General features: G+C 71.0%; 57 protein-coding genes. 19 read left to right on the top strand and 38 right to left on the bottom strand.

The window, feature by feature from the left end; all coding sequences use genetic code 11:
* Positions 1-87: 87 nt before the first annotated feature.
* The 4 genes from ACIWQI_RS01585 to ACIWQI_RS01600 all read right to left on the bottom strand — a co-directional run bounded on the left by ACIWQI_RS01585 (position 88) and on the right by ACIWQI_RS01600 (position 3,398).
* Entirely contained in the window at positions 88-984 is an 897-nt protein-coding gene (locus ACIWQI_RS01585; RefSeq protein ID WP_396655317.1) for a DUF559 domain-containing protein, read from the bottom strand.
* Between the two features lie 323 nt (positions 985-1,307).
* Entirely contained in the window at positions 1,308-2,069 is a 762-nt protein-coding gene (locus ACIWQI_RS01590) for an SDR family NAD(P)-dependent oxidoreductase (RefSeq protein ID WP_396655318.1), read from the bottom strand.
* A gap of 28 nt (positions 2,070-2,097) precedes the next feature.
* Positions 2,098-2,592, bottom strand: coding sequence for a dihydrofolate reductase (locus ACIWQI_RS01595; protein ID WP_396655319.1), 495 nt, complete (start codon positions 2,590-2,592; stop codon positions 2,098-2,100).
* Entirely contained in the window at positions 2,589-3,398 is an 810-nt protein-coding gene (locus tag ACIWQI_RS01600) for a thymidylate synthase (RefSeq protein ID WP_396655320.1), read from the bottom strand. Before ACIWQI_RS01600 ends, ACIWQI_RS01595 begins: the two co-directional genes overlap by 4 nt.
* Before the next feature lie 69 nt (positions 3,399-3,467).
* On the opposite strand from ACIWQI_RS01600, the gene ACIWQI_RS01605 reads away from it, so the two are divergent.
* Genes ACIWQI_RS01605 through ACIWQI_RS01620 form a run of 4 tightly spaced genes read left to right on the top strand, consistent with a single transcriptional unit; the run spans position 3,468 to position 5,773 of the window.
* Positions 3,468-3,908: a TlpA family protein disulfide reductase gene (locus tag ACIWQI_RS01605; RefSeq protein WP_396655321.1), complete on the top strand. Its 441-nt coding sequence runs from the start codon at positions 3,468-3,470 to the stop codon at positions 3,906-3,908.
* Positions 3,901-4,395 (top strand): DUF4395 domain-containing protein, encoded by a 495-nt coding sequence (locus ACIWQI_RS01610; RefSeq protein WP_396655322.1) that lies wholly within the window; start codon positions 3,901-3,903, stop codon positions 4,393-4,395. Before ACIWQI_RS01605 ends, ACIWQI_RS01610 begins: the two co-directional genes overlap by 8 nt.
* A 48-nt stretch (positions 4,396-4,443) precedes the next feature.
* A complete protein-coding gene (locus tag ACIWQI_RS01615; protein WP_396655323.1) occupies positions 4,444-4,869 on the top strand; it encodes an OsmC family peroxiredoxin in 426 nt (141 codons plus the stop codon).
* 13 nt (positions 4,870-4,882) lie between these two features.
* Complete coding sequence (locus tag ACIWQI_RS01620) at positions 4,883-5,773, top strand: TIGR01777 family oxidoreductase (protein WP_396655325.1); 891 nt, start codon at positions 4,883-4,885, stop codon at positions 5,771-5,773.
* Here ACIWQI_RS01620 and ACIWQI_RS01625 read toward each other — a convergent pair.
* The 5 genes from ACIWQI_RS01625 to ACIWQI_RS01645 all read right to left on the bottom strand — a co-directional run bounded on the left by ACIWQI_RS01625 (position 5,770) and on the right by ACIWQI_RS01645 (position 11,261).
* Positions 5,770-6,219 (bottom strand): hypothetical protein, encoded by a 450-nt coding sequence (locus ACIWQI_RS01625; protein ID WP_396655326.1) that lies wholly within the window; start codon positions 6,217-6,219, stop codon positions 5,770-5,772. The genes ACIWQI_RS01620 and ACIWQI_RS01625 overlap by 4 nt on opposite strands.
* On the bottom strand, positions 6,216-6,965 hold the full coding sequence (dapB, locus tag ACIWQI_RS01630; RefSeq protein ID WP_396655327.1) for a 4-hydroxy-tetrahydrodipicolinate reductase: 750 nt from the start codon (positions 6,963-6,965) through the stop codon (positions 6,216-6,218). The genes ACIWQI_RS01625 and dapB overlap by 4 nt, the downstream gene beginning before the upstream one ends.
* Before the next feature lie 40 nt (positions 6,966-7,005).
* Positions 7,006-7,608: a histidine phosphatase family protein gene (locus ACIWQI_RS01635; RefSeq protein WP_396655328.1), complete on the bottom strand. Its 603-nt coding sequence runs from the start codon at positions 7,606-7,608 to the stop codon at positions 7,006-7,008.
* Between the two features lie 91 nt (positions 7,609-7,699).
* Positions 7,700-8,758 carry an aldo/keto reductase gene (locus tag ACIWQI_RS01640; RefSeq protein WP_396655329.1) on the bottom strand — a complete coding sequence of 353 codons (1,059 nt, stop codon included), beginning with the start codon at positions 8,756-8,758 and terminating at the stop codon, positions 7,700-7,702.
* A 223-nt stretch (positions 8,759-8,981) separates the two neighbouring features.
* A complete protein-coding gene (locus tag ACIWQI_RS01645; RefSeq protein ID WP_396655330.1) occupies positions 8,982-11,261 on the bottom strand; it encodes a polyribonucleotide nucleotidyltransferase in 2,280 nt (759 codons plus the stop codon).
* 329 nt (positions 11,262-11,590) lie between these two features.
* Between ACIWQI_RS01645 and ACIWQI_RS01650 the strand changes: the two genes are divergently transcribed.
* From ACIWQI_RS01650 to ACIWQI_RS01660, 3 genes are read left to right on the top strand one after another with little or no spacing between them, the layout of a single operon-like run.
* Complete coding sequence (locus tag ACIWQI_RS01650; RefSeq protein ID WP_396655331.1) at positions 11,591-11,773, top strand: DUF5302 domain-containing protein; 183 nt, start codon at positions 11,591-11,593, stop codon at positions 11,771-11,773.
* 14 nt (positions 11,774-11,787) lie between these two features.
* Entirely contained in the window at positions 11,788-11,976 is a 189-nt protein-coding gene (locus ACIWQI_RS01655) for a hypothetical protein (protein ID WP_396655332.1), read from the top strand.
* Entirely contained in the window at positions 11,973-13,382 is a 1,410-nt protein-coding gene (locus ACIWQI_RS01660) for an MFS transporter (RefSeq protein ID WP_396655333.1), read from the top strand. Before ACIWQI_RS01655 ends, ACIWQI_RS01660 begins: the two co-directional genes overlap by 4 nt.
* Positions 13,383-13,394: 12 nt before the next feature.
* Here the strand turns inward: ACIWQI_RS01660 and ACIWQI_RS01665 are convergent, their stop codons facing one another.
* The 4 genes from ACIWQI_RS01665 to ACIWQI_RS01680 all read right to left on the bottom strand — a co-directional run bounded on the left by ACIWQI_RS01665 (position 13,395) and on the right by ACIWQI_RS01680 (position 17,246).
* Positions 13,395-14,039: an FMN reductase gene (locus tag ACIWQI_RS01665; RefSeq protein ID WP_396655334.1), complete on the bottom strand. Its 645-nt coding sequence runs from the start codon at positions 14,037-14,039 to the stop codon at positions 13,395-13,397.
* 1 nt (position 14,040) lies between these two features.
* Complete coding sequence (locus ACIWQI_RS01670) at positions 14,041-15,240, bottom strand: LLM class flavin-dependent oxidoreductase (protein WP_396655592.1); 1,200 nt, start codon at positions 15,238-15,240, stop codon at positions 14,041-14,043.
* Positions 15,241-15,324: 84 nt separating this feature from the next.
* Entirely contained in the window at positions 15,325-16,212 is an 888-nt protein-coding gene (locus ACIWQI_RS01675) for an alpha/beta fold hydrolase (RefSeq protein WP_396655335.1), read from the bottom strand.
* On the bottom strand, positions 16,209-17,246 hold the full coding sequence (locus ACIWQI_RS01680; protein WP_396655336.1) for a TIGR03617 family F420-dependent LLM class oxidoreductase: 1,038 nt from the start codon (positions 17,244-17,246) through the stop codon (positions 16,209-16,211). Before ACIWQI_RS01680 ends, ACIWQI_RS01675 begins: the two co-directional genes overlap by 4 nt.
* Before the next feature lie 113 nt (positions 17,247-17,359).
* Between ACIWQI_RS01680 and ACIWQI_RS01685 the strand changes: the two genes are divergently transcribed.
* Complete coding sequence (locus tag ACIWQI_RS01685) at positions 17,360-18,364, top strand: isopenicillin N synthase family dioxygenase (RefSeq protein ID WP_396655337.1); 1,005 nt, start codon at positions 17,360-17,362, stop codon at positions 18,362-18,364.
* 29 nt (positions 18,365-18,393) lie between these two features.
* On the opposite strand, the gene ACIWQI_RS01690 is transcribed toward ACIWQI_RS01685, so the two are convergent.
* Both ACIWQI_RS01690 and rpsO read right to left on the bottom strand, forming a co-directional pair.
* The gene (locus ACIWQI_RS01690; RefSeq protein WP_396655338.1) at positions 18,394-19,527 is read right to left on the bottom strand and encodes an AMP-binding protein; all 1,134 of its coding nucleotides are present in this window, start codon (positions 19,525-19,527) and stop codon (positions 18,394-18,396) included.
* 181 nt (positions 19,528-19,708) lie between these two features.
* On the bottom strand, positions 19,709-19,978 hold the full coding sequence (rpsO, locus tag ACIWQI_RS01695) for a 30S ribosomal protein S15 (RefSeq protein ID WP_396655339.1): 270 nt from the start codon (positions 19,976-19,978) through the stop codon (positions 19,709-19,711).
* Positions 19,979-20,131: 153 nt separating this feature from the next.
* Here rpsO and ACIWQI_RS01700 point away from each other — a divergent pair, with 153 nt between their 5' ends.
* A complete protein-coding gene (locus ACIWQI_RS01700) occupies positions 20,132-20,353 on the top strand; it encodes a DUF167 domain-containing protein (RefSeq protein ID WP_396655340.1) in 222 nt (73 codons plus the stop codon).
* On the top strand, positions 20,353-21,660 hold the full coding sequence (locus ACIWQI_RS01705) for an MFS transporter (RefSeq protein ID WP_396655341.1): 1,308 nt from the start codon (positions 20,353-20,355) through the stop codon (positions 21,658-21,660). Before ACIWQI_RS01700 ends, ACIWQI_RS01705 begins: the two co-directional genes overlap by 1 nt.
* A gap of 79 nt (positions 21,661-21,739) precedes the next feature.
* Here the strand turns inward: ACIWQI_RS01705 and ACIWQI_RS01710 are convergent, their stop codons facing one another.
* Together ACIWQI_RS01710 and ACIWQI_RS01715 are read right to left on the bottom strand one after the other, a co-directional pair.
* Positions 21,740-22,303, bottom strand: coding sequence for a YceI family protein (locus ACIWQI_RS01710; RefSeq protein ID WP_396655342.1), 564 nt, complete (start codon positions 22,301-22,303; stop codon positions 21,740-21,742).
* 101 nt (positions 22,304-22,404) lie between these two features.
* Complete coding sequence (locus ACIWQI_RS01715) at positions 22,405-22,770, bottom strand: FKBP-type peptidyl-prolyl cis-trans isomerase (protein WP_396655343.1); 366 nt, start codon at positions 22,768-22,770, stop codon at positions 22,405-22,407.
* A gap of 120 nt (positions 22,771-22,890) precedes the next feature.
* Here ACIWQI_RS01715 and ACIWQI_RS01720 point away from each other — a divergent pair, with 120 nt between their 5' ends.
* A complete protein-coding gene (locus ACIWQI_RS01720; protein WP_396655344.1) occupies positions 22,891-24,195 on the top strand; it encodes a threonine/serine exporter ThrE family protein in 1,305 nt (434 codons plus the stop codon).
* 141 nt (positions 24,196-24,336) lie between these two features.
* Here the strand turns inward: ACIWQI_RS01720 and ACIWQI_RS01725 are convergent, their stop codons facing one another.
* The gene (locus ACIWQI_RS01725; protein ID WP_396655345.1) at positions 24,337-25,506 is read right to left on the bottom strand and encodes a PrsW family intramembrane metalloprotease; all 1,170 of its coding nucleotides are present in this window, start codon (positions 25,504-25,506) and stop codon (positions 24,337-24,339) included.
* A gap of 60 nt (positions 25,507-25,566) precedes the next feature.
* On the opposite strand from ACIWQI_RS01725, the gene ACIWQI_RS01730 reads away from it, so the two are divergent.
* On the top strand, positions 25,567-26,442 hold the full coding sequence (locus ACIWQI_RS01730; RefSeq protein ID WP_396655346.1) for a fumarylacetoacetate hydrolase family protein: 876 nt from the start codon (positions 25,567-25,569) through the stop codon (positions 26,440-26,442).
* Positions 26,443-26,467: 25 nt separating this feature from the next.
* Here ACIWQI_RS01730 and ACIWQI_RS01735 read toward each other — a convergent pair whose 3' ends face one another.
* The 3 genes from ACIWQI_RS01735 to ACIWQI_RS01745 form a co-directional block, all read right to left on the bottom strand.
* Positions 26,468-26,944, bottom strand: a complete 477-nt coding sequence (locus tag ACIWQI_RS01735) for a DUF4190 domain-containing protein (protein WP_396655347.1) — start codon at positions 26,942-26,944, stop codon at positions 26,468-26,470.
* 84 nt (positions 26,945-27,028) lie between these two features.
* Entirely contained in the window at positions 27,029-28,495 is a 1,467-nt protein-coding gene (locus ACIWQI_RS01740; RefSeq protein ID WP_396655593.1) for an aspartate ammonia-lyase, read from the bottom strand.
* Between the two features lie 123 nt (positions 28,496-28,618).
* On the bottom strand, positions 28,619-29,527 hold the full coding sequence (locus tag ACIWQI_RS01745) for a phosphodiesterase (RefSeq protein ID WP_396655348.1): 909 nt from the start codon (positions 29,525-29,527) through the stop codon (positions 28,619-28,621).
* Positions 29,528-29,765: 238 nt separating this feature from the next.
* Between ACIWQI_RS01745 and ACIWQI_RS01750 the strand changes: the two genes are divergently transcribed.
* The 3 genes from ACIWQI_RS01750 to fmdA all read left to right on the top strand — a co-directional run bounded on the left by ACIWQI_RS01750 (position 29,766) and on the right by fmdA (position 32,016).
* Positions 29,766-30,401 (top strand): AmiS/UreI family transporter, encoded by a 636-nt coding sequence (locus ACIWQI_RS01750; protein ID WP_396655349.1) that lies wholly within the window; start codon positions 29,766-29,768, stop codon positions 30,399-30,401.
* Between the two features lie 4 nt (positions 30,402-30,405).
* On the top strand, positions 30,406-30,693 hold the full coding sequence (locus tag ACIWQI_RS01755) for an FmdB family zinc ribbon protein (protein WP_396655350.1): 288 nt from the start codon (positions 30,406-30,408) through the stop codon (positions 30,691-30,693).
* 66 nt (positions 30,694-30,759) lie between these two features.
* Positions 30,760-32,016: a formamidase gene (fmdA, locus tag ACIWQI_RS01760; RefSeq protein ID WP_396655351.1), complete on the top strand. Its 1,257-nt coding sequence runs from the start codon at positions 30,760-30,762 to the stop codon at positions 32,014-32,016.
* Positions 32,017-32,086: 70 nt separating this feature from the next.
* Here fmdA and ACIWQI_RS01765 read toward each other — a convergent pair whose 3' ends face one another.
* Positions 32,087-32,419, bottom strand: coding sequence for a peptidase (locus ACIWQI_RS01765; RefSeq protein WP_396655352.1), 333 nt, complete (start codon positions 32,417-32,419; stop codon positions 32,087-32,089).
* Positions 32,416-33,762 carry an anion permease gene (locus ACIWQI_RS01770; protein WP_396655353.1) on the bottom strand — a complete coding sequence of 449 codons (1,347 nt, stop codon included), beginning with the start codon at positions 33,760-33,762 and terminating at the stop codon, positions 32,416-32,418. Before ACIWQI_RS01770 ends, ACIWQI_RS01765 begins: the two co-directional genes overlap by 4 nt.
* A gap of 183 nt (positions 33,763-33,945) precedes the next feature.
* Between ACIWQI_RS01770 and ACIWQI_RS01775 the strand changes: the two genes are divergently transcribed.
* Positions 33,946-36,078, top strand: coding sequence for a S9 family peptidase (locus ACIWQI_RS01775; protein ID WP_396655354.1), 2,133 nt, complete (start codon positions 33,946-33,948; stop codon positions 36,076-36,078).
* 48 nt (positions 36,079-36,126) lie between these two features.
* On the opposite strand, the gene ACIWQI_RS01780 is transcribed toward ACIWQI_RS01775, so the two are convergent.
* The 3 genes from ACIWQI_RS01780 to ACIWQI_RS01790 form a co-directional block, all read right to left on the bottom strand.
* Positions 36,127-37,128, bottom strand: coding sequence for a hypothetical protein (locus ACIWQI_RS01780; protein WP_396655355.1), 1,002 nt, complete (start codon positions 37,126-37,128; stop codon positions 36,127-36,129).
* A gap of 244 nt (positions 37,129-37,372) precedes the next feature.
* The gene (locus tag ACIWQI_RS01785) at positions 37,373-38,401 is read right to left on the bottom strand and encodes an ATP-dependent 6-phosphofructokinase (protein ID WP_396655356.1); all 1,029 of its coding nucleotides are present in this window, start codon (positions 38,399-38,401) and stop codon (positions 37,373-37,375) included.
* A gap of 96 nt (positions 38,402-38,497) precedes the next feature.
* A complete protein-coding gene (locus ACIWQI_RS01790) occupies positions 38,498-40,675 on the bottom strand; it encodes a DEAD/DEAH box helicase (RefSeq protein WP_396655357.1) in 2,178 nt (725 codons plus the stop codon).
* A 276-nt stretch (positions 40,676-40,951) separates the two neighbouring features.
* Here ACIWQI_RS01790 and ACIWQI_RS01795 point away from each other — a divergent pair, with 276 nt between their 5' ends.
* On the top strand, positions 40,952-42,328 hold the full coding sequence (locus tag ACIWQI_RS01795) for an MFS transporter (protein WP_396655358.1): 1,377 nt from the start codon (positions 40,952-40,954) through the stop codon (positions 42,326-42,328).
* Between the two features lie 4 nt (positions 42,329-42,332).
* Here the strand turns inward: ACIWQI_RS01795 and coaBC are convergent, their stop codons facing one another.
* Positions 42,333-43,547 (bottom strand): bifunctional phosphopantothenoylcysteine decarboxylase/phosphopantothenate--cysteine ligase CoaBC, encoded by a 1,215-nt coding sequence (gene coaBC / locus ACIWQI_RS01800; protein ID WP_396655359.1) that lies wholly within the window; start codon positions 43,545-43,547, stop codon positions 42,333-42,335.
* Positions 43,548-43,580: 33 nt separating this feature from the next.
* On the opposite strand from coaBC, the gene ACIWQI_RS01805 reads away from it, so the two are divergent.
* On the top strand, positions 43,581-44,303 hold the full coding sequence (locus ACIWQI_RS01805) for an NRDE family protein (RefSeq protein WP_396655360.1): 723 nt from the start codon (positions 43,581-43,583) through the stop codon (positions 44,301-44,303).
* A 22-nt stretch (positions 44,304-44,325) separates the two neighbouring features.
* Here the strand turns inward: ACIWQI_RS01805 and ACIWQI_RS01810 are convergent, their stop codons facing one another.
* Genes ACIWQI_RS01810 through ACIWQI_RS01855 form a run of 10 tightly spaced genes read right to left on the bottom strand, consistent with a single transcriptional unit; the run spans position 44,326 to position 52,229 of the window.
* Positions 44,326-45,189, bottom strand: coding sequence for an aldehyde dehydrogenase family protein (locus tag ACIWQI_RS01810; protein WP_396655361.1), 864 nt, complete (start codon positions 45,187-45,189; stop codon positions 44,326-44,328).
* A gap of 1 nt (position 45,190) precedes the next feature.
* On the bottom strand, positions 45,191-46,645 hold the full coding sequence (locus ACIWQI_RS01815; protein WP_396655362.1) for an aldehyde dehydrogenase family protein: 1,455 nt from the start codon (positions 46,643-46,645) through the stop codon (positions 45,191-45,193).
* A 7-nt stretch (positions 46,646-46,652) separates the two neighbouring features.
* Entirely contained in the window at positions 46,653-47,660 is a 1,008-nt protein-coding gene (gene deoC / locus ACIWQI_RS01820; protein ID WP_396655363.1) for a deoxyribose-phosphate aldolase, read from the bottom strand.
* Positions 47,661-47,673: 13 nt separating this feature from the next.
* The gene (locus tag ACIWQI_RS01825; RefSeq protein ID WP_396655364.1) at positions 47,674-48,045 is read right to left on the bottom strand and encodes a hypothetical protein; all 372 of its coding nucleotides are present in this window, start codon (positions 48,043-48,045) and stop codon (positions 47,674-47,676) included.
* Positions 48,046-48,077: 32 nt separating this feature from the next.
* Positions 48,078-48,809, bottom strand: a complete 732-nt coding sequence (locus ACIWQI_RS01830; RefSeq protein WP_396655365.1) for a hypothetical protein — start codon at positions 48,807-48,809, stop codon at positions 48,078-48,080.
* Between the two features lie 33 nt (positions 48,810-48,842).
* Positions 48,843-49,802, bottom strand: coding sequence for a bifunctional riboflavin kinase/FAD synthetase (locus tag ACIWQI_RS01835; protein WP_396655366.1), 960 nt, complete (start codon positions 49,800-49,802; stop codon positions 48,843-48,845).
* Positions 49,799-50,251, bottom strand: a complete 453-nt coding sequence (locus tag ACIWQI_RS01840; RefSeq protein WP_396655367.1) for a hypothetical protein — start codon at positions 50,249-50,251, stop codon at positions 49,799-49,801. Before ACIWQI_RS01840 ends, ACIWQI_RS01835 begins: the two co-directional genes overlap by 4 nt.
* A 27-nt stretch (positions 50,252-50,278) precedes the next feature.
* Positions 50,279-50,647, bottom strand: coding sequence for a hypothetical protein (locus ACIWQI_RS01845; RefSeq protein WP_396655368.1), 369 nt, complete (start codon positions 50,645-50,647; stop codon positions 50,279-50,281).
* Complete coding sequence (truB, locus tag ACIWQI_RS01850) at positions 50,644-51,546, bottom strand: tRNA pseudouridine(55) synthase TruB (protein WP_396655369.1); 903 nt, start codon at positions 51,544-51,546, stop codon at positions 50,644-50,646. The genes ACIWQI_RS01845 and truB overlap by 4 nt, the downstream gene beginning before the upstream one ends.
* The gene (locus tag ACIWQI_RS01855) at positions 51,546-52,229 is read right to left on the bottom strand and encodes a uridine kinase (RefSeq protein WP_396655370.1); all 684 of its coding nucleotides are present in this window, start codon (positions 52,227-52,229) and stop codon (positions 51,546-51,548) included. The genes truB and ACIWQI_RS01855 overlap by 1 nt, the downstream gene beginning before the upstream one ends.
* A 50-nt stretch (positions 52,230-52,279) precedes the next feature.
* Here ACIWQI_RS01855 and ACIWQI_RS01860 point away from each other — a divergent pair, with 50 nt between their 5' ends.
* Positions 52,280-53,158: an A/G-specific adenine glycosylase gene (locus ACIWQI_RS01860; protein ID WP_396655371.1), complete on the top strand. Its 879-nt coding sequence runs from the start codon at positions 52,280-52,282 to the stop codon at positions 53,156-53,158.
* Between the two features lie 27 nt (positions 53,159-53,185).
* On the opposite strand, the gene ACIWQI_RS01865 is transcribed toward ACIWQI_RS01860, so the two are convergent.
* The gene (locus ACIWQI_RS01865; protein ID WP_396655372.1) at positions 53,186-54,472 is read right to left on the bottom strand and encodes a glycosyltransferase; all 1,287 of its coding nucleotides are present in this window, start codon (positions 54,470-54,472) and stop codon (positions 53,186-53,188) included.
* Between the last annotated feature and the right edge of the window lie 6 nt (positions 54,473-54,478).

Below are 54,478 nucleotides of genomic sequence, written 5' to 3' on the forward strand. Positions count from 1 at the left end.
GGGCCGACATTCGGCACGGCGCGAGGGCCGACATTCGGCACGGCGCGAGGGCCGACATTCGGCACCGCCTGGGCGTCCGTCAGAGGATCACTGGTCGGACCACCGCCGGCCGGCAGGGCTGCGGTGCAGGTCCTCCGACAGAGCGGAGAGGATCGCAGCCTCCACAAGGGGCCAGTCGTGGAGGATCAGGGCCGAGTCGAATCGCAGCGTGATGAAGCCGAGCGCCATCGCCGTGGCATCCCGCACGCGATCTTTGTGCCGGGAATCGCCGTCATGCGTCCGCCCATCCGCCTCGAGGATCAAGCGATCGCCGATCACGAAGTCGACGACGCCGACACCGGGGATCGCGACCTGACTGGCCAGGGTGATCCCCCGGCGATGCAGTCGCAGCCGCAGCAGCGATTCGAGGCCGCTGTCCGCATCGCTCCGGGCGAAATCGACGAGCCAGCGCGAGCGTCCGGGAAGACGATCCCTGATCAGCCGGCGCTCCTGCCGGCCGATCAGGCGCCGGCGCAGCGCAGACTCCAATGCCGCGAAGAACGCGTCCTCGCCCCGGCATCCGTGGATCTGCAGAAGACACTGCACGACACCGACCCGGTGCAGCTCCGGCTCGCCGATGGGCAGGTCGCGGTGGAACACGCAGCAGGCGGCCCCAGCGGTCTCCGGGTCGAGCGTGAACCGCGTCGGGTGGCGTTGCGGATGCACCCACGTGTGCGTCCGCCCGTCGGCACCGTCGTCCAGAGTCCAGATGCCGTGCTCGCGGGCCGCCGACACGCAGGCGAGCGCGCCGCGGTGACTGAGGGCCTCACGTCTCGCGTCGGTCAGCGTCGGCAGCGCATAGACACCCTGGCGCGGCCTGACCAGAGCCCCGGTATGGACCGCGGCGGCGAGCGTCCTCCGCGAGACTCCGCCCCTTCGCAGCACACGAGTCCGTGCCGTGCCGCCATTTCGCCGGACGATCCGCACCGCGTGCTCCACAGGCATCCCGTCAGCATGCGCGGACGCGAGCACAACCTCGGGCGTCTCCACCTCACCTGTGGAGGGACCGGGTACCGGCCGAGGCTGTGGAGGACGAGGCAGCCGGCATGGACGACCGGACTCCCGGGAAGGGCCACCCCGGAGGGCCGAAAGTCGGCTCGGGAACACGACTCGCCGGAACGAACCGCCCGTCACCGGCGTGTCGACATCACCGACCCGACTTTTGGTTCAGGAGACGCCCGACGGCAGGGTTCAGGAGACGCCCGACGACAGGGATCAGGAGACGCCCGCCGTGGGGCAGGGTGACATGACCCGAACCCAGAGGGCGTTCAGCGGCCGGTGTTCCCCAGTCGCGCGGAGATGGATGCCGGCAGCACCCGCACGACGGCGGCGATGAGCTTGTACCGCAGCGACGGCACGCACACGGCCTTGCCGCGAGCGACAGCGCGCAGGGCCTGGCGCACCACGAGCCGGGCGTCGATCCACAGCGCCGGGGCGATGCCCTCCTCGCCGGGGGGCAGGCCGAGTCGCTCGTGGAAGTTGGTGTGCACGAAGCCGGGGCAGACGGCGGTCACGGTCACGCCCCGCGGTCGGTAGCGCACGTTCGCCCAGCGGCTGAAGCTCAGCAGCCATCCCTTCGCCGCACCGTATGTCGACCGCGGCATGAGCGCCGCGATCGACGCGACGTTGACGATGCGACCGTGCCCCCGGGCGAGCATCGGACCCAGCGCCGCGTGCATGAGCCGCATCGACGCCTCCACGTGCAGGCGCAGATGCGTGACTTCGTCGTCGATGTCGTTGCGCTCGAAGGCGAGCGGCAGCCCGAAGCCGGCGTTGTTCACCAGAATCTCGACCGGGCGCTCGTCGGAGGCGACGCGGCGCTCCGCGGCGGCCAGCTGCCGGCGCGAGGTGAGATCGGCCACCAGCACCTCGACCGCCACACCGAAGCGCGCACGCAGCTCGGCGGCGCTGTCCAGCAGCGTCTGCCGGTCCCGTGCCACCAGCACGAGATCGGCGCCGCGGGCGGCCAGCTGTCGGGCGAACTCGGCGCCGAGCCCCGAGCTGGCGCCGGTGATCAGAGCGGTGGGCATGCGTTTCACGCTACCGCCGACGCGCGGCTCACGCCCGTCGGTAGGTGCGGAACCGGTACGGGATGCCGGTGCGCGAGGTGAGCCAGCCGTCCTCCGGATCCCGGCCCGCGACCTGCCAGCCCGCCAGGGGCGGGGCATAGGCGTCGCCGTCGACCTCGAGGTCGACCTCGGTGACCTCGAGCACGTCGGCCCGGTCGATCGCCTCGGCGAAGAGCTCTCCCCCGCCGATCAGCCAGACCTCGCCGTCGCGGGCCGTCTGCAGCGCCTCGTCCAGCGACCCGGCGCGCTGCGCGCCCTCGTCCGCCCAGTCCGGCTGCCGGGTCACGACGATGTTGCGCCGCCCCGGCAGCGGGCGGAACCGATCCGGGAGCGAGTCCCAGGTCTTGCGGCCCATGACCACCGGCGCACCCATGGTGCGTTCCTTGAAGTGCGCGAGGTCCTCCGGCACGTGCCACGGGATGCCGCCGTCGGCGCCGATGACCCGGCCGTGCGCCTCGGCCCAGATGAGACCGAGCACCGTCACACCGCGACGGCGCCGCGGATCGCCGGGTGGTGCTGGTAGTCCTCGAGCACGAAGTCGTCGTACGCGTAGTCGAAGATCGACGCGGGCCTGCGGGCGATGCGCAGCGTCGGGTACGGGTACGGGTCGCGGCCGAGCTGCTCACGCACCTGCTCGAGGTGGTTGTCGTAGATGTGGCAGTCGCCGCCGGTCCAGACGAACTCACCCGGCTCGAGGTCGGTCTGCTGGGCGATCATGAGGGTCAGCAGCGCGTACGAGGCGATGTTGAACGGCACCCCCAGGAACAGGTCGGCGCTGCGCTGATAGAGCTGGCACGACAGGCGCCCGTCGGCGACGTAGAACTGGAACATCGCGTGGCACGGTGCGAGCGCCATGTCGGGGATGTCGGCGGGGTTCCACGCCGACACGAGCAGCCGCCGCGAACTCGGATTCGCGCGGATCTGCTCCACGACCTGGGCGATCTGGTCGATGTGCTCGCCGCCCGGCGTCGGCCACGATCGCCACTGCACGCCGTATACGGGCCCGAGCTCGCCCGCGGCATCCGCCCACTCGTCCCAGATCGTGACCCCGTTCTCCTTCAGCCAGGCGATGTTCGACTCGCCCCGCAGGAACCACAGCAGCTCGATCGCGACGGACTTGAAATGGACGCGCTTGGTGGTGATGAGCGGGAAGCTGCCGGCCAGGTCGAAGCGGATCTGCCGGCCGAAGGCGCTCGTGGTCCCGGTGCCGGTGCGGTCGTCTTTGTGCGTGCCGTGCGCGAGCACATCGCGCAGCAGGTCCTCGTAGGGGGTGGGGATGCCGGCGGTCACGTGTGACACGATACGTCACATAAGCGACATCCGGCCCTCGCCCAGCCGGGGAACGCTACGCTGGCGACCGTGACGACCCTTGGCGCCCTCCTCGCGATCGTCGCACTCCTCACGATCACCGTGGCAGCCGGCTTCACGCTGCGCCGGTGGCGGAGCGCAGTGCAGCGCGTCGACACCGCGGAGATCATCGAGCCGGCACGTCTGGGCGCCGAGCGCCTCGGCGACCGGGCGACCCTGCTGCAGTTCAGCACCGAGCTGTGCACCCGGTGCCCCGGCGTGCATCGCACCCTGGCATCCATCGCGGACGCCAAGCAGGGCGTCCTGCACCTGGACGTCGATCTCACGCACCGGCCCGACATCGCGCGTCACTTCCGTCTGCTCCAGACGCCGACCACCCTGATCCTCGACCGCGACGGGGCGATCCAGGCCCGCCTCGGCGGGGCCCCGCCCCGCGACGTCGTCGAGCTCGAACTGGATCGGGTGACCCGGATGGAGCATGCGGGTGCCTGAGCCCCGGTCCGGACGGATCGATCCCCGCGCACCGCGCTTCGGCGCGGGCATCACCGCCGCGCTGCTGCTGATCACGGTGTTCCTGGGCCTGGTCGGGGCGCCGTGGACGGGCTCGCTCGCGCAACGCGCGCTCGACCCCGCATTCCTCCTGCTGCTGCTGGTCGCGCTGCTGTTCCTGTGGGGCGTCGTCTCCCCGCGCGCCGCTCCGTGGGCCGTCCTCTACCGCCGCGTCGTCGGGCCGCGGCTGAAGCCGCCCACCGAGCTGGAGGATCCGCGCCCGCCGCGGTTCGCGCAGGGCGTCGGGCTGTTCGTCGTCTCGGTCGGCCTGGTCCTCCAGCTGCTCGCGGTGCCGTGGGCGCTGCCCATCGCCGCGGGCGCCGCCTTCGTCGCCGCCTTCCTCAATGCGGTCTTCGGCTTCTGCCTGGGCTGCGTCCTCTACCTCACGCTGCAGCGCATCGGCCTGGTCGGCCGTGCCGCCACCACCTAGGCTGAACGCGGATGCGCGTCGCATCCGCACAGCCACAGGAGGTTCAGCATGAGTGCCACGAGCGAAGCCACGGCGACCTGGAGCGGAGGCCTCTTCGAGGGCGCCGGAGAGGTCGCCCTCGACAGCACGGGCAAGGGCCCCTTCCCCGTCAACTGGAAGGCGCGCACCGAAGGGTCCGACACCGTCACCACACCCGAAGAGCTCATCGCGGCGGCGCACTCGTCGTGCTACAACATGGCCCTGTCGAACATGCTGGCGCAGAACGGCACCCCGCCCGATCGCGTGCGGACCACGGCCTCGGTCACCTTCGTCCCCGGCAAGGGCATCACCGGCAGCCACCTGAACGTCGAGGCGACCGTGCCCGGGCTGAGCGGCGAGGACTTCGCCCGCATCGCCGACGAGGCGAAGTCCGGCTGCCCGGTCTCGCAGGCGCTCGCCGGAGTCGAGATCACCCTCGAAGCCGCGCTCGCCTGACGGAGCAGAGAGGATGCCGCGGCGCGTCGTCGTCTCGGGCGCATCGGGGCTCGTGGGCTCGGCACTCGTGGCGAGCCTGCGCGCGGACGGCATCGAGGTCACCCGGCTGGTCCGCCGGCCGGCGCAGGCTCCCGACGAGGTGGAGTGGCTCACGGACACGCGGCCCCTCGATCCCGCGGTCCTGGCCGGCGCCGACGCCGTCGTCAACCTGAACGGCGCATCCACCGGCCGCTTCCCCTGGACAGCGGCCTACCGCTCCACCCTGCTGTGGTCGCGCATCACGCCGACCCGCGCCATCGCCCGAGCCCTTCGCGCGCTCGGGCGGGAGGCGCCCGCATTCCTCTCGGCGTCTGCGGTCGGCTACTACGGGTCGGCGCCGGGCGCGGTCATCGACGAGGACGCCCCGCGCGGAGAGTCGTTCCTCGCCGACCTCTGCGGCGAGTGGGAGTCGGCCGCGCTCGGCGCCGGCGAGCACACCCGCGTGACGCTGCTGCGCACCGCGCCGATCGTCCACCGGGACGGCGTGCTCACTCCGCTGATCCTGCTCACCCGCGCCGGCCTGGCAGGCCCGATCGGCCGGGGCATCCAGGTCTGGCCGTGGATCTCGCTCGACGACGAGGTCCGTGCGATCCGGCACGTGATGGAAGCCGGGCTCGAGGGGCCGGTCAACCTCGCCGCGCCGACCCGGACCACAGCGAACGATCTCGGATTCGCCATCGCGATGACCCTGGACCGCCCGTTCGTCGTGCGCGCACCGGTGTGGGCGATGCGGCTCGTGCTGGGACGCGACGCCACCGATGCTGTGCTCACCGCCGACGCGAACGTCGTGCCGCGGCGGCTCGAGGCATCCGGATTCTCGTTCCGGCACCCGACGATCGAGGAGGCCTGGCGAGCGGGGCTCTAGCCCCGCCGCTGCGCCGCCTCGAGCGAGATCGCCCGGCGCACAGCCTGCCGCGCGCGACGCCGGTCGCCCGCTCCGTCGTAGGCGAGCCCCAGCCGGTACCAGGCTCGCCAGTCGTCCGGATGCGCCTGGGCCGCCGCCCGATAGGCGGGGAAGAGGGCGTCGGCCTCCTCACGCAGCGGGCGTCCGCTCGGCCGCGTCGAGAGCTCCTCCGCAGGCAGTGCGCCCTCGGACTCGAGCCGCCGCCCCAGCTGTTCGGCGCGCCACCCGAACCACAGTTCGCGGCCGAGCGCCCACGCCGCGATGAGCGGCAGCACCACCAGTGCCGCGCCCATCGCGATGCCGATCCCGTCGCCGCCGGTCAGCAGCACGTAGGCGCGCTGCCCGACCAGCACGATGTACAGCAGCAGCGCGCCGGCCATCACGACCACGCCGATGCGCGCGTTCATGCGTCCGCCGGGGTGCGGATCCCGATGTCGATGAGGCTGTCGAGCCCGACGATCACGCCGGTCGCGTCCCGCGCGGCGGCCAGGGCGATGCGGATGCCGGGAGCGTAGGCCACAGCAGGGTCCACGGTGTCGTGCACGATCGACAGGGTCTCGCCCGGCCCGGAGAGGATCGTCTCCTGTCGTGCGACCACCCCGGGGCGACGCAGCGAATGGACCGGAACGCTCGCCACCTGCTGTCCGCGGGCGCGCTGATCGGCGTGCGGAGCATCCACCGGCTCAGCCGCGCGCGCCGTCGCGATGAGCTCGGCCGTGCGCACGGCGGTGCCGCTGGGCGAGTCGACCTTGCTCTCGCGGTGCGCCTCGACGATCTCGGCGGACGGGAAGAACGGCGCGGCAGCGGCGGCCAGTGCGCTTCCGAGGACCGACCCGAGCGAGAAGTTGGGGATGAACACGGCGCCGGTGCCCGCGGCATCCACGAGCGGACGCACCAGGGCGATCCGCTCCGCCGACCAGCCCGACGTGCCGACGAGCACATTGACGCCGCGTTCGACGGCGGCGCGGACCACGTCGATGCTCACGGCCGGCACGCTCGCGTCGACGACGAGGTCGGCACCGTCGAGCTCGTCCAGTCCGCTGCGCGAGGTGAGCACCGCGGCGATCTCGAAGTCGTCCAGCCCGTCCACCACGCCGCGGATCACGGCCCCGAGCCTGCCGGTTCCGCCCACGAGGGCGACGCGCGTGGTCATGCCATCATCCTATTCGGGGCGCCGGCGGCCGGTCGTGAGCTCAGTAGGGCAGGGCCTCGGGCAGCCCGGTGCGCAGCTCCGCCGGCAGATGTGCGACGTCGTTGTGGGTGATCAGGCTCCAGGGCCGGCCGGGCTTCTGGGCGAGCACGGTCAGGCCGCAGTTGGCCTGATTGAAGGTCATCCACCGCCATTCGGGCATCTGCAGCGCCTCGCGCACCAGCCAGGCGATGACGAAGTTGTGGGTGATCAGAAGGTCGTGCGCATCGCCGGGCTTGCGTGCCAGGAACTCGCTGACCGCATCCGCCATCTGCGCATGGCCGGCTTCGATCTGCTCCTCGGTGATCCCTCCGAAGAACGGCTCGAAGACACCCGGGGTGTCGGGCGTCATGCCGGTGGGGACGCAGTCGAAAAGCAGCGCGTGCGGCTGGGGCGACACCGCAGGGAGCCGCTCCGCCACGATCTCGGCGGTCTGCGCGGCCCGCTGCAGCGGCGAGTGCCAGACGGTGTCCAGCGGCACCCCGGACAGCCGATCGGCGATGAGGGCGGCCTGACGCCGGCCGCGAGCGGACAGCGGCCCGTCCGGCATCCCGTGCTCGGCATCCTGCTGCTCCCCGTGCCGCACGAGATAGACGTAATGCGTCACTGCACAGGCTCACTTCACGCGATGATCGGTCGGGGTGTGTGCGGCGGGGCCGCGCTTCCACCCTATGCCACGGCGGTGAAGCCGGCGCGGGCTAGTCGACCGCGCGGGCGAGCTCGGACAGCTGCGCCCGGCTGAGCCGCACACCCACGCCCTGCACGAGCTCTTCGACGTGGTGCGGCGCGTACGCGTTCACGATCGGCGCGACCACGGTCTTCTGCGCCAGCAGCCATGCCACCGCGATCGCGGCGTCGGGAACGCCCACTTCCGCCGCGACGGCATCCAGCGCGCGCAGGAGGCGGTTGCCGCGGCGATTGAGGCTGCCGACCAGCTGACTGCCGCGCACGGAGAGCCCCGCCCGCGAGCGGGAGCGGTGCCGTCCGGAGAGGAAGCCGTGCTGCAGGGCGTGCGACGGGGTCACCGCCATGCCCTGGGCGCCGGCGACCAGGCGGAGATCGCCCTCGAAGTCGCCGCGGCGCAGGATGTTGTAGGGCGCGTCCAGCACCGTCAGCCGCGGATAGCCGGCGGACGAGAGGATCCGTGCCTCCACGAGGCGCTCCGGCGTGAAGCCGTAGGCGCCCAGGGCCCGCACCTTTCCCGCATCGACGAGCCATTCCGCTGTCGCCAGCGTGTCGTCGAGGGCGGTGCGGGAATCGGCCGCCCCGTCCAGGTACAGGATGTCGATGCGGTCGGTGCTCAGCCGTCGCAGGGATGCCTCGACCGCCCGCACCAGGTTCACCGGGCCGAGCCCGGGGTGGTCGGCGTTGGCACCCACCCGCGTGGCGACCACCATGGCGTCACGGACCCCGCGCGTGGACAGCCACTGGCCGATGATGTGCTCGCTGCGCCCGGACGCATGGCTGTCGGCGGTGTGGACGACGTTGCCGCCTCGCTCCAGGTAGCGGTCGAGGATGTCGTGGCTGACCTCGAGATCGACGTTCCAGCCGAACTCGGCTCCGCCGAGGATCAGCGGGAAGACGTCGAGACCGGTCTCACCCAGCGGCGTGCGCACCGCCGCGCCGACCGGGGGCCCCTGCACGGGGATGGGGGCCGAGGGGTGGCCGGAGCGCTCGAGGATGGGCGGCGCGTGCGGGATCGACGATCCGGTCGCCACCGGCGAAGCGGTCGTGGAACCGACGCCGAAGATACGCATATGCCACCCCCTTCACGAAACCGTCGCACCCGATGCTTCGTGATCCTGTTTCGCGTCGCCCCCGACGCTTACAAGAAGGGTAGGGCAGAGCACCGACGTCTCCGGCCGTTCCGACGGCCTGTTGGCGGATATTTCGATAACGCTTCGATCACATGTCGCGAAAACGATGCCCGGCTGTCCGCCTTTCGGCGGACAACCGGGCATTCTTCAGCCTTCGAGCGGCTCAGCCCTCGGCCGGAGCCTCCGCGCCGACGGTCGCCTCGGCGGGGCTGTCCCCAGCCTCAGCCTCTTCGAGCACCGGCTCGAGGGAAAGCTTGCCGCGGTCGTCGACCTTGGTGATGCGCACGAGCAGCTTCTGCCCGACGCCGAGCACGTCGTCGACGTTCTCGACGCGCTTGCCGCCGGCGAGCTTGCGGATCTCGCTGATGTGCAGCAGGCCGTCCTTGCCCGGAAGCAGCGAGATGAACGCCCCGAACGTCGCGATCTTCACGACCGTGCCGAGGAACTGCTCCCCCACCTCCGGGTTTGTCGGGTTCGCGATGGCGTTGACCTGGGCCCGGGCGGCCTCGGCGGAGGGGCCGTCGACGGCGCCGATGTAGACGGTGCCGTCCTCCTCGATGGAGATGTCCGCGCCGGTCTCGTCCTGGATGCCGTTGATCGTCTTGCCCTTGGGGCCGATCAGCTCGCCGATCTTGTCGACCGGGATCTGCACGCTGATGACGCGCGGCGCGGTCGGCGCCATCTCGTCCGGTCCGTCGATGGCCGCGTTGATGACGTCGAGGATGCGCAGGCGCGCATCCTTCGCCTGCTGCAGCGCACCGGCGAGCACCGACGACGGGATGCCGTCGAGCTTCGTGTCGAGCTGGATCGCCGTCACGAACTCGCTGGTTCCGGCGACCTTGAAGTCCATGTCGCCCAGCGCATCCTCCGCGCCCAGGATGTCGGTGAGCGCCGCGTAGCGGGTCTCGCCGTCGACCTGGTCCGAGACCAGGCCCATCGCGATGCCGGCGACCGGTGCGCGCAGCGGCACTCCGGCGTTCAGCAGCGACAGCGTGGACGCGCACACCGAGCCCATCGACGTCGAGCCGTTGGAGCTGAGTGCCTCGGAGACCTGGCGGATGGCGTAGGGGAACTCCTCGCGCGCCGGCAGGACCGGCACGAGCGCGCGCTCGGCGAGGAAGCCGTGGCCGATCTCGCGCCGCTTGGGGCTGCCGACGCGACCGGTCTCACCGGTCGAGTAGGGCGGGAAGTTGTAGTGGTGCATGTAGCGCTTGTGCGTGACCGGCGACAGCGAGTCGATCTGCTGCTCCAGCTTCAGCATGTTCAGCGTCGTGACACCGAGGATCTGCGTCTCGCCGCGCTGGAAGACCGCCGACCCGTGCACGCGCGGGATGACGTCGACCTCGGCGTCCAGCGGCCTGATGTCGGCCAGTCCGCGGCCGTCGATGCGCACACCCTCGGTGAGGATGCGCCCGCGCACGATCAGCTTCGTGACCGCCTTGTAGGCGGCGGAGAACTCGAGCGGAGCCGCCGGCGGGAGCTCCCCCGCCTCGGTGGCGGCGATCAGCTCGGCCTTGACCCGGTCCTTGAGCTCGTCATCCGCGCTGTTGCGCTCGGTCTTGTCGGCGATCTGGTAGATCGACCCGAGTGCGTCGTAGGCGCGGGCGGCGACGAAGTCGTAGGTCTCCTCGCTGTAGGCGGGGAACACCGGGAACGACTGGATCTCCTTGGCGGCGGCGTTCGCCAGCACGGTCTGCGCGGCGACGAGCTCCTTGATGAAGGGCTTCGCGGCCTCCAGACCCTCGGCGACGACCTCTTCGCTGGGCTTGGTGGCGCCCGCCTTGATGAGGTTCCAGCTGCCCTCGGTCGCCTCGGCCTCGACCATCATGATCGCGACGTCGCCGTCCGGGAGCACGCGCCCGGCGACGACGAGGTCGAACACGGCATCCTCGAGCAGCTGCGCGTTCGGGAAGGCCACCCACTGGTCGGCGTGCTCGCCGTGTCCGGGGACCAGAGCGAGACGCACGCCGGCGATCGGGCCGGAGAACGGCAGACCGGAGATCTGCGTCGACGCCGAGGCGGCGTTGATGGCGAGCGCGTCGTAGAACTCGCCCGGGGCGATCGACAGCACCGTGATGACGATCTGGACCTCATTGCGCAGCCCGTCGACGAAGGAGGGGCGCAGCGGACGGTCGATGAGGCGGCAGACGAGGATCGCATCCGTGGAGGGGCGGCCCTCGCGACGGAAGAACGAGCCGGGGATCTTGCCGGCGGCGTACGAGCGCTCCTCGACGTCGACGGTCAGCGGGAAGAAGTCGAAGCCCTCGCGCGGGTGCTTGCCGGCACTGGTGGCCGACAGGAGCATGGTCTCCTCGTCGAGGTAGGCGGCCACGGCGCCCTGCGCCTGCTGGGCCAGGCGTCCGGTCTCGAACCGGACGGTGCGGGTGCCGAAGCGTCCGTTGTCGAGGACGGCTTCGGCGAAAGTGATCTCAGGACCTTCCAAGAGGTCTCTCCTTCTGTGTCTTCGCTCGCGCACGCGTGTCGCACGCGAGCATTCGAAGGAGCAGGGGAACAGGCAGATATCGGCGTGCGGGGTGTTCCGCGCCTCGCCTGCGCTGGTCACCGGTAGAAGACCACCCGGCACGCCGGACGACGGGGAATCCACCACTGGGGACCAGCTAGCTGCCGGCCTGCTCCATGAGCTCGAATATGCAGTTGAACGGATGCCGGGAGGGCAACCTTGTCGATCCTAGCAGTGACTGTCCTGAACGCCCTGTGATCTGTCGCCGCGGGACCTGGCGGCCCGGTGCGCGCAGTGCCTAGGGTGGATGCATGAGCACCGATGACCAACCGGCCGGCGCCGCCTCGGACGAGATGAAGCGGAAGTTCCGCGAGGCGCTGGACAAGAAGAACGCGCAGCAGCGCGAGGGAGAGGCGCATCTGGACGGCGACTCGCCCGTCCACGGCACGCACGGCGCCATCACCAAGCGCGAGTTCCGCCGCAAGAGCGGCTGAGGCCGGGGGGAACGATGAGCGATTTCCGGGAGCCGGTCGCCGACGACGAGCGCGAGGTGCCGGTCGACGACGAGTCGGAGCTCGAGCTGCCTCCTGCGACGATCGATCCGGACGAGGCCGTCGAGGAGGAGGTCGACGCGGAGGAGCTCGAGCAGCGGGAGGCCGCGATCGAGGCCGGTGAGATCGTCCCCGACGACCTATGACCCGAACGGCGCGGCGTCCGGTCGGCTGGATCGTCGTCGCCCTGGCCACCGGAACAGCCCTCAGCGCGCTGAACTCGGGCATGATCGCGGTGGCCCTCAGCACCCTGCGCGGCGAGTTCCATGTGGACGTCCCGACGGTCACCTGGGTGATCTCGGCGTTCTACCTCGCGTCGGCGGTGCTGCAGCCGCTCATGGGACGCTTCGCCGATCGGTACGGCGCGCTCCGCGTCTTCACAGTCGGAATGGTCGTCGTCGCGGTCGCCGGCGCCGCAGGGCCGTTCGCCCCCACCCTCGAGTGGCTGTGCGTGGTGCGCGTGGTGCTCGCGATCGGCACGGCCACCGCGTTCCCGTCCGCAGCCGCGGTGCTGCGTCGCATGGCCAGGGAGAGCGGCGAGTCGCCGGAGCCGGGGACTTCGTTCGAGGCGGCGCCGATCATCGGCCGCATCCAGCTCATCGACACGAGCGCGGCGGCGATCGGGCCGGTCCTGGGCGGCGCGCTGCTCGTGCTGGCCGGGTGGGAGGCGCTGTTCTGGATCAACATCCCGCTCGCGGCGATCGCGATCGTCGCCACTCGGCTGGTGATCCCGCCCGATGAGGCGCGCGAGCACGTGCCGCTGCGCACGACCCTGCGCGAGTCCGACCTGCCCGGGGTCGCGCTGTTCGCGGTCACGGTCGTGGCGATGCTCCTGTTCCTGCTCGACCTCGTGGACGGGCCGGAGTGGCCATACCTCGCCGCCGCGGTCGTGACCGGCGCCCTGTTCGCGTGGCGCGAGCTGCGCGCGGCGACGCCGTTCATCGACCTCCGGCTCCTGGCCGGCAACCGTCCGCTGCTGCGGGTGTACGGCCTGTTCATCCTCGCGAACATCGTCCTGTACGGCACGCTGTTCGGCATCCCCCAGTACCTCGAGGACTTCGCCGGCTACGGCACCGCGGCCGTCGGCGCCATGCTCGTGCCGCTGGCCGCCTTCAACGCCGTGCTCGCACGGCCGATCGAGCGACTCATCGTCGCGCGGGGGCACCGTCTGGCACTGCTCATCGGAATCGGCGGACTGATCCTGTCGACCGCGGCGCTCCTGCTGCTGACCCTGTCGACTGCGCCCTGGGCGGTGCTGCTGGTGATGGCGGCCATCGGCATCCCGTACGCCTTCGTGCTCATCTCGATCACCCAGTCGCTCTATCTCGCCGCACCGCCCGAGCACGTCGGCCAAGCCGCGGGACTGTTCCAGACCGCGCGGTCGATGGGCAGCATCGCCGGCGCGACCGTCGTCGGCATGGCGCTTTTCAACGGCACCGACCCCGAGGACTGGATCATCCTCGCCGGGGTGGTCGCCGCGTCCGCGGTGCTCCTGGCGGTCGTCGCGGTCGCCACCGGACGCGCCGCGAAGACCGCGGACAGCCCGCGGTAGCCGACGGCCTGCTCAGTCTGCGAGGCCGCCGAGGAGGTGCCCGAAGGAGCGGCCCTCGCCGAGGTACGAGTCGGGGTCGAACGGATCGACGGATGCCTGCGCCCCGCGCCGCACCATCGCATCGGCAAGCTCCCGCGCGCCCTTCTCGACGCGTCGCGCCAGCGGCGCGACCTGGTCGCCGCCGCCGCCCCAGTCCGCCGATGCGGCGAACACGCCCGTCGAGACCGCGTCGGCGTGCAGGTAGGCGAACAGCGGCCGGATCGCGTAATCGATCGCGAGCGAATGGCGCGGCGTGCCGGCGTTGGCCCCGATGAGCACTGGCTTGCCGATCAGCGCGTCGGGATCGAGCACGTCGATGAACGACTTGAACAGGCCCGAGTAGCTCGTCGAGAAGATCGGCGTGACCGCGATGAGGGCGTCGGAGGAGACGACCGCGTTGATCATGGACTCGAGCGCCGGCGGAGCGAATCCGGTGAGCATGTTGTTGGTGATGTCGTGCGCATAGTCGCGCAGCTCGAAGACGTCGACCTGGGCCTCGATGTCGTGCTGGGCGAGCTGCTGCACGGTCGCGTTCGCAAGGCGGTCGGCGAGCATGCGCGTCGACGACGGATTCGACAATCCGGCCGAGACGACGGCGATCCGGCGTGAGGCGGCCATCTCAGGCATCCCTCCGTCCGAGCCCGAACGCCGCGCCGGCGGGCTGCGGCGTGTCCTGGTACGGCGAGCCGTCGGTGACGTTGTCGCCGCGGTTCGCGTTCGGGCGCGGCTGGCGCGGCGCCTCGTCACCGTACTTCGCGCGCACGAGGGCCGCGTGCGTCGGGGCGTCCGGCACCTCGGCCGGGCGGTTCTGCGCCAGCTCGCGGCGCAGCACCGGCACGACCTCGCCGCCGAGGATGTCCAGCTGCTCGAGCACGGTCTTCAGCGGCAGGCCCGCGTGGTCCATGAGGAACAGCTGGCGCTGATAGTCGCCGAACAGCTCGCGCATGCCCGCGTAGCGGTCGATGACCTGCTGCGGGGAGCCGACGGTGAGCGGCGTCATCTCGGTGAAGTCCTCCAGCGAAGGGCCGTGTCCGTACACCGGCGCAGCATCGAAGTACGGCCGGAACTGCGTGACGGCATCCTGCGACTTCGGCGCCATGAAGACCTGACCGCCCAGGCCCACGATCGCCTGCTCGGGCGTGCCGTGCCCGTAGTGCGCGTAGCGCTGGCGGTACAGCTCGATGAGGCGCTGGTAGTGCTCGGCGGGCCAGAAGATGTTGTTCGCGAAGAAGCCGTCGCCGTAGTACGCGGCCTGCTCGGCGATCTCGGGCGTGCGGATCGAGCCGTGCCAGACGAACGGCGGCACATCGTCCAGGGGTCGCGGGGTCGAGGTGAAGCCCTGCAGCGGCGTGCGGAACTTCCCTTCCCAATCCACGACATCCTCGCGCCACAGCCGGTGCAGCAGGGCGTAGTTGTCGATCGCGAGCGGGAGGCCCTGGCGGATGTCCTTGCCGAACCAGGGGTAGACCGGCCCGGTGTTGCCGCGCCCGAGCATGAGGTCGGTGCGTCCCCCGGAGACGTGCTGCAGCATCGCGAAGTCCTCGGCGATCTTCACCGGGTCGTTCGTGGTGATGAGCGTCGTCGCCGTCGAGAGCACGAGACGCTCGGTCCGCGCCGCGATGTAGGCGAGGGTGGTCGTGGGTGACGACGAGAAGAAGGGCGGGTTGTGGTGCTCGCCGATCGCGAAGACGTCCAGCCCCACCTCCTCGGCGTGCTGGGCGATCGTCAGGGTCGCCTGGATGCGCTCGGCCTCCGACGGCGTGCGGCCGGTGGTCGGGTCCTGGGTGATGTCGCTCACCGAGAAGATGCCGAACTGCATGCCCGGCCAGGTGGTGCTGTCGCTCACGATCGCTCCGATGTTTCTATGCAGGTGAATACACACTGCAACGCCTGCATCGTCAGGTTATTCCCGCCTCCGTGCGAAGAGGTTCACCAGATCGCGCGTCAACTGGTGCGGCGCCGTCTCGCAGGGTGCGTGTCCGGTCGGGTAGACCGCGACCTCCGCGCCGATCTGCGCGGCGTACTCGCGGTGCTGCGACAGCGGCCACAGGTCGTTCTCCCCCACCGCGATGAGCTTCGGGATGTCGGCGGCCGCCACCTCGGCGAGCATGTCGGGCGCCGCCATCATGAGGCCCACGATGTCGTCGACGCACGCCCGCGGGGTGACGGCGAGGCGCTCGCGCACAAAGGCGATGCGGCCAGGGGGCGTTCGGTTCAGGTTGTACCGGACGCCCCACAGGATCAGCCCGGCCGCCCGGTGCGGCGACATGTCGGAGATCGGGCCGATGTGCTTGACCCCGCGGAACACCTGTCCGACCGCCGGCGGCGCCGACATCAGAGTGAGGCTGCGGAACAGCTCGTCCCTGCGGGCGAGGGCGAGCTCGGCGACCAGGCCGGCGAAGCTGTAGCCGAGCACGTGCGCCGGCCCCCCGCCGTCCTCGAGGACCGCGACCAGGTCGTCGACGTACAGGTCGTAGTCGTAGTGCTCGCGGGGCGGGACGAGGTTCCAGGGCCCGGCATCCACCGACTCCCAGTGGCCGGCGAGATCGTACGACTCGACGCGGAACCCGGCCTGCGCCAGCAGCGGGAAGACGCGGACGAAGTCCTCCTTCGATCCCGCGACGCCCGGGACCAGCACGACGCGCGGCGCACCCGGGTCGCCCAGGCGGGCGCGCGCCAGACCGCCGCTGGGGGCTGCGAGCACGTCGCGCTCGGTGCCGGGAGGGAAGACGTGCCAGTCGATGTCCGTGATCGCGCGATCCCGCTCGACGGCGTCGTCGATGAGGGTCACGACGCCGCCAGGGCGTCGATGAGCGCGACCGCAGTGGTATCGCGCAGCGGAACGCTGGTGTAGAAGGAGAGGCGCGTCACCGTTCCGGTATACCGCTCCCGCAGCTGCCCCGCGACCTCGGCCGGTGTGCCGATCGCGGCGAACGACGTGAGCATGTCGTCGGGCACTGCAGCGGCCATGTCGGCCCACGCGCCGCGGCGCGACAGCGCGTTCAGCCTCTCGTGCACCGCCTCCCAGCCGTGCAGCGCCAGGACGGGGAGGTAATCGGGGGTCGAGCCGTAGAAGGCGATCTGCGCCCGCGTCGCCTCGACCGCGCGGTCGAGCTCGTCCTGACGGTCGCCGACGGCGATGAACGCCGGCAGCGCGACGCCCAGGGCCGCCGGGTCGCGACCCTCGGATCGCGCCCCGCGCTCCAGGGCGGGCAGGGTCACTTCGCGCAGGTAGCGGGGCGTGGTGAACGCGTGCGCGATCAGGCCGTCGGCGACCGCGCCGGCGGTCTCGCACATCCGCTCCCCCACCCCGGCGATCCAGATCGGCGGTGCGCCGTGCGGATTGGGACCGGGCGAGAAGAACGGCGTCATGAGCGTGTGCTGATAGTGCTCGCCGCGGAAGCGCAGCCGGTCGCCCGTCTCCCAGGCGTGCCAGATCGCCCGCACCGCGGCGACGAACTCCCGCATGCGCGCGGCCGGAGCCGACCAGGGCATCGAGAAGCGCCTCTCGATGTGCGGGCGCACCTGGGAGCCGAGTCCGAGCACGAACCGGCCCTGCGAGAGCAGCTGCAGATCGTTGGCGGTCGCGGCGACGGTCATCGGGCTGCGGGCGAAGGCGACGGCGATGGCGGTCATGAGGCTCACGCGCTCGGTGAGCACGGCGGCTGCCGACAGCGACACGAACGGGTCGTGCCGGGTCTCGGCGGCGATCAGGCCGTCGTACCCGGCGGCCTCGGCCGCGGCGGCGTGCTCGGCGAACTCGCGAGGACCGGTGCCGGCGTCGCCTCCCGCGTCGACGTGGAAGCAGGCACGGGCATCGCTCATGGCACCATCACACCACACTCGCCACCTGCCGCGACCCGGCGCTCGCCGCGGGTCGCCCGCAACGGAACGCAACATTGCCCCGGCGCCTGCGGCGTCCGGTCTAGCGTGATCGGATGCCTCACCTGAACCTTCCCGTGCTCGACCTGTCGCTGCTGGATCGCGGGCACGAAGCCGCCGCCCGGTTCCGCGACCTGCTGCGCGCGGCGTCGCACGACGTGGGCTTCTTCTACCTCACCGGCACGGGCGTCTCGCCCGACCTCGAGCGGCGTCTGCATCGAGCCGCCCGGGACTTCTTCGCGCTCCCCGAGGCGGACAAGCTCGCGATCGAGAACGTGAACAGCCCGCACTTCCGCGGCTACACCCGCATCGGCGGCGAGCGCACGCAGGGCCGGACCGACTGGCGGGAGCAGATCGACATCGGCCCCGAGCAGGCGCCGCTGACCGGCGGCCCGGACTTCAACCGGCTCGTGGGCCCCAACCTGTGGCCCGCCGCCCAGCCCGGACTGCGCGCGGTGGTCTCGGAGTGGCACGACCATCTGTCCGGCGTCGCGCGCAGACTCCTGCGCGCGTGGGCGGTGTCGCTGGGTGCGGCCGAGTCCTTCTTCGACGAGCACTTCGGCGAGCCCTCCACGCTCATCAAGATCGTGCGGTACCCGGGATCGACGGCGCCCGAGCCGGCCCAAGGGGTGGGCGCGCACAAGGACTCGGGCGTGCTGACCCTGCTGTGGATCGAGCCCGGCAAGGGCGGGCTGCAGGTGGAGCGCGACGGCGCATGGGTGGATGCGCCGCCGGTGCCGGGGGCGTTCGTCGTCAACATCGGCGAGCTGCTCGAATACGCCACCCAGGGCTACCTGATCGCGACCAACCACCGCGTGGTGTCGCCCCGATACCCCGACGATCGGATCTCGGTGCCGTTCTTCTTCAATCCGGCGCTCGATCAGCGGCTCCCCCTCATCGACCTGCCGCCCGAGCTCGCGGCCGAGGCGAAGGGCGTCACCCAGGATCCGGCCAACCCCATCCACGCGCTCTACGGGGAGAACGCTCTGAAGTCACGGCTGCGTGCGCACCCCGACGTCGCCGAGATCTGGCACGCGGACCTGCTCGCGGCACGGACCTGACGCCCTCGTCTGCGCCTTCCCCGCAGTCGTCAGCGGTCGGCGCCGCGTGCGAGCCGCGTCTCGAGCGCCCGGCGGTCGGGCTTGCCCGTGGCCAGCCGCGGCAGCACGGGCACGTGCACGAGGTCTGCGGGGCGCGATGCCGCGCCGAGCTGTTCGCCGACATGGCGACGCAGAGCATCGAGGGAGAGGGATGCCGCGCCGGCCGTCACGACGACGGGCACCTCGCCCCACGCCCGCGACGGCGCTCGCACCACGACCGCATCGCCGAGCCCGGGCAGCTCCCGCACGATCGCCTCGACGCGGGCGAGCGACACCTTCACGCCGCCCGAGATGATGACGTCGTCGGCGCGACCGAGCACCCGCAGCCGCCCATCGGCGCCGAGTTCGGCGCGATCGCCGGTGCGATACCAGCGCACGCCGTCGTCGATGCGGAACGCCGCCGCCGTGGCATCCGGGTCCTGCAGGTATCCGTCGGCCAGGCACGATCCGCTGATCTCGAGCACGCCGTCGGTCACGCGCAGCCGCGTGTCTCCGATCGGGCGCCCGTCGTAGACGCAGCCGGTGGCCGTCTCGGACGAGCCGTACGTGCGCACGACGCGATAGCCGAGGTCTCGGGCCCGGACGGCGAGGGACTCCGGCAGCGCCTGCCCGCCGATGAGCACGGCATCCAGGCGGGCTGCCGCCGCGCGCACGTCAGGGTCGGACTCTCCGGCATCGACCAGACGTGCCAGCTGCGCGGGCACAAGGGAGGTGCAGCGGCGCGGCTGCGTCATCGCCGCGGCGGCGCGGGCGAAGGCGGATGCCTCGAAGCCGCCGATCGGACCGGCGACGGTGCCCGTGCCCGCGACGAGACCCCGCACGAGCAGCTGCGCGCCCGCGACATACGCCGGGGACAGGCACAGCAGCCACTGCGCGGGGCCGCCCAGCGCGGCATCCGTCGCCTCGGCGCTCGCCCGCAGCGCCCGCTCGCTCAGCGCCACGCGCTTGGGACGGCCGGTCGAGCCGGAGGTCTCGATCACCAGGGCGACGGCGTCGTCGACCTCCCGCGGCGCGTCGGCGCCCTCCGCCGGAAACACCGCCGGGCCGTCGCCGTCGAGGCGCGCCCGCAACGCCGCCTGCACCCCGCGCCAGTCGCTGGGGTCGACGGTGAGAAGGGGGCGCACCCTTCGACCCTAGCCACGCGCCGCAGCCGGCGAACCCGGGCATCTCGAACGAACCCGCGGTCGAGAGCCCCTGGGTCGTCTCGAATCCTCGGGTTCGCGATGCCGCGGCGGGACGACGAAGGCCGCCCCACACCCGGGGCGGCCTTCCAAGAATGTTTTGTGCGATTGAACGCTGGTCGCGTCAGCGGCGCAGTCCAAGCCTCTCGATGAGCGCACGATAGCGCTCGATGTCGATGTCCTGGAGGTAGCCGAGCAGACGACGGCGCTGACCCACGAGCAGGAACAGCCCACGACGCGAATGGTGGTCGTGCTTGTGATCCTTCAGGTGCTCGGTGAGGTCCTTGATGCGCTGCGTCAGCAGAGCGACCTGCACCTCGGGGGAACCGGTGTCACCGGGGTGCGTCGCGTACTCTTCGATGATCGCCTTCTTGACTTCAGCTTCCAGTGCCATAGGCCGATCCCCTTCCTCGTCGTTGCGCGGTGCCCGACGCCGGATGCGTGAGCTCTCTTTATCCGCGGCCGTTCTGACGGCAACCGCAACAGTCTACCAGCCACCGGGACGAGCGTGCGCACCGCCTGTCGCGGCAGCCGATAGCCTCGATGGGTGCAGTACACAGTGCGTGTCAAACCGGGCAGCCGCAAGGGCCCGCTCGTGGAGACCACCGACGACGCGCTGATCGTGCACGTGCGTGAGCGGGCGATCGACGGGGCCGCGAACGAGGGGCTCATCCGCGCCCTCGGCGCCCACTTCGGCACGGCGCCCAGCCGCGTGCGCATCGTGCGCGGCCACACCTCGCGCATCAAGCGCGTCGAGGTGGACGACTAGTGGCGCGGCTTCGCAGAGATCACTTCATCGACCTCAGTCCGTTCCGGGTCTCCCCCGCCTTCACGCGCCTGTGGATCGGCTCGACGCTCACGGGGCTGGGCGGCCAGCTGACCATCGTCGCGGTCATGCTGCACGTCTACGACCTCACCGGCGACACCTTCGCGGTGTCGATGATCGCCGTCGCGGGCCTGGTTCCGATGATCATCGCGGGACTGTACGGCGGAATGCTCGCCGACGCGTTCGACCGTCGCGTCGTGGGGCTGCTGGCGGCGTCGGTCACCTTCCTGTCCACGCTGATGCTCGCGGTGCTCGCCTGGGCCCAGCTGGAGACGGTGTGGTCGCTGTATCTGCTGAGCGTCATCAACTCCGCGGGAAACTCGATCGTCATGACCACGCGGTCGGCGATCGTGCCCCGGCTCATCCCGCGCGAGCTGCTGCCGGCTGCGGCCGCACTGGGTGGCATCACGGTGGGCATCATGGTCATGGCGGGGCCGGCTCTGGCCGGTGTCCTGGTCGCCTTCGCCGGGTACGCGTGGACCTACAGCATCGACGTGCTGCTGATGACGACGCTGTTCCTGGGCCTGTGGACCCTGCCGAGCATCCGGCCCGAAGGCGAGATCGTGCGGCCGGGTCTCGCGTCGCTGCGCGACGGCCTGCGGTTCCTGCGGCGCGCGCCGAACATCCGCCTGCAGTACATCCTCGACATCATCGCGATGACCTTCGGCAATCCGCTGGCGCTGTTCCCCGCCGTCGGTGCCGTGCTGCTGGGCGGCGGGGCGATCACGACCGGCGTGCTCACGGCATCCATCGCAGCGGGCGCCTTCCTGTCGAGCCTGTTCTCGGGACCGATCGGCCGGGTGCGCCACCACGGCATCGGCATCCAGCGGGCGATCCAGGTGTTCGGCGTCGCCACGGTCCTGTTCGGCCTCGTGCTCGTCGCCGGGCAGCTGGGCTGGTTCGCGCCGCCGGTCGTGGACGAGGTCCACGCGAACTTCACGCTGATCGCCCTCGCGGCGCTGACGCTCGCGGTCACCGGCGCCGCCGACAATGTGAGCGCCATCTACCGCTCCACGATGATGCAGGCCGCCGTGCCGGATGCGATGCGCGGGCGCCTGCAGGGGATCTTCACGGTCGTGGTGGCGGGCGGCCCGCGCCTGGGCGCGCTGTACGTCGGGACGCTCGCGACGTTCACGGCGCTGTGGTTCCCGCCGCTGCTGGGCGGGTTCCTCGTCGTCGGGCTCGTCTCCCTGCTGGTCCGGCTCAATCCGCGGTTCCGCGCCTACGACGCCGAGAACCCGGTGCCCTGACGCCCGTGCCCATGGGCGGGCGGACGGCGAGGGCGGATGCCGCAGCGCACCGCCGCGGCATCCGCCCTGGGCCGGTCGATCAGGCCTGCAGCGAGCCCTGCAGGTCGAGCGAGATCGTCACGTCCTTGCCCACCAGCACGCCGCCGCTCTCCAGCGCCGCGTTCCAGGTGAGGCCGAAGTCCTCGCGGTTGACGACGGTCTTGGCCGTCGCGCCGGCCTTGTAGCTGCCCCACGGGTCGACGCCGAAGCCGCCGAACTCCAGCTCGAACGTGGCGGGCTTGGTCACGCCGCGGATGGTGAGGTCGCCGTCGACGAGGAAGTCGCCGTCCTCGATGCGCACTCCGGTCGAGCGGAACTGCATGGTCGGGTGGTTCTCGACGTCGAAGAAGTCGGCCGAGCGCAGGTGGTTGTCGCGTCCCTCGTCCTTGGTGTCGATCGAGGCCACGTCGACACTCGCCTCCACCTTCGCCTCGAGGGGGTTCTCGGGGGCGACGATCGTCGCGCTCTTCACGCCGAAGGTGCCGCGCACCTTCGAGATCATCATGTGGCGGACGCTGAACGTCACCTCGCTGTGCGCGGGGTCGAGCACCCAGGTGCCCGCCTTGTAGCCGGCGATCCGGGGAGCAGTGGTCGTGTCGGTCATGTCATTCCTTCGCGGTTCGGTTTCGTCGCTGTCAGCGACAAGCTCACGAAGGAAGGAGAACGGACCAGCGCCGCTATCTATTCCTGTGAATAGAAAATTGTTCAGCCCACGCCGAGCAGGTCGATCACGAAGATCAGCGTCTTCCCGCCCAGGAAGTGCCCGCCGGCCGGCCCGTACGCCTTGTCCGGCGGGATGACCAGCTCGCGCCGGCCCCCGACCTTCATGCCGGGGATCCCCTCCTGCCAGCCCTGGATGAGACCGCGCAGCGGGAACTGGATGCTCTCGCCCCGGTTCCACGAGGAGTCGAACTCCTCGCCGGTGTCGAACTCGACGCCCAGGTAGTGGACGGTCACGGTGTCGCCGGGCTTCGCCTCGGCGCCGTCGCCCGCGATGAGGTCGCGGACGACGAGGTCGGAGGGCGCGGGGCCCTCGGGGGCGTCGATCTCGGGCTTGGTGCGATCGGTCATGCCTCCATCCAATCGGAGCCGTCGCCGGGCGGTCAATCGGGTGCGCGGACGGCGAACACGCGGCACCGGCCACGCGTGCCCGACGCGACCGCGTCCCTAGGATGGCGACGAGGAACCGCCATGGCATCGCACAGGTCACCACGCGTCATCGGGCGCATCCGGCACGCGATCAACGCGCTGCTGACCGACGACACCGACCGGACACCCGCCGGCGACGACGTACCGGACATGCTCGGGGTGTTCGGCGCGACGCTGCTGGCGGCGAACCAGGCCACCCCGGACGTCGAGTCGGACCTGCGCGCGGTGGCGGATGCCTACGACAGGCAGGACCTCAAGCTCGCCGTCCTCCCCACTCTGCTGCTCGTGAGCGACAGCACCCGCACGACGGCGTTCTCGGAGGTGGGCCGGCCGCTGCGGCTGGATCAGGTCGCGGCGCTGCAGGACGAGGTGCACCGAGCCGTCCGCGACCGCCCTCCGCCCGCGGAGGTGATCGCCCGCATCCGAGACATCCGCGTCGCACCGCCGCGATTCCGCACGGCGACGACGATCATCGGGCACACCATCCTCACGCTCGGATTCGGCCTGGTGCTCAACCCGACGCTCACCGCGCTGCCCGCCTACATCGTGCTCGGGGCGATCGTCGGCACCATCGTGGTCTTCGGCTCCCGGCTGGCGACCCTGTCGCTGATCCTGCCGGTGGTCACCGCGTTCCTCGTCACGCTGCTGACAGCCCACCTGCTCACGCCCTGGATCGGCGAGGATCCGCTGCGCATCGTCGCGCCGCCGCTGGCGAGCTTCCTGCCCGGACTCGCGCTGACGATCGCCGCCGTGGAGCTCACGCGCGGCCAGATCATCGCGGGCGCGAGCAGGCTCGTGTACGGCGGGGCGCGGCTGGTGCTGCTGGCCTTCGGCGTCTATGCGGGCATGATCGCCACCGGTCAGCTGCCCGCCGACGAGGACGCGGCGTCGCTGGGCGCCTGGGCGCCCTGGGTCGGCATCGTGCTCACAGGCATCGGCTACGCCCTGTGGTCGTCGGCCCCCAAGGGCGCGCTCCCGTGGGTGATCGCGGCGCTCGCCGTCGCCCACGGCGCCCAGCTGCTGGGCAACCTCGTCACCGGGCCCGAGCTCTCCGGGTTCCTCGGCGCTCTGGTCGTGGCGCCGTTCGCCCGGCTCGCCGGCCGGTTCCCGAGCGCCCCGCCGGCGATCGTGCTGACGATCTGCGGGTTCTGGATCCTGGTGCCCGGCGCCCTGGGCTTCATCGGCGTGACCGAAGCCGCTTCGCACAGCTCGGATGCCGTCGCGACGCTGTTCACGACCGCGATCACCATCATCGCGATCGCGATCGGGATGCTGGTCGGATCGGGTCTGACCCGCGATCTGAGCGCCGTGCGACGCGCCTGGAAGGCCCCCCGCCCGGATGCTTGACACTCCTGCGGGGGTTGGGCACTCTAGTGACAGGTCAACTCAGCGCCCGGGAGACACGCAGGCATCGCCGCGGCACCGGGCGCTGAGTCTTGCTGAGGAAGGCCTCACGGCGAAGCCTTGAGGCGCTCCGCCTGCCGCACCTCACGGCGCGAACAGCGCCGCCCGTGCGAGCATCGCACGCTCGAGGTGGACGCGTTCGTCGCGGGCTGCCTGCGGGTCGCGTCCGGTCAGTGCCCGCTGACGCGTCATCGCGAGGGCCGTGGCGTCCCTGATGAAGCTCCGCATCGTCGCCGTGCGGTCACCACGCAGGGTCGCCGCCCACGCGAGGGCGGCGCGGCGCCCCGCAGAGGTCGCGAGCATGTCGACCTCCTGGGCGGTGAACCACCCTGCTGCCGCATACTCGCCGAGCCGGGTGCGGGTCAGCCGCGCCTCCTCGCGACGCAGCGCGATGATCCCCAGGATGAACCCGATGAACAGCGGCACCTGCAGCGTCAGATACAGCGCGAAGAAGTCGCCCAGCACGGCCGAGCCGTTCCAGAACGCGTGCAGCACCACGGCCCCGACCAGCCCCGCGCACCAGGGTCCGAGCGCGCCCCGCGTCGACGCGCCGCGCCGCGCCGCGAGCCCGAGTACGAATCCGGTCACCGCCGTGAACATCGCGTGCGCGAACGGCGACAGGATGCCGCGCATGAAGAACGTGGTGGTCGTCTGCGCCACGCCGCCGTCGGCCATCGCGAGCGCGAAGTACTGGATGTTCTCGGTGAAGGCGAAGCCGGCGCCCACGAGAGCTCCGTAGACGACGCCGTCGACCGGGCCGTCGAACGTGCGACGGCCGACGACGAAGATCAGGAGCAGGCCGAGGCCCTTGGCGAGCTCCTCGACGATCGGCGCCTGGACGATGGCGGACAAGGCCTCCTGCGCCGGCGAGAGCGCGGGGCGGAACACGAGGAACAGGCCGAGGTCGACGAGGAGGGCGATCGCGACGGATGCCACGGCCCCCCACGCGAACGCGAGCACCACCAGCACGCGCGGCTCGGGCTCCCAGCGATCGATGAGACGCACCGCCGCGAGCACCACGGCGAGCGGGATGAGCGCGAGGGCCATGCCGAGCAGGGACCCACCCGGCCCGATGAAGGTGAGGAAGTAGGCGACCAGACCCACCAGCACGACGGCGAGCACGCCGATCGCCCACACCGCGCCGGCGCCGGAGCGGCGCGGCGCAACGGGAAGCGGCGGCGGGCTCACCGGCGGCAGCGGAACCGGCGACGGTCGTCCCGGCTGGGGCTGGGACAGCGGGGACGGATAGCTCACATCACCAAGCCTAGGTCGCTGCGCCGGCACCCCCCTCGTGGGCGCGGGTAGCGTGGAGGGATGCGTTTCGCCCATGTCGTGCCGCCCGGCTCCGCCGCTCCGCAGCTCGCGGTGATCGACGACGGCGATGCCCTCGTCGTGGCCGAGCTCGTGCCCGGCGGGCCGGCCACGCTGGAGCAGCTCATCGCCGCCGGCGACGCCGGACTGGCCCAGGTGCGCGGCGCGCTCGCCGACCGTGCGCCGGGGACCTCGCGACATCCGCTCTCCGCGCTGTCGTTCGCGTCCGCCAGCCTCGCCCCACCCGTCATCCTGGCGGTGGGGCTCAATTACGCGGCGCACTCCGGCGAGCTGGGGCTGAAGACCGACACCAGTCCCACCGTCTTCACCCTGTGGCCGAATTCGCTGACCGGCCACGAGCAGACGACCGAGTGGCCGCGGGCGCTGAGCGAGTCGATCGACTACGAAGCCGAGCTGGGCGTCATCATCGGCCGGCCGGCGCGGGACGTGCCGGCCGACTCCGCGCTCGACCACGTGTGGGGGTACACGGTCGTCAACGACATCACGGCGCGCGACATCCAGTTCTCCGAGGCGCAGTGGTCACGCTGCAAGTCGTTCGACGGCTTCACCCCCACCGGTCCGTTCGCGGTCACCGCCGACGAGGTCGGCGACCCGCAGGACCTGCACATCTGGACGGTGGTCGACGGTCATCGCGTGCAGGACGCCTCCACCGGCCAGATGGTGCGCTCGGTGGCGACCCTGATCGCCCACCTGTCGACCTCGGTGACGCTGCTGCCGGGCACCCTGATCTCGACCGGCAGTCCCGGCGGCGCCGGCTATTCCCGCGACCCGCAGATCTTCCTCCGCGACCGGTCCACGGTCACGGTCGGCATCGACGGCATCGGCGAGCTGACCACGCACTGCCGGATCATCGACTGATCCGACGGCCGGGCAGGCCGATGGCCTAGCCGCAGGTGACGGTCACCCCGCGGTACTCGTGGACGCCGGGACCGGCCTCCGCACAGAACTGCGCCAGCTCGATCGCCTGCGGCAGCAGGAACGCGACGATCGCGATCCCCACGATGATGCCGATCACCATGAGCACGATGCTGATGATGATCGCCGCGACGGCGAAGCCGTTCTTCACCCCGGCCTTCCGGCTCTGCACGAGCGCGACGATGCCGAGGATCAGCGCGACCAGCTGCACGAAGAACGACAGGATGAACGCGACGATGCCGAGCGTGCGACCGGGGACGCTCGCCGGCGGCGCGGCCGGGTACTGCGGGGGCGGCGCGGCGGCATAGGGCTGGTCGGCGGGCGGGTAGGCGGCCGGCGGCGCGGCGGCATAGGGCTGCTCGGCGGGCGGAGGGGCGGCCGGAGGCTGCGCCCCGTAAGCGGGCTGGGGCGGAACGTCGGGCTGCGGGTTCTGCGGGTCGCTCACGGGAGGATCCTCTCATCACGAGTCTGTCCCTCGAACGCTAGGGCATCGCCGCCCCGCGGGGCAACGTGCACGCCGTGCCGCCGCTCAGCTGGCGCGTGCGTCGACCGCGTCGTCCGGAGCCTGGACGATCGGGATGGCGGCGGTGATCGCCTCCAGCCCCGACAGGCGGGCCGGCGAGAGCTGCTTGGTGACCTCCTCACGGCTCATCAGCCCGGCCTCGACGACCAGATCGGCCACGCTGCGGTCGGTCAGCAGCGCCGCCTTGGCCAGCGCCGCCGACGCCTCGTACCCGATGAACGGGGTGAGGGCGGTGATGACGCCGACCGAGGACCCGACCATGGCGCCCAGCCGCTCGCGGTTGGCGGTGATGCCCTCCACGCAGTTGACGCGCAGCGTGTGCATGGCGCGGCGCATCCAGGTGATCGACTGGAACAGCGAGTGCGCGATGACGGGCTCGAATGCGTTGAGCTGCAGCTGACCGGCCTCGACCGCCATCGTCACGGTCAGGTCGGCGCCGGCGACCGCGAAGGCGACCTGGTTGACCACCTCGGGGATCACTGGATTCACCTTCCCGGGCATGATCGACGATCCGGCCTGCACGGCGGGCAGGTTGATCTCGCCGAACCCCGACTGCGGGCCGGACGAGAGCAGGCGCAGGTCGTTGCAGATCTTCGACAGCTTGATCGCGTTGCGCTTCAGCGACGACGAGAAGGACATGAACGAGCCGGTGTCGCTGGTCGATTCGACGAGGTCGTCCGCCGTCGCCAGGTCGAGTCCGGTGATCTCACGCAGGTGACGCAGGACGGTGGGTGCGTAGGCGGGGTGGGTGGTGATCCCGGTGCCGATCGCCGTGGCGCCCATGTTGACCTCGTACAGCAGGTACGCGTTCTCGGTGAGGCGCTGGTGGTCGTAGCCGAGCGTGGTGGCGAATCCGTGGAACTCCTGCCCGAGCGTCATAGGCACGGCGTCCTGCAGCTGCGTGCGGCCGACCTTGAGGACGTCGTGGAACTCCACGGCCTTGGCAAGGAACGCCTGGCGCAGCAGCTCCAGCTCGTCCAGCAGGGTGAGCAGGTCCAGGCTGAGGCCGATCTTGATCGCCGTCGGGTACACGTCGTTCGTGGACTGCGAGCGGTTGGTGTCGTCGATGGGCGACAGGAACGCGTAGTCCCCCTTCTCCCGACCGGCGAGCTCGAGTGCGATGTTGGTGATCACCTCGTTGGCGTTCATGTTCGTGGAGGTGCCCGCACCGCCCTGGATCACCCCGACGACGAACTGGTCGTGGAACTCGCCGTCGATCACGCGCTGCGCGGCGCGGTCGATGAGGTCGGCCTTGTCGGCCGGGAGGACGCCGATCTCCTTGTTCGCGCGCGCCGACGCCTGCTTGACCATGGCGAGGGCCTTGACCAGGTCCTTGTAGACCGCGACGGGCCGTCGGGCGACGTCGAAGTTCTGCAGTGCCCGCGCCGTGTGGATGCCCCAGTAGGCATCGGCGGGGATCTCCATCGAGCCGAGCGAGTCGGTCTCGGTGCGGGTCGTCGGCGTGTCTTCCATGGTCATGGATGCGTCCTTTTGGGTCACAGCGTTGTGGGGGTTCTCCCCTTCGAGCGTACCCGCGCGGACGTCCGGGCGGCTCGCCGTCCCGTACAGTTCGGAGGCCGGCACCGGCCGCCGCGTCTAGCCGGAACGTCCCGGTTTGCGGGAGAACGCCTCGAGCCGCTCCTGCGGGGTGAGGCGAGCCATCCGCTCCACCCACTCGGCCGTGAAGAAGCCGCCGTCCCCCGCCTCGACCACCGGCACCACGGAGTGCGTCACCGTGTCGTCGTAGACGTGCACGAGGTGGAACGATTGTCCGGCGTCCATGCCGTTGACCTCCGCCGCCGGGCGGGAGATGTCCATCGTGTAGCACGTCGCCGCGGCGACGCTCACCGGAACCCCGGCGAAGGTCCCGCTGGTCGAGTAGTGCAGGTGACCTGCGAGGATGCCGCGCACGTCCGTGCCGGCGACGACTTCGGCGAACGCCGCCTGATCGCGCAGCTCAAGGATGTCGAACAGGGGGATGTGGCTCGGCAGCGGCGGGTGGTGCAGCGCGAGCAGAGTGCCGTGCGGAGCCGGCTCGCGCAGCACGTCGCGAAGCCAGTCCCGCTGCTGCGCGCCCAGCTCGCCGTGGTGCCACCCGGGCACGCTGGTGTCGAGTGCGATCAGGCGCAGTCCGGCGAGATCGTGGACGGATGTCACCGGCTCCTGCGAGGGGGCGAGCCCGAGCAGGTCGCGGCGCAGCTCGGGTCGCTCGTCGTGGTTGCCGGCCACCCACACCACGGGAGCGCCGAGCCGCTCGGCGACGGGGTCCACGGCGTCCCGCAGGGCGCGGTACGCACCCGGCTCACCGAGGTCGGCCAGATCGCCCGTGAACACGATCGCGTCCGGCCGGACCTGGAGACGCTCGACGGCCTCGAGCGTCCGGGTGAGGTTGCCGCCCGTGTCGTACCGACCCCCCAGAGGACGGTTGCTGTCCAGCAGGTGCGTGTCGCTCACGTGCACGATCACGTGACGGGCGGGCGGATGCAGGCCGAACTGCACGGTCATGGCGCCCAGCCTACGCACCGCCGCCGACCGGCCGATTCTGCCCCTGGACCGGTTGTTGCGGAGCCGAAGTGGGCCCGCTATCGTGTGGCCCGACGGGGCTCGGCGGACATGGATCGCCTGGCTCGCCCGGGTCGAAGGAGACCTGGATGTCGGATCAGAGTCGATCGCGGCGGGGTGACGTCTGCCTGCGCTGCAGTGCTTCGCTGCGGTCGCCGAAGCGTTGACGCGAGGAGCGCACATGGGAAACGTCGGACTCCTGTACGTCGGAGCAGTCCTGTTCATCAACGGGCTCATGCTGATCGGCGCGATTCCGGGCAAGGCTGCCGGCATCATGAACTTCTTCGTCGGCACGATGCAGGTGGTGTTCCCGACGATCGTGCTGATCCAGAGCGGCAGCGACCCCGCCGCCGTCTGGGGCGCGGCGGGGATCTACCTCTTCGGCTTCACCTATCTGTATGTCGGGCTCATCCAGTGGACCGGCCACGGAGCCCAGGGACTGGGCTGGTTCTCCCTGTTCGTGGTCATCTGCGCCATCGTCATCGGACTCGTGGCCCTTCTGCGCGACAGCGACCCCGTCTTCGGAGTCATCTGGCTGCTGTGGGCGATCCTCTGGTTCCTGTTCTTCGTGCTGCTGGCTTTCGACGTGAGTCGCATCGCCGTGCTCACCGGCTGGTTCACGATCTTCATCTCCTTCCTGACCGGCACGATCCCCGCGCTGCTGCTGCTGGCCGGTGTGTTCCAGTCCGACTGGCTCTGGGCGATCATCCTCGCCGTCGCAGGCATCCTCAGCCTCGTGGTCTCGGTCGCCCTCGGCAGACGCCCGGTGCCGCTGGCACAGTCCGACACGCCGGCAGACGCAGAGATGGCGGCATAGCATCGTGCCCCGCTACGAATTCCGCTGCGAATGCGGTGACTTCGCCGCCACCTACACGATGAACGCCGTGCCCCCGTCCGCAGACTGCCCGCACTGCGGCGGGACCGCCCGCCGTGTCTACTCCGCACCGCATCTGGGTCGCACCGGGTCTTCGGAGTTCGGCCTCATCGATCGCGCCGAGCGGTCCGCACACGAGCCCGAGGTCGTCTCCGGCGCGGTCCCCGGCCGGCGACGCCGCCCGGGGACGCCGATCACGACGAACCCCCTGCACGCGAAGCTTCCGCCCCCCTGAGCAGCTCCGCGGCAGACGGCCGCGCAACCGCACAACTGAATACCGGCAACCTACGAAGGAGCAGAAATGCCTGAAGTGATCTTCCCCCTCGACTCGTCGAAGCCGTTCGAACAGCAGGAGAAGGTGGGCCACAACCGCTGGCATCCTGAGATACCACCGGTGGCCACGGTCAAGCCGGGCGATTCGTTCCGCGTGGACTGCCGCGAGTGGTTCGACGGCGCGATCAAGAACGACGACTCGGCCGACGACATCCTCAACGCCCCGCTGCTGACCGTGCACAAGCTCTCCGGCCCGTTCCGGATCGAAGGTGCCAAGCCCGGCGACCTGCTGATCGTCGACATCCTCGATGTCGGGCCGATCCCTCAGGAGGACAAGGGCCCCCTCGCCGGCCAGGGCTGGGGCTACACGGGCATCTTCTCCCGCAACAACGGCGGCGGATTCCTCACCGACCAGTTCCCGGACGCCTACAAAGCCGTTTGGGACTTCACGGGCCAGGTCGCGACCTCGCGGCACGTACCGGGAATCTCCTTCGAAGGGCTCATCCACCCGGGCCTGATGGGGACGGCGCCCTCGGCCGAGCTGCTCGCGAAGTGGAACAGCAGGGAGCGGGCGCTCATCGCCACCGACCCCGACCGCGTGCCGCCGCTCGCGCTGCCGCCGGAGCCGCGTGAAGCCCTCCTGGGCTCACTCCCCTCTTCCGAGTACGACCGCGTCGCCGGCGAAGCCGCTCGCACGGCACCGCCGCGCGAGAACGGCGGGAACCAGGACATCAAGAACCTCTCCAAGGGCACCCGGATCTTCTACCCGGTCTTCGTGGACGGTGCGAACCTCTCGCTCGGCGACCTGCACTTCTCACAGGGCGACGGTGAGATCACCTTCTGCGGCGCGATCGAGATGGGCGGGTTCATCGACCTGCATGTCGATGTCATATCCGGCGGCATGGAGACCTATGGAGTCAAGGAGAACGCGATCTTCATGCCGGGCAGGGTGGACCCCCGCTTCAGCGAGTGGATCGCCTTCTCCGGCACCTCGGTGACACTGGACGGCGAGCAGCGCTACCTCGACTCGCACCTGTCCTACCAGCGGGCGTGCCTGCACGCGATCGACTACCTCACCAAGTTCGGCTACTCGCCCGAGCAGGCCTACCTGCTGCTGGGCGCGGTGCCGATCGAGGGGCGCCTGTCCGGTGTGGTCGACATCCCGAACTCGTGCTCGACGGTCTACATTCCGACCGCGATCTTCGACTTCGACGTGCGGCCTTCCGCATCGGGCCCGGTGCAGATCGATCCGGGTATCGGAGCCCCGCGCGCGGCCAACGCCTGAGCGCCGATCAGGGCGCAATCCGATCACCGTGCCGGGTACGGCCTCGTACCCGGCACGGTGCCGTGCGCTGTCAGCGCCCGATGATGATGAGGATGATCCCGCCGACGACGGCGAGTCCGCACAGGCCGAACGAGACGTAGGCGCCGAGCAGGGCGAGACGCTTCTGCCCCTCGGTCAGCGGGCTCTTCCGTGCCGCCTTGGCCGCCGCCTTCTCGGCTTTGCGCGCCTCCTTCGGCGTGATGACGGTGATGGCGTCGGTGAACTCGGCCGGGGCGACGACAGGCGCCCGGCCGGCCCGCACGAGCAGGCGCAGGGCGATGGCGTAGAAGCCGACCACGAGCAGGGCCGCGGCCAGGGCAGCGACGAACACCTCGAGGAAGGCGATCCAGTCGATCTCGATCATTTGGCACCGCCTCGGCCGTTGCGGGCGGCTCTGGCCAGGGCATCCTCGCGCGCCCGCTCCTGGGCATCGCGACGGGCCATCGCCTTCGCCTTCGCCTTCGCGTCCGCCTTGCGGCGGGCCTCGTCCTCGGCGCGCAGCCGGGCCTGCTCGCGCAGGATTCGGCGCTGGCGACGCGTGGGCGGCGGGTTGCGCTTGACCTTGACCGCATGTCCGGAATCGGCGACGTCGCTCATGGCATTGCTCGCATCGACGACAGCGCGCCGCGACCGCCAGAACAGGCCGAGGATGACCGCGAGCGCCAGCACGGAGTCGATGAGGATGCCCCACTGGCCGAACCACACGACGACGAGCGCGGCGACCGCGCCGACGGCGCCGGCGGCCGGCAGAGTGAGGATCCAGCCGACGGCGATCCTGCCGACCGTGTTCCAGCGGACCTTCGACCCGCGCCGCCCCAGACCCGAGCCGATCACCGATCCGGAGGCGACCTGCGTGGTCGACAGGGCGAACCCGAACGCGCTGGAGGCGAGGATGGTGGCCGCCGTCGACGACTCCGCCGAGAAGCCCTGCGCGGGCTTGACGTCGGTGAGCCCCCTGCCGAGGGTCCGGATGATCCGCCATCCGCCCATGTAGGTGCCCAGGGCGATGGTGAACGCGCAGGCGACGATCACCCAGGGGTACGGATCGGCATGGTCCGCACTCTGCCAGCCCGCCATGATGAGGGTCAGCGTGATCACGCCCATCGTCTTCTGCGCGTCGTTCGTGCCGTGGGCGAGCGCGACGAGCGACGACGTGAAGATCTGCCCCCATCGGAAGCCGTCCCGGCCGTCCGGCTTGTTGTCGTAGCGACGCGTCAGCAGGTAGGCGAATCGCGTGGCCAGGAACGCGATCACCCCGGCGGTGAACGGGGCGATCACCGCCGGCAGCACCACCTTGCTGAGCACCTCGCCGAAGTTGATCGCCAGGATGCTGGCGCCGACGATGGTCGCACCGATCAGGCCTCCGAACAGTGCGTGCGAAGAGCTGGAGGGAAGCCCCAGCAGCCAGGTCAGCATGTTCCAGGTGATCGCGCCGATCAGGCCCGCGAAGATGATGGGGATGAAGTCGACCGGGGTGATCTGGTCTTCGCGGATGATGCCGTGCGAGATCGTCTTGGACACCTCGGTGGAAAGGAACGCGCCGACGAGATTGAGCACGGCGGCCAGGAGCACGGCCACCTTGGGGCGCAGCGCTCCGGTGGCGATCGGGGTCGCCATCGCGTTCGCAGTGTCGTGGAAGCCGTTCGTGAAGTCGAAGAAGAGGGCCAGAGCGATGACCAGCACGACGATCAGGGCTGCTGTTTCCACCGTTCGCTTTCCGTGTGAGATCTGAGGGTGAGGAAGATGTCGACGGAGCCGACGGGCGCGAACGAACAGTTCACCGTGGATTCGTGGTCCGTTACCCGGACAGCCAGAATCCTCGCACACTCCCGCGCCAACGCGTAACCGAGGCGGTGCCTGCGAGCGCGAGGGCTCGATTACGGTGGACTGGTGACACAGCACGCCGCCTCCACCGCCCCCGTCGCCGACCGCCGACCGGTCGCGCGCACCCACCACGGCGACACGTTCGACGACCCGTACGAATGGCTCCGCGCCAAGGACGATGACGCCGTCGTCGCGCACCTGGAGGCCGAGAACGCCTACACCGACGCCCGCACCGCGCACCTGGCCGAGCTGCGCGAGCGCATCTTCCAGGAGATCAAGGCGCGGACGCTCGAGACCGATCTGTCGGTGCCGTCGCGGCGCGGCGACTGGTGGTACTACGGGCGGACCGTCGAGGGCAGCCAGTACGGCATCCAGTGCCGCGCCCCCGTCGTCGCCGCCGACGACTGGACTCCGCCCGCGCTCTCCCCGGGCGTGGAGGTGCCCGGAGAGCAGGTGCTCCTGGACGGCAACGTCGAGGCCGAGGGGCACGAGTTCTTCTCGCTCGGCTCGTTCGACGTGTCGCGCGACGGGACCCGCATGCTGTACGGCGTGGACGTCGCCGGCGACGAGCGCTACACAATACGGGTGCGCGATCTGGTCACCGGCGAGCAGCTCGCCGACGAGATCCCCGGGACGTTCTCGGGCGCGGCGTTCTCGCCCGACGGCGCGTCGATCGTGTACTCCACCGTGGATGACGCGTGGCGACCCGACACCCTGTGGCGCCATGTCGTGGGAACCCCCGTCTCCGAGGACGTGAAGCTGTACCACGAGCCGGATGAGCGCTACTGGCTCGGCGGCGGATTCACCCGCAGCGACGCGTTCCTGCAGATCGTGATCGGCTCATCGATCACCTCCGAGGTGCTTCTGGTGCCGGCATCCGATCTGTCCGCCGCACCCGCCGTGGTCTGGCCGCGGCGCGAAGGCGTCGAGTACTCCGTCGACCATGCCGTCGTCGACGGGCGCGATGTGCTGCTCGTCCTCCACAACGGGGAGTCCGCCGCCGGCGGCAGGGCCCTCGACTTCGAGCTCGTGCAGGTCGACGCCGCCGACCCGCAGGGCGCGCGCCGCGTGCTCCTTCCGCATGTGGCGGGCCGGCGCCTGCTCGACGTCGACTGCTTCCGCGACTGGGCTGTCGTCGACTATCGCCGCGACGGGCTGGCGCGCACCGGCATCCTCGATTACGTGACCGCCGAGGTCCGTGAGATCGCGTTCGACGAGCCACTGTTCGCCGCGGGCGCGAGCGGCAACCCGGAGTGGGCGCCGCCGGTGATCCGGCTCGGCTACGCGTCGTTCGTCACGCCCGGCACGGTGTACGACTACGACGTCGCCTCGGGCGAGCTGCTGCTGCGCAAGCGGCAGCCGGTGCTGGGCGGCTACGAGCCCTCCGACTATGCGCAGAAGCGGGTCTGGGCGACCGCCCAGGACGGCACGCAGGTGCCGATCTCGCTCGTGTGGAAGCGGTCGTTCGGGGAGGCGGGCGCGGCGCCGCGACCGCTGCACCTGTACGGGTACGGGTCGTACGAGCACTCGATCGAACCGGGATTCTCGGTGCCGCGGCTGTCGGAGCTCGACCGCGGCGTCGTCTTCGCCGTCGCGCACGTTCGCGGAGGCGGGGAGCTGGGCCGCCAGTGGTACGAGGACGGCAAGCTGCTGGCCAAGCGCAACACGTTCACCGACTTCGTGGACTGCGCGCGCCACCTCGTCGATGCCGGCTACACGACCCCCGACCGCATGGTCGCCGAGGGCGGTTCGGCCGGCGGCCTGCTGATGGGTGCGGTGGCGAACCTGGCGCCCGAGCTGTTCGCCGGCGTCGTCGCGAGTGTGCCGTTCGTCGACGCCCTGACCACGATCCTCGATCCGTCGCTGCCGCTCACCGTGATCGAGTGGGACGAGTGGGGCGACCCGCTGCACGACCCCGACGTGTACGCGTACATGAAGTCCTACTCGCCGTACGAGAACGTGCGCGAGGGAGTGCGGTACCCCCGGATCCTCGCCGTGACCTCGCTCAACGACACGCGGGTGCTGTACGTCGAGCCCGCCAAGTGGGTCGCCCGCCTGCGCGAGGTCGGAGCCGATGCGCTGCTGAAGTGCGAGATGGTCGCCGGTCACGGCGGGGTGTCGGGGCGATACAACGCCTGGAAGGAGCGCGCCTTCGAGCTCGCCTGGCTGCTCGACGCGCTCGGCGTCGCGGACGCCTGACCCCTTCCAGGCCCCCTCACGCAGCCCGCCGAACCCGAGGATTCTCGCTCAACCCGACGTCGGCGACCCCGGCTTCGACGAGAATCCCTTGGTGCGCCGCGCGCGGGGCAGCGACCGCGGGTTGGCGCCGAGCGTCTGGAGGAGGGATGTCTGGACCGGACGAACCCGCCGCAGTCCGCCCTGGCGCAGGCGCTCGTCGAGCCGCTCGAACCTGATGACATCGGCCCACTCCCAGCGGATGAAGCCGCTCTCGTGCCGCCGCAGCCGGTCCTCGCGCCGTTTCTCGTCGACGAAGTGCGCCTTCACCGCCTCCGGATCGTCGGCGTCATACTTGCCCCAGCCGTCGGACTCGCCGATGGTGCGCAGGCGACGCCAGTAGAAGTCGACCCGGTCCGATGCGCCCTCGTAGTGGAACCCCACCTGCAGCCCGGGATGCTCGTAGCCGAGCCACTCGATGGCGGCGCGACTCACGGACTCGCCGACCGACTCCGCCAGATGCGACGCCCGTGACTGGAGCCAATCCAGCTGCCGCAGTCCCCGGCGATCCGCCTGCGCCCGCCCGTGGCTCGACAGGTCGAGGGCGAGTCCGCTGCGATGGAGACCGCGCATCGCGTTGTCGGCGACCGCGAGGGCGAATGCGGGCGGGAGGACGCGACACAGGTCGACGGCGGTGTCGACTGCCCCGGTGAGACCGAGTCCGTCCTCCTCGACGACCCGCCGCGCATCCTGGGCGCCGTGCACCCACACGTCGCCCTGGCGCCAGGTTCTGCCGTCCTCGCTGAGCAGATGGATGTCACGTGGCTCATCGAACACCGGCATTCCATGGAGCGCCGCCGCGGATTCCAGGCAGAACACCGGAGCCCGCCAGGTGCGGGCCACAGCGTGCACGCGGAGGAGATACCGATCCCACGGCTGCAGCCGGCGCCAATCGCCCGAGTGCACGTGGACACCGGGTCGAACTCGGTGAAGGGATGCCGCCCGCCGCATCTGCCGTACGAGAGCGGGCTGTTCCCGGGTGAGCAGCAGGGTGGACGGGCATGCGCGGATCATGCGAGCACTCTGTCCGGTCTGTCGTCGCGACCCAGGCCACTGTGCCCGGAACGGTGTGCAGACCGCCGTCGCGGCGCCCGGTGCAGGACGGCGCACCGCGCCAACCCGAAGATCCATGTTCAGCCACAGGTCGATGACCTCGGGCTCGGCTGGATCCTTCGCGTTCGGCGCGGAGCGCGGCGTCACACCCGCAACCGCGGCGTCACACCCCGAGCGCAGCGGCACCCCGCCGCGGAGCGCGGCGTCACCCGAACAGGGCGGCAGCCTCCTCGTAGCGGTACCGCGGCACCGTGTTCAGCTCGCCCAGGGCGTCGGCGAACGGAACCCGCTCGATGTCGGTGCCGCGCAGCGCGACCATCTGGCCCCAGGCCTCGGCGACGACGGCGTCGGCGGCGTGCAGGCCGAGCCGGGTGGCCAACACCCGGTCGAACGCCGACGGCGACCCGCCGCGCTGGATGTGCCCCAGCACCGTCGCGCGCGTCTCGATGCCGGTGAGCGCCTCGATCTCGGGGGCGAGCAGCGCGCTGATGCCCCCCAGGCGCGGGCGGTTGAAGGCATCCAGGCCCTTGTCGCTGTACGCCGTCTCCATGCCGGTGAGGGTGAATCCCTCGGAGACGACCACCAGCGGCGCCCGGCCGCGGTCGTGGGCCTTGTTCACCTGGGCGACGATCTCGTCGATCGACATCGGCACCTCGGGGATGCAGATCACGTGGGCTCCGGCGGCGACGCCGGCGTGCAGGGCGATCCAGCCGACATGGCGGCCCATCACCTCGGCCACCATGCAGCGCTGATGCGAGTCGCCCGTGGTGCGGAGGCGGTCCATCGCATCGGTGGCGATGTTGACGGCGGTGTCGAAGCCGAACGAATAGTCCGTGGCGTGCAGGTCGTTGTCGATCGTCTTGGGCACGCCCAGCACATTGATGCCGTCCTTGTGCAGCCGATCTGCCGCGGCCAGCGTGCCCTCGCCGCCGATCGCGATGATGCCGTCGATGCGGTGGCCGTACAGGGTCTTCGAGATGTTCTCGGCGCCGCCGCGCGACCCTTCGTACGGGTTCGTGCGCGAGGTGCCCAGGATCGTCCCGCCGACCTTCGACAGTCCCTTGACCTCGTGGCGGGTCAGCGGGAAGAAGTCCGCGTCCACCACGCCCCGCCAGCCGTCGCGGATGCCGACGAACTCCAGCCCGTAATGCGTCGTGCCCTTGAGCACGATGCCGCGGATGACCGCGTTCAGGCCGGGGCAGTCGCCGCCGCTGGTGAGGATTCCGATCTTCATCCGGGCTCCCGGGGTTGAGGGACAGAGGTGGCGACGTCGCCTATCGAGACACTAGTGCCGGATGCCGCGCGCCTGCCAGGCGCCCCGCTCGCCGCGTCACTCCCCGCCGAGGGCTCCGCGCAGCAGGTGCATGAGGGCCGACAGCTGCACCGAGTCGCTGGACTGCGGGTCGACCGCCTGGCCGTCGAGGGCGCGCAGGGACAGGCCCTGCTTCGAGTCGATCAGCTCGGCGATCTTGGCGTCGATGGTGTGGGCCGCGATGATCCGCCACGCGGTCACCGGCTCGTCCTGTCCGATGCGGTGCACGCGGTCGATCGCCTGCGTCTGCTCCGCGGCGGTCCACGACAGCTCGGCGAGCACCACGTTCGACGACGCCTGCAGGTTCAGGCCGACGCCGGCGGCGGTGAGCGAGCACACCGCGATCCCGACCTCGGGGTCGTTGTTGAACGCGTCGATGGCCTGCTGACGTGCCGGGGTGGTCTGGTCGCCGCGGATCGACACGGTCCGCAGTCCCGCCGCGGCGAAGTGTGCCTCGGCCTGGTCCATGACGTCGATGTGCTTGGCGAAGAAGACCACCTTGCCCACCGACCGCTGCAGCTGCACCGCGTAGTCGGCGGCCAGCACGGCCTTGGCCTGGCCGATCCTGCGGACCATGGTGAAGACGTTGTCTCCCCCGGTGCCGGCGGCCTTGGACTCGTCGAGCTCGTTCTGCGCGACCAGGCGCACGATGTCTTCGTCGATCTCGCCGGGTGTCGCTCCCGGAGCCTGACGCTGGGAGCGTGCCTCGACGATGCGGCGGTAGCGGGCCGCCAGACGCTCGGCGAGCTCCCGCTCGGCGTCGCGGATGGAGCGGCCGAACTCGTCGTCCAGCTCCACCGGGAGGTCGGCGATGAGCTTGTCGGGGAGGTCGGCGGCGACATCCGTCTTCCGGCGGCGGACGATCCCCATCGAGATGACGGCATCGCGCGCGGCGGGATAGAACGCCTTGTCCGCGGGGGTCAGGCCCGTGGCATCCAGCTTCTCCATCAGCTCGGGCGCGGGCTTGTCGCCGGAAGGCACCGTCCAGCCCAGGAACCGCCAGATCGCGTCGAAGTCCTCGACGTCGTTGATCAGCGGGGTGCCCGTGAGGGCGAGCAGGAGCGGATCGCTCCGGGTGGCGCGGATGCGCGAGGCGAGCGCGAGCACGTTCTGCGAGCGCTGCGAGCTGAGGTTCTTGATGAAGTGCGCCTCGTCGACGACCATCCCGTTCAGGCCGATCGAGCCGAGCCATTCCAGGTGCCGATCGAGGATCTCGTAGTTGATGATGAAGACGTCGGCGAAGGCGTCGATGTCCTCGCCGTCGCCCGAGATCACCGTGGCGCGTCGCTGCGGCGTCCATCGCTCGACCTCACGCGCCCAGTTCATCTTCACGACGTTGGGCACGACCGCAAGCAGCGGGTAGGCGCCGGCGACGGATGCGGCGAGCACGGATTCCGCGGTCTTTCCCAGGCCCGGCTCGTCGGCGAGCAGGAAGCGCCGGTGACCGGCCCGCACCGCCTCGAGGAAGCGCGCCTGGTGCGGCATCACCTCGAGGCCCTTCGGCGAGATGCGGTCGAACTCGGGCACCGGCGGCAGCTCCATCGTGGCCGATCCCCCGCCGGCACCGCTCTCGAACGCCTTGTAGAGGGGGCCCATGAGCTCCCAGCCGTCCAGGCGGCGCCGCGGCGTCTCCTTGGGCGCACGCAGACTGAGATCCGGTGCGAGGAACGGGTTCGACTCGCGCCGAGACTCGATCTGAGGCGGGGTCACCTGACGCTCCGCCAGCGCGGCGGGCACCACAGGCGCCGGTGCGACGACCGGGACGTCGGTGATGATGAGCTCGTCGGGCGGCAGCTCTGCGCCGGACTCGAGCAGCCAGTCGCGCCGCATCCGCTTGGCGACCGGCGAGGTCGCCTGGTCGACCTCGAGCAGCTGGATCAGGGACGTGTCGCGGGCGGCCGTCTTGGCGAGGATCGTCGCGACGCCGTCCAGGCGCTTGAGCAGCTCGGTGCGGGTCGCGTCCGACAGCCCGCTGTCGGCCTTGACGCGCGCGCGCTCCTCGCGCACGAGGAACGCGATGACCTGGAACTTGACGCGATTGGTCGGGCCGAGCTTGCCGCGCTGGGCCTTGGCCTCGACCTCGCGCACTTTGCGGGCGAGGATCGGGATGATCGGGGACTCGTCGTGGCGCGCCGACGAGCGATTGGCGGCGGTGCGCCGCGTGCCTGACTTGCGGGCGGGTGCCGTGGTCGGCATGCTCCTCCTGAGCGTCGATGCCGGCGGATGCCGGTGCCCCGGCCGGGTGCCGGGCTGCGGGACCCGGCGAGACCGCCGCGTGCACCGCTGTGCTGCTTGCGAATGGGGGCGCGCTCCGGCCGGACACGGGTGCTCGCTTCTGCGAATGCGCGCGGCGCGAACGAACCCCGGCGCCCATTCTATGGCATTCGGCCCCCTCCGCGTCGAGATCCACGCGGAACGCGCGCAGAGATCGGGACGGAACCGACGCGATATGGCGTCGATCGGAGTAGCGTCATGCAGGTGTCGGAGCGGATGCCGCGTGACCAGCGGCTTGTACTGATCATCGCGATCCTCGCGTCGTTCGTCTCGTTCCTGGACGGCACGGTGGTCAACGTCGCGCTGCCCGCGATCAGCGAAGAGCTGGGCGGCGGGCTGGTGACCCAGCAGTGGGTCGTGGATGCCTATCTCATCACGCTGGGCGCGCTCATCCTCGTCGCGGGGTCGCTGAGCGACGTGTTCGGCCGCCTCCTGATCCTGCGCGTCGGGCTGATCGGATTCGGTCTGACCTCGATCGCCATCGCGGTCGCCCCGGACCCCCTCTTCCTCATCATCGCGCGCGCGGCACAGGGCATCGCAGGGGCCCTCCTCGTGCCCAGCTCGCTCGCGCTGATCATGTCGAACTTCCGCGGCGCCGCGCAGGGGCGCGCCATCGGGATCTGGACGGCGGCGACCACCGGGGCGATGGTGGTGGGACCGGTCCTCGGCGGGGTCTTCGTCGACCTCCTCTCGTGGCGGCTGGTATTCCTCATCAACGTCGTGCCGATCGCGGTGACGCTGTGGCTGATGGCGGTGCTCGGCCATCGCGACCACCGGCTCGCCGGTGCGCGCGTCGACTGGATCGGCGCCGTGCTGTGCACCGTGGGCCTCGGCGGCATCGTGTACGCGCTGATCGAGCAGGGCAACTTCGGCTGGTCGTCACCGGCGATCTGGGGGACCATGACGATCGGCGTCGTCGCGTTCGCGGGGTTCCTCGTGCGCCAGCATCTCGCACGGGATCCGATGATGCCGCTCGGGCTTTTCCGGGTCCGCAACTTCTGGACCGGGAACATCACGACGGCGTTCGTGTACGCGGCCCTCTCCCTCAATGGCCTCGTGGTCGTCGTCTATCTTCAGCAGGGCGCCGGACTGCCGGCGACTCTGGCGGGGCTTGCGAGCCTGCCCGTGACGCTGCTGATGATCGCGCTGAGCTCGCGTGCGGGCGACCTCGCCGGACGCTGGGGTCCGCGCGTCTTCATGACCGTGGGCCCGCTCATCATGGCCGTCGGCGCGGCCCTGCTGCTGACGGTGTCGACCGACTTCGACTACTGGCTGCAGGTGCTGCCGAGCATGATCGTCTTCGGATTCGGACTCGCGATCACCGTCTCCCCGCTGACCGCCGCGATCCTCGGTGCCATCGAGCCGGCCCGCAGCGGCATCGCGTCGGCGGTGAACAACGCGGTCGCCCGCGTCGCGGGTCTGATCGCGGTCGCCGCACTCGGGGTCATCGTCGGCGGCGAGCTCGACCTGGCGGGCTTCCATCGCGCCATCGTCGTGACCGCGGTGCTGCTGGCGATCGGCGGGGTCGTGTCGCTGGTCGGGATCCGCAATCCTGTGCCCGAACGCGTCGAGTGACCGGCTACGAGCCGCGCGCAGCCAGGATCGCGTCCCACAGCGCTTCGGCGACCTCCCGCTTCGTGCCGTGCGCCTCGGCGGCGATCCGGTCGGCGGCGTCGATGACGACGAGTGCGTTGTCGTCGCGCTCGAAGCCGATCCCCCAGCCGACCTCGTTCACCGCCAGCAGGTCGACGCCCTTGCGGGCGCGCTTGCGGCGGCCGCGGTCGACGAGGGTCTCGCCTTCGTCGGGTGTCTCGGCGGCGAAGCCGACGACCGTCTGCCCATCCCGGCGGGCCGCGACGAGCCCGGCGAGGATGTCCGGGTTCTCCACGAGCTCCAGGGTGCGCCCCGGTCCTGCGGCGTCCTCCTTGGTGAGCTTGCGGTCGGCGACGTCCGCGACGCGGTAGTCGGCCACGGCCGCGGCCATGACGACCACATCGCGTTCCGGCGCGGCATCCTCCATCGCAGCCTGCAGCTGGGCCGTGGTCGTCACCGTCGCGATCCGCACGCGCGGATGTGCGGATGCTGCGGCCAGGACGCCGGAATCGATGTTGGCGGCGACGAGCAGCACGTCCGCCCCGCGCCCGGCGGCCGCGAGCGCCACGGCGACGCCCTGCCGGCCGCTGGAGCGGTTGCCCAGGTAGCGGACCGGATCGATGGGCTCGCGCGTTCCGCCGGCGGAGACCACCACGCGCAGTCCGGCCAGATCGCCTGCGGCGAGCGCGCCGTAGGCCGCGCCCAGGATCGCGTCGGGCTCAGACATCCGGCCCGGTCCGCGGTCCCCGCCGGTGAGCTCGCCGTCCTCGGGGCCGATCACGTGCACGCCGCGTGCCCGCAGGGTCGTCAGGTTCGCGACCGTCGCCTTGTGGCGCCACATCTCGGTGTGCATCGCCGGAGCCACGACGACGGGGGCGGTGGTGGCAAGTAGGGTGGTGCCCAGCAGATCGTCCGCGAGGCCTGCTGCCATCTTCGCCAGTGTGTTCGCCGTGGCCGGCGCCACGATGACGAGGTCGGCGGCCTGGCCGAGGGCGACATGCCGCACCTTCGGGACGTCGTCGTGGACCGAGGTCGTCACGGGATTGCGGCTGATCGCCTCCCACGTGGGCAGCCCGACGAACCGCAGCGCGTCGTCCGTGGGGACGACGTGGACCTCGTGGCCCTCCTGGACGAGAAGCCGCACGAGCTGGACCGCCTTGTAGGCGGCGATCCCGCCTGTGACACCGACGACGACGAACACGATCCGATCCTCCCACGACCCTGGAGCCCCCGCATGTGCACGGTCATCATCCGCATCCCGAACTCCGCAGCCGAGCCGGTGCGGCTGATCGCGATCCGCGACGAGGACCCGGCCCGCGCCTGGCTTCCGCTGGGGGCCTCGTGGCCCGACACTCACCCGGGGGTCGTGGGCGTGCGCGACACGCGTGCCGGAGGCGCCTGGCTGGCGGCGGACCCCGCTCGGGGGCGACTTGCGGTGCTGCTCAACCGCGCCGACCGGTCGACGCGCCCCGAGTCCGAGCTCGTCTCGCGCGGGGGGATCGTGCTGTCCTCGGTCGCGGGCGAGTCGCCGTCCGGTGAGCCCGCGACCCACGGCTTCAACCTCGTGGAAGTGGACGGCAGTCGGGTGAGCGTGTCGATGTGGGACGGCGAGGCGCTGCGCACCGAAGCTCTCGAGCCAGGCACCCACATGCTCGCGCACGACGACGTGGACGATCCGCGCACGGCGCGCATCGCGCGCTGGCTGCCCGACTTCCGCGAGGCGCCCGCCGAGGGGGGTGCCTGGTGGGTGCCGTGGCTGCAGATCATCGAGCGGTCGGCCGAGCTGCCGCACGATGACGACCGCACGATCGTCCGCGACAACCGTGCGTTCGGCTACCCCACGCTGTCGCTGCTCGTGTGTGCGGCCGCCGTGTCACCGGGCGCGGTCGACCTGCGGTACGCCGAGCTTCCGGCCCCGGGCCAGTGGGGCGCGCTCGATCTCGCACCCGGCCGCTGAGCCCGGGCTCCCGAGCGAGAGCTCAGACCATGCTCTTGGTGTGCCAGACGGTCTTCGTCTCGGTGAGCGCGGTGATCCGCTGCAGGCTGGGGGCTGCCGCATCCGGCCCCTGCTCGGGGCGCAGCACCCGGGTGAGGGTGTCGGCGGCGGCGATCTCGAGGTCGACCCAGTCGAGCTCGCCCGCGCCGACGAGGTCGAGGGCGCGCACGTCGCGGTGGGCGGCCAGCCACGGGGCGAGCTCGGCGGGCGAGCCGGTGAGGATGTTGACCGTACCGGCCGGGACATCGGATGTCGCGAGCACCTCGGCGAGGCTGATCGCCGAGAGCGGGTGGCGCTGCGCGGCGACGGCGACGACGGTGTTCCCCGCCACCAGCGCCGGGGCGATCGCCGAGACGATGCCCAGCAGCGCCGTGTCCTGCGGGGCGATGATCGCCACGGTGCCGGTGGGCTCGGGCACCGAGATGTCGAAGTAGGGTCCGGCGACGGGGTTGAGGGCGCCGGCGACCTGGGCGAACTTGTCGCACCAGCCCGCGTACCAGACCCAGCGGTCGATCGCCTCGTCGACCTCGGCGCCGGCGACGGCGGAGGTCACGCCGGTCTGCGCGACGATCTCGGCCGCGAACTGGGCGCGGCGGCCCTCCAGGATCTCGGCGACGCGGTACAGCACCTGCCCGCGGTTGTAGGCGGTGGCCCCGGCCCACTTCGACCCGGCGCCGGCGGCGGCCTTCACGGCATCCCGTGCGTCCTTGCGGGAGGCGAGTGCGGCGTTGGCGAGGAAGTCGCCGTCGGGCGAGACCACCTCGTAGGTGCGGCCGGACTCGCTGCGCGGGAACGCGCCGCCGATGAACAGCTTGTACGTCTTGGGAACAGCCAGGCGCTTTGCCATCTCACGCTCCCTGAGCAGGTCGAAGGGGCTTCAAGTAGGCGAGCAGTCCGTGGCGGCCGCCCTCGCGGCCGTAGCCGGACTCCTTGTAGCCGCCGAACGGCGACGACGGGTCGAAACGGTTGAAGGTGTTCGCCCAGATCACCCCGGCCTGCAGCCGGTCGGCCACCGCGAGGATCTTCGAGCCCTTGTCGCTCCAGATCCCCGCAGACAGGCCGTACGGCGTGTTGTTGGCCTTCGCCACGGCCTCCGCAGGGGTGCGGAAGGTCAGCACCGACAGCACCGGGCCGAAGATCTCCTCGCGGGCGATGCGATGCGACGCCTGCACGTTCGTGAACACGGTCGGGGCGAACCAGAACCCGTTGTCGGGGATGATGCAGTCGGCGGTCCAACGGTCGGCGCCCTCCTCCTCGCCGGCGGCGGTGAGCGCCCGGATGCGGTCGAGCTGCTCGCGGGAGTTGATGGCGCCGATGTCGGTGTTCTTGTCGAGCGGGTCGCCCAGCCTCAGCGTGGACAGCCGCGCCTTGAGCCGGTCGACGACCTCGTCGTGCACGTTCTCCTGCACGAGCAGGCGGCTGCCCGCACAGCAGACGTGCCCCTGGTTGAAGAAGATGCCGTTGACGATGCCCTCGATCGCCTGATCGACGGGCGCATCGTCGAAGACGATGTTGGCGGCCTTGCCGCCCAGCTCCAGCGTGAGCTTCTTGTCGGTGCCGGCGACCGCCTTGGCGATCTCGCGGCCGACTGCGGTCGAGCCGGTGAAGGCGACCTTGTCGACGTCGGGATGCCGCACCAGCGCGGCGCCTGTCGCTCCCGCGCCGGTCACGATGTTCACCACCCCCGGCGGCAGATCGGCCTGCTGCAGGATCTCTGCGAACAGCAGCGCCGTCAGCGGGGTCGTCTCGGCCGGCTTGAGCACGACCGTGTTGCCCGCGGCCAGCGCGGGAGCGATCTTCCAGGCCAGCATCAGCAGCGGGAAGTTCCACGGGATCACCTGCGCCGCGACACCCAGGGGACGGGGGTCGGCGCCCAGCCCGGCATGGTCGAGCTTGTCGGCCCATCCGCCGTAGTAGAAGAACCAGGCCGCCACCAGCGGCACATCGACATCCCGGCTCTCCTTGATGGGCTTGCCGTTGTCGAGGCTCTCGGCCACCGCCAGCTCGCGCGCCCGCTCCTGCACGAGCCGCGCGATGCGGAACAGGTACTTCCCGCGGTCGCGTCCGCTCATCCGCGACCAGGTCTTGTCGAAGGCCCGCCGTGCGGCGGCGACGGCGCGGTCGACATCGGCCTGCGTCGCCGTGGCGATCGCGGCGATCGGCTGCTCGTCCGCCGGGGAGATCGTCGTGAAGCTCGGACCGCTCGCGTCGACGAACTCGCCGCCGATGAACAGTCCGTAGTCATCGCGCAGGTTCAGGATCGCGCGCGACTCCGGCGCGGGTGCGTATTCCAGGAAACTCATCGTGGCCTCAGTCGATCGTCACGTAGTCGGCGCCGGAGTAATGCCCGGTCGCCAGCTTCTGCCGCTGCAGCAGCACATCATTGAGAAGGCTCGACGCCCCGAACCGGAACAGGTGCGGCTGCAGCCACTCCTCCCCCACCGTCTCGGCGACGGTCACCAGGTACTTGATCGCGTCCTTCGATGAGCGGATGCCTCCGGCCGGCTTCACCCCGATCCGCTCACCCGTCGCACGATGCCAGTCGCGGACGACCTCGAGCATCAGCAGCGTCACCGGGAGGGTCGCCGCCGGCTGCACCTTGCCGGTCGAGGTCTTGATGAAATCTCCCCCGGCGAGGATCGACAGCCACGACGCCCGCTTGACGTTGTCGTAGGTGTTCAGCTCCCCGGTCTCGAGGATCACCTTGAGCGAGGCATAGGTGCCGTCTTCGCGGCGACACGCCTGCTTGACGCGCCAGATCTGATCGAACACCAGGCCGTAGCGGCCCGCCAGGAACGCGCCCCGGTCGATCACCATGTCGATCTCGTCCGCGCCGGCCGCCACCGCATCGACGGTGTCGGCCAGCTTGACCTCCAGCGATGCGCGTCCGCTCGGGAAGGCCGTGGCGACGGCCGCCACGCTCACTCCCCCGTCGTCGGGATCGCCGTGCGCGGCGCCCAGCGCCTCGACGGCGTACGGCACCATGTCGCCGTACACGCACACCGCAGCCACGCGCGGGCAGGTCGGGTCGGCGGCATCGGGCGTCAGCGCCTTCGCCACCAGGGAGCGCACCCGGCCGGGGGTGTCGGCGCCCTCGAGCGTGGTGAGGTCGATGAGCGAGATCACCTTGTCCAGCGCCCACGACTTCGAGCTGGTCTTGATCGATCGCGTGCCCAGGGCCGCGGCGCGCTGCTCGAGCCCGACCGCATCGACACCGGGCAGCCCGTGCAGGTAGCGACTCAGCGTGACATCGTCCGGCTCGCCGCCGAGAAGCTCGACGGCGCGGTCGGGAAGGGTCTGCAGTTCGGTCCTGCTCATGTGCGCTCCCCTGTCATGGAATCGGTCCCGTCGTCGGCTGCGTCGCCCCGACGCGGCCCGCATGGCGGATCAGCACGAGAACGCCGATCCCGACGACGACGACGAAGGCGATCGTGAGCGCCGTGAACGCGAACCAGTTCTCGTCGAGGGCGAGCACGATCGCCGCCGAGATGACCGCGATCGCGGCAGCGGCGATCTTCGAGCCGAACTTCAACCCTATCCCCGCCGTCAGCTTCCCGGGCGGGGAGTCGCCGCGGGCGAGGATGAGGTCCGCGAAGGCGTCGAGGGTGGCCAGCAGCGACGCGGAGTACGCGACGGCGCATCCCAGTGCGCCCCAGAGGTTCACACTCGGCGCGGACTGGGCGGCGGCGATGACGGCGTCCACCCCATGATCGTAGGCCGCCGGGCCGTCGGGGTCTACGCGGGCTCCTCCGCGGCGGGGACGGCCTCGGGCCGGGCGAGGACCGGCGCCACGAGCTCCTCGACGGTGATGCCCCGCTCCTTCGCTGCGGCGACGAGCCGCTCGCTGAGCCCGTGCGGAAGCGCGGACGCGTGCTGGTCCGGCATCAGAAGCGACATCACCGGCACGACGACCGCGCCGAGCGCCGTGAGGATCGCGACGACGCCGTAGAGCCGCCCGAAATCGTCCCACGCGACGTCGGAGGCCCAGATCAGGTACAGAGTCAGCGCGAGCAGCACCCCGATCAGCGCGAGCGTGATCCACAGTCCCGCTCGCACGGCGGTGCGGCTGCGATCGGACAGCAGCAGGAGCAGACTCGCCAGGGCGAATGCCGACGATGCGGCCACTCCGCTCCACAGCACGCGGAAGACGGCGTCCCAGAACTCGTACACGTCCACCCAGATCGTCCACACCACGAGCGCGGCCGACAGCACCGTGACCACCACTCCGACGATCCCGAACAGCTGCGCACGCCGTCCGATCAGAGCCGCACAGCACAGCACTCCGACGCTGAACGAGCCGATCGCCGCAGTGGTGCCCAGGACGCGGAACGTCGTCTCGCCCATCTCGACGCCGAGCAGGACGACGATGCCCAGCACCGCGGCGATGCCGAACGCGGCGATGATCACTCCGACGATGACGCGCCGGAGTACGGCGATGCGCGGTACGGGCAGGGTGTGTTCGGTCATAGGGAGACCCTGGCACAGATCCGCAGCCGGTCGTCAGATCAACGCGGCACGCACTTCGCGCACGTCCTCGGTCATCTGGGCCTTGAGCGGCTCGATCCCGTCGAACGCGACCATCCCCCGGATCCGGCGCAGGAAACGGACCTCGACGAGATGCCCGTACAGGTCGAGGTCGGTCTCGTCGAGGACGTGGGCTTCGACCTGGCGGCGCGCGACGTCGTCGAAGGTCGGGTTGGTGCCGACGCTGATCGCGGCCGCGTAGCGGATGCCGGTGCGCAGCCCGTCCGCCGAGCCCTCGTCGACCAGCCAGCCCGCGTAGACCCCGTCCGCCGGGACGAACCCCTCCAGGTCGGGCGACAGGTTCGCGGTCGGGAAGCCGAGCTCTCGTCCGCGCTTGAGGCCGTGGACGACTTCGCCGAGCACCGACGGCGCTCGCCCGAGAAGCTTCCCGGCCGTCTCGACGTCGCCCTCGGCGAGCAGCTCGCGGATCCACGTGGACGACACACGGCGATCCACATCGAGGGCGCGGACATCGGTGACGACATCCACCCGGAAGCCGAGCTCCGCCCCGATCTCGCGCAGGACCTGCGGGTTGCCGGCACCTCCGCGGCCGAAGCGGAAGTCCTCGCCCACGAGCACCGTCTGCGCGCCCAGGGCGCCGACGAGGACGCGCTCGACGAACTCCCGCGGCGTGAGGTCGGCGAGCGCGCGATCGAACCGCAGCATGAGCGTCGCGTCGATGCCGGTCTTTCCGAGCAGCCGCAGCTTCTGAGTCACCCCCACGAGGTCTTCCGGGCACACTTCGGGTCGCAGCAGGCTGAGCGGGTTGCGGTCGAAGGTGACGGCGACGACCTTCGCGCCGCTGGGGGCGGCATCCACCCGGGCGCGCTCGAGGACCGCCCGGTGGCCGGCGTGCACGCCGTCGAACTTGCCGATCGCGACCACGGACGGACCGAATCCGGCCGGGACCTCCCCCGGCTCGCGGAAGACGATCACGTCGCCACCGCGCGTGCCGCATCCGCCTCCTGGGCGTCCCGCGCCGGCGGATGGGTGATCAGCCACCACAGGCCGAGGAACGGCAGGACCAGCGGGATGAACAGGTACCCCATGCCGAAGGTCGACCACACCGTTGCCTCGGGGAACAGATCGGGGCGGATGAGGCTGAGGGTGCCGATGACCAGCACCCCGAGCAGCTCGAAGCTGATCGCCACCCAGGCGACCCGGTACCAGACCACCGAGCCCGCGAAGATCAGCGCCAGCGTTGCGAGGATGTAGACGGCCGCCGACACCGCGGAGAGCGTGAACGCAAGCGGCGCGTGGTCGAACCTCTCGATGATCTGCACCAGCGAGCGGCCCGATGCGCCGACCGCGAGGATCGCGTAGACGACGACCAGGACGCGGCCGATTCCGGACATGCGGCGGCGGGGGCGTGCGTGGGAGGACATGACCTGTCAATCCTAGAGCGAGCCGGATCAGGCCACCTGCACGGCCCAGATCACCTGCATGCGCCACACCATGACAGCCACCGCCAGCGCGGCCACGCCCAGGGCCACGGTGCTCCAGCGGCCGCGTTCGACCAGCGCCCAGGCGACCGCCGCGAGCGGCAGGAGCGCCGCGGAGATCAGGTAGACCCAGAACTCGAGCAGGCTCCCGGTCGGCGGGTTGCCGGTCAGCGGCGCCACGATCGCCATCACGATCTGGGCGATCAGCAGCAGCTCGATGAGCGCCATCGCCCCGACGGTGAGGTCGCTCGGGCGCCGCCCCATCAGCCCGAGCACGACGCAGAGCACGCCGGCGGCGACGGCGACGATGACCTGGACGTAGGTGAACCACAGGATCATTCGGTCTCCTCCGGGAGGTTCATGGCGCTCTTGAGGTCTGCGCCGCGACGTTCGACGATGCCGACCAGCCGCCCGTCGGGATCGATCGCGGCAGCGTACGAGCCGGTGAGCCGGGCGGCGGAACCGGCGAGGCGCTTGCCGTGCCGCAGGTCACGCGCTTCGTCGGCGGTGACGTCGATCCGGCCGAGGACGGCGGCCGCGACCCCGGCCGGGTCGCGCAGCTGCGACCGTCCGAGGTCGTCGACGGAGACCGCGTCGGCGACCGCGAACGGGCCGACGCGGGTGCGGCGGAGGGCCGTGAGGTGCCCGCCGACCCCGAGCGCGCCGCCGAGGTCGCGCGCCAAGGCGCGGATGTAGGTGCCGCTGGAGCAGTCCACGACGACGTCGAGGTCGACGGCCGCGGCGGGCGAAGAAGGCGATGCGTGCGCGGGGCGCCGGGCGAGCACCTCGAACCGCGACACGGTCACCTCCCGCGGCTTCAGGTGCACCTGCTCCCCGGCGCGGGCGAGATCGTACGCGCGGCGACCTGCCACCTTGATCGCCGAGACGGTGCTCGGCACCTGGGCGATGCGGCCGGTGAGCGCCGCGACGGCGGCGTCGATCGCGGGCGCGGTGATGGCGGAGGCATCCGTCGTGGCCGTGATCTCACCGTCCGCGTCGTCGCTGTCGGTGCTCACGCCCAGGCGGATGGTCGCCTCGTACGTCTTGTCGAGGCCCACCAGGTACGTCAGCAGCCGGGTGGCTCCGTCGACACCGAGCACGAGCAGCCCGGTCGCCAAGGGGTCGAGCGTGCCCGCGTGGCCGATCCGACGCGTGCCCAGCGCCCGCCGGCAGCGCGCCACGACGTCGTGCGAGGTCACGCCGGCGGGCTTGTCGACGAGGAGGATGCCGGATGCCATCAGCGCGCGCCCCCGGCGACGCGGAACGGATGCGCCAGGTCGCTGTTGTCGACGACCGCCCACGCCGCCTCGATCGGCCGCGCCTCCCGCAGATAGAGCTGCTGACCCTCGAAATAGCGGAGATTGGAGGGGGCGCGCGGATCGGGGTCGCAGCCGTCGCGAACCGCCATCCGCGCGTAGGCGACCTCGAACGGCACCTCCAGCCAGACCGACCAGTCCCACAGGTCGCGAAGCTCGGGCCGATGCAGGAAGATGCCGTCCACGATGAGCACGGCGTCCCGCGGCGCGGTCACCCACTGCGCAGCCACCGGCGCGTCACGGCGCAGGTCGAACGCATCGAGCTGGAATCCTGTCGAGCCCGCCGTCTGTGCGCCGTCGCGGAAGGGGTCCAGCAGCACGCGGCGGAAGGTCGGGTAGTCGTACGAGTCGCGGTAGAAGCCCTCCGGCGATCGCCGGCCCCGTGCGTAGCGCTCGGCGCGCGGCCGGTGGAAGTCGTCGATGCTCGCCCGGTAGACGGCGACGCCGTCCTCCGAGAAGATCTCGGCGAGCCCATCGGCGAAGACGGTCTTGCCCGCGCCGTCCACGCCGTCCACGGCGAGGACGACGCGGCCCGCACGTCCCTGCAGCGCCTCGTCGCGCAGCGCGCGCCACAGCGTGGTGACGGGCGTGACCGGAAGGCGCATGGATCCAGCCTACGGCCGGGCCGCGCGGCCTCTCTCCTAGGCTGAACCGCATGCCCGAACTCGCCGCGCCCCTCATCGCGTGGTACCGCGAGAACGCACGCGATCTGCCGTGGCGGCGGCCTTTGTTCCTCGCCGCGTACGGCGCGTGGGGGGTGCTGGTGAGCGAGTTCATGCTGCAGCAGACACCGGTCACGCGCGTCATCCCGCATCTCGAAGCCTGGCTCGACCGCTGGCCCACCCCCGCGGCTCTGGCCGCCGACCCCCCGGCGGAGGCGGTGCGGCAGTGGGCGAACCTGGGGTATCCGCGTCGCGCACTGTGGCTGCACCGCGCGGCGGTGCAGATCCGCGACGAGCACCGCGGCATCGTGCCGCGCGACGTGGGCACGCTGCGGTCGCTGCCGGGCATCGGCGACTACACGGCGCGCGCGGTCGCGGTGTTCGCCTACGGCGACCGCCATCCGGTCGTCGACACGAACACGCGCCGCGTGCTGGCCCGTGCCGTGGCCGGCCGGTCGCAGCCCGGTCCCCCGTCGCGCCGCGATCTGGATGCGATGTCGGCGCAGCTGCCCGCCGCCGACGCCGAGTCGGCGATCGTCAACGCCGCCGCCATGGAGCTGGGCGCCGTGGTGTGCACGGCGCGCACCCCACTGTGCGGGGCATGCCCGATCTCGGATCGCTGCGCCTGGCGCGCGGCCGGCTTCCCGGACACCGGCGACGCGCGGCGCCGGCAGGCCCGCTACGACGGCAGCGACCGCCAGGCGCGCGGCGCCGTGCTCAAGGCGCTGCGGGATGCCGCTCCCGCTGCGGTTGCGCACCATGCGGTCATCCCCGACTGGCCGGATGCGGGTCAGCGCGATCGCGCGATCGACTCGCTCATCGCGGACGGGCTTGCCGAGGCGTCCGACGGCATGCTGCGCCTGCCGGGATGACCGCACCGGGCGATCGCGAGCTCGGTCTCAGCCGCCCACCGCGACGAGCTCGTCCACCAGACGCTCGATGCCCGCCGCGCCCGGCGACGCCGCCACCTCAGCCTGCAGCGCCCGCGCGCGATCCCGGTAGGAGGGCACGGAGAGCACGTCGTCGACGGCTCTGGCAATCGCGGCCGCATCCGGCCTTCCGGTCTTGAGGTTGACTCCGACACCCGACCACTCCACCCGCCGGGTCGTCTCGACCTTGTCTTCGGTGTCACCGGCCACCACGATCGGCACACCGTGCGAGATCGCGGCATTGAGCCCGCCGTACCCGCCGTTGGTCACGAAGACGTCGACTTTCGGCATGAGCAGGTCGTAGGGGACGAACTCCGCGGCGCGGGCGTTCACCGGCAGCGCACCCAGCGACTCGATCGGCGATCCGCCGGTCGTGACGATCACGAGCACATCCCTGTCCGCGAGCGCGCGCAGCGTCGGCAGGATCAGCTCCTCCGCGCGGACGTTGGCGATCGTGCCCTGCGACACGTGGACGACCGGCCGGCTGCCGTCGAGCTCGCCCCACCACGGCGGTGTCTCGCTCCCCCGCGCCGCACGGGAGACGGAGCCGACGAAGACCACGTTCTGAGGCAGGTCTCGGTGCGGATACTCGAAGCCCGCGACGGTGAACTGGGCGTACCGCTCGGCATGAACCCCCCAATCCATGAAGTAGCCGCCCAGTTCGGCCCCGGTGGTCTCGCGCACGAAGCGCTCGATCTGGCCCTGGGGCCTGCGGAGGACGACATGGCGCGCCATGATGTTCAGCGCGCGGTTGCGCAGTCGGCCGGCCGCGCTGTCCCGGGGCAGGATGCCCAGGCCCCATGGCGCGGTGTCGGCGCTGGACAGTCCCAGAGGAAGGATGCCGCACGCGATGATCGGCGGACGCGGATCGGGCGACAGCGCGAGTGCTGCCGCGCCCACGACGGTGAACTCCGTGATCACGGCATCGGTCGGCTCGGCGTCGGATGCGGCGCGCAGCGCACGATACTGATCCGGCGCCGGCGCCACGAAGAGCTCTTCGACGTTCCGCACCATCCCGGCGGTGCCGGCACGCCGGTCGCCCGCTGCCCGGGCCGCCGCGATCGCCTCCGCGTGGTCGACCTGTGCTCCTGGCGGCCACGGTACGAATTCGGCCCCGGCGTCCCGGACGGCGTCGGCGAATCGGTCACCGGCGAGGAATCTCACCCGGTGTCCGGATGCCGACATGCGGGCCGCCACGGCGAGCATGGGGGCGACGTGGCCATCGGCCACGTGGGCGGCGAGGAGTACCGAGTGCATCACGAC

Origin of the sequence: Microbacterium sp., from assembly GCF_044508325.1 — a bacterium.
Lineage (GTDB): Bacteria > Actinomycetota > Actinomycetes > Actinomycetales > Microbacteriaceae > Microbacterium.

What these genes read in the sequence shown, in the direction of transcription:
- ACIWQI_RS01585 (WP_396655317.1), bottom strand. Translation starts at nt 984, where the DNA reads ATGCCTGTGGAGCACGCGGTGCGGATCGTCCGGCGAAATGGCGGCACG.
- ACIWQI_RS01590 (WP_396655318.1), bottom strand. Translation starts at nt 2,069, where the DNA reads ATGCCCACCGCTCTGATCACCGGCGCCAGCTCGGGGCTCGGCGCCGAG.
- ACIWQI_RS01615 (WP_396655323.1), top strand. Translation starts at nt 4,444, where the DNA reads ATGAGTGCCACGAGCGAAGCCACGGCGACCTGGAGCGGAGGCCTCTTC.
- ACIWQI_RS01620 (WP_396655325.1), top strand. Translation starts at nt 4,883, where the DNA reads ATGCCGCGGCGCGTCGTCGTCTCGGGCGCATCGGGGCTCGTGGGCTCG.
- ACIWQI_RS01625 (WP_396655326.1), bottom strand. Translation starts at nt 6,219, where the DNA reads ATGAACGCGCGCATCGGCGTGGTCGTGATGGCCGGCGCGCTGCTGCTG.
- dapB (WP_396655327.1), bottom strand. Translation starts at nt 6,965, where the DNA reads ATGACCACGCGCGTCGCCCTCGTGGGCGGAACCGGCAGGCTCGGGGCC.
- ACIWQI_RS01640 (WP_396655329.1), bottom strand. Translation starts at nt 8,758, where the DNA reads ATGCGTATCTTCGGCGTCGGTTCCACGACCGCTTCGCCGGTGGCGACC.
- ACIWQI_RS01650 (WP_396655331.1), top strand. Translation starts at nt 11,591, where the DNA reads ATGAGCACCGATGACCAACCGGCCGGCGCCGCCTCGGACGAGATGAAG.
- ACIWQI_RS01655 (WP_396655332.1), top strand. Translation starts at nt 11,788, where the DNA reads ATGAGCGATTTCCGGGAGCCGGTCGCCGACGACGAGCGCGAGGTGCCG.
- ACIWQI_RS01660 (WP_396655333.1), top strand. Translation starts at nt 11,973, where the DNA reads ATGACCCGAACGGCGCGGCGTCCGGTCGGCTGGATCGTCGTCGCCCTG.
- ACIWQI_RS01665 (WP_396655334.1), bottom strand. Translation starts at nt 14,039, where the DNA reads ATGGCCGCCTCACGCCGGATCGCCGTCGTCTCGGCCGGATTGTCGAAT.
- ACIWQI_RS01670 (WP_396655592.1), bottom strand. Translation starts at nt 15,240, where the DNA reads ATGCAGTTCGGCATCTTCTCGGTGAGCGACATCACCCAGGACCCGACC.
- ACIWQI_RS01680 (WP_396655336.1), bottom strand. Translation starts at nt 17,246, where the DNA reads ATGAGCGATGCCCGTGCCTGCTTCCACGTCGACGCGGGAGGCGACGCC.
- ACIWQI_RS01685 (WP_396655337.1), top strand. Translation starts at nt 17,360, where the DNA reads ATGCCTCACCTGAACCTTCCCGTGCTCGACCTGTCGCTGCTGGATCGC.
- rpsO (WP_396655339.1), bottom strand. Translation starts at nt 19,978, where the DNA reads ATGGCACTGGAAGCTGAAGTCAAGAAGGCGATCATCGAAGAGTACGCG.
- ACIWQI_RS01710 (WP_396655342.1), bottom strand. Translation starts at nt 22,303, where the DNA reads ATGACCGACACGACCACTGCTCCCCGGATCGCCGGCTACAAGGCGGGC.
- ACIWQI_RS01715 (WP_396655343.1), bottom strand. Translation starts at nt 22,770, where the DNA reads ATGACCGATCGCACCAAGCCCGAGATCGACGCCCCCGAGGGCCCCGCG.
- ACIWQI_RS01720 (WP_396655344.1), top strand. Translation starts at nt 22,891, where the DNA reads ATGGCATCGCACAGGTCACCACGCGTCATCGGGCGCATCCGGCACGCG.
- ACIWQI_RS01730 (WP_396655346.1), top strand. Translation starts at nt 25,567, where the DNA reads ATGCGTTTCGCCCATGTCGTGCCGCCCGGCTCCGCCGCTCCGCAGCTC.
- ACIWQI_RS01740 (WP_396655593.1), bottom strand. Translation starts at nt 28,495, where the DNA reads ATGGAAGACACGCCGACGACCCGCACCGAGACCGACTCGCTCGGCTCG.
- ACIWQI_RS01745 (WP_396655348.1), bottom strand. Translation starts at nt 29,527, where the DNA reads ATGACCGTGCAGTTCGGCCTGCATCCGCCCGCCCGTCACGTGATCGTG.
- ACIWQI_RS01750 (WP_396655349.1), top strand. Translation starts at nt 29,766, where the DNA reads ATGGGAAACGTCGGACTCCTGTACGTCGGAGCAGTCCTGTTCATCAAC.
- fmdA (WP_396655351.1), top strand. Translation starts at nt 30,760, where the DNA reads ATGCCTGAAGTGATCTTCCCCCTCGACTCGTCGAAGCCGTTCGAACAG.
- ACIWQI_RS01765 (WP_396655352.1), bottom strand. Translation starts at nt 32,419, where the DNA reads ATGATCGAGATCGACTGGATCGCCTTCCTCGAGGTGTTCGTCGCTGCC.
- ACIWQI_RS01780 (WP_396655355.1), bottom strand. Translation starts at nt 37,128, where the DNA reads ATGATCCGCGCATGCCCGTCCACCCTGCTGCTCACCCGGGAACAGCCC.
- ACIWQI_RS01785 (WP_396655356.1), bottom strand. Translation starts at nt 38,401, where the DNA reads ATGAAGATCGGAATCCTCACCAGCGGCGGCGACTGCCCCGGCCTGAAC.
- ACIWQI_RS01790 (WP_396655357.1), bottom strand. Translation starts at nt 40,675, where the DNA reads ATGCCGACCACGGCACCCGCCCGCAAGTCAGGCACGCGGCGCACCGCC.
- ACIWQI_RS01795 (WP_396655358.1), top strand. Translation starts at nt 40,952, where the DNA reads ATGCAGGTGTCGGAGCGGATGCCGCGTGACCAGCGGCTTGTACTGATC.
- ACIWQI_RS01805 (WP_396655360.1), top strand. Translation starts at nt 43,581, where the DNA reads ATGTGCACGGTCATCATCCGCATCCCGAACTCCGCAGCCGAGCCGGTG.
- ACIWQI_RS01810 (WP_396655361.1), bottom strand. Translation starts at nt 45,189, where the DNA reads ATGGCAAAGCGCCTGGCTGTTCCCAAGACGTACAAGCTGTTCATCGGC.
- ACIWQI_RS01815 (WP_396655362.1), bottom strand. Translation starts at nt 46,645, where the DNA reads ATGAGTTTCCTGGAATACGCACCCGCGCCGGAGTCGCGCGCGATCCTG.
- deoC (WP_396655363.1), bottom strand. Translation starts at nt 47,660, where the DNA reads ATGAGCAGGACCGAACTGCAGACCCTTCCCGACCGCGCCGTCGAGCTT.
- ACIWQI_RS01830 (WP_396655365.1), bottom strand. Translation starts at nt 48,809, where the DNA reads ATGACCGAACACACCCTGCCCGTACCGCGCATCGCCGTACTCCGGCGC.
- ACIWQI_RS01840 (WP_396655367.1), bottom strand. Translation starts at nt 50,251, where the DNA reads ATGTCCTCCCACGCACGCCCCCGCCGCCGCATGTCCGGAATCGGCCGC.
- ACIWQI_RS01845 (WP_396655368.1), bottom strand. Translation starts at nt 50,647, where the DNA reads ATGATCCTGTGGTTCACCTACGTCCAGGTCATCGTCGCCGTCGCCGCC.
- truB (WP_396655369.1), bottom strand. Translation starts at nt 51,546, where the DNA reads ATGGCATCCGGCATCCTCCTCGTCGACAAGCCCGCCGGCGTGACCTCG.
- ACIWQI_RS01855 (WP_396655370.1), bottom strand. Translation starts at nt 52,229, where the DNA reads ATGCGCCTTCCGGTCACGCCCGTCACCACGCTGTGGCGCGCGCTGCGC.
- ACIWQI_RS01860 (WP_396655371.1), top strand. Translation starts at nt 52,280, where the DNA reads ATGCCCGAACTCGCCGCGCCCCTCATCGCGTGGTACCGCGAGAACGCA.
- ACIWQI_RS01865 (WP_396655372.1), bottom strand. Translation starts at nt 54,472, where the DNA reads ATGCACTCGGTACTCCTCGCCGCCCACGTGGCCGATGGCCACGTCGCC.